The organism is Actibacterium sp. XHP0104, from assembly GCF_025751515.1.
Taxonomy (GTDB): domain Bacteria; phylum Pseudomonadota; class Alphaproteobacteria; order Rhodobacterales; family Rhodobacteraceae; genus Actibacterium_D.
Genome location: NZ_JAOWLE010000004.1, coordinates 225,711 through 280,444 on the forward strand (window position 1 = coordinate 225,711; position 54,734 = coordinate 280,444).

Sequence of the window (54,734 nt, forward strand, 5' to 3'; positions counted from 1 at the left end):
TGGCGCGCAAGCCCCGCGACCTGAATCCAGACGAGCGCAGCCTGTGGAAAAAGGTGTCGGAAACCATCACCCCGATGCACAGCGATCTGCGCAAAAAAGGCTCTGATCCAGCCGAAAACGCCCCTGCACGGCCTCAGCCCCGGCATCCGGTCAAGCAGTTCAAGATCGGCCAGCGCGCGGCGCATGTTTTGCCCGGTCACGACCTGATGCCCGATCCGGGCGACCATATGCGCGCCGCGCCGCTGCGGATGGATCGCAAAACCCATCAGCGCATGACCCGCGGCAAGATGTCACCGCAGGCGCGGATCGACTTGCACGGCATGACCCTGGCCCGCGCCCACCCGGCGCTGATCGGGTTTATCTTGAACGCGCATGACGCCGGGCATCGGCTGGTGCTGGTGATCACCGGCAAGGGCCGCCACGCCCAGGATGACGGCCCGATTCCGATGCGGCCCGGCGTGCTGCGGCATCAGGTGCCCGGCTGGCTGCACGCGCCGCCGCTGGGAACGCTGGTGTTACAGGTCACGCCTGCGCATAAGAAACACGGCGGCGACGGGGCCTATTACGTCTATCTGCGCAGGTCGTGATCAGGGCGCAATCGCGCTGACCGGGGTCAAGACAACCTCGGTTGCCTCGCGCAGGGTTAGAACCGCGCCGCGCACCAGACCCACGCGCCCCGACTGATCGCCCGAGATCAGCGCCGCCACATCCGGCAGATTGGCCAGCATTGCAATCAGGGTCGGGCTGCTGGCGACGGTGAAATGGTTCATCGCATCACCCTTAAAATCGGTCACGTCGAGAACGGTGATATCCAGATCGGCCACCCTCTCGATGCTTTGCACATTGCCCAGACGGTTTCGTTCACCGGTCAGCCGCGCCGAAAGGGCCAGCGCGCGGTCGCGTTTCGACACGAAGATGAAAAACGGGTCAGGCAGCCGCCCGATCCGCGCCGCCTGAGACCGGAACACATCGATATTGATATCGGGTGAGATCAGCACAACCGCATCAACCTGACGCCTCGCCTGCCCGCGCCCGGCGATCTCGATCTGGCGCAGGGTTTCCATCGTAAGATGCGACCCCAGCGAATGCGCGACGATCAGTACATCGCGCGCCCCCGCCGCCCGCACGTCAGCGATCAGCCGTTCCAGCCCGTCGCGGGCAAACAGCGCGCTGTCGCGATCATAGGCATAGCCCATCGGGTTGCCGCGCGACGGCCAGGAATAATGCACCGCAACCGCCTTGAACCCAAAGTCATGGACGATCTGCGCGGTGCGGAACAGGCCTTCCGGGTAGGTGGTATTATACCCGTGAACAAAGATTACGACCTCGCCCTGCGCACTGGATCGCAATGCCTTGCGCAGGCTGTTTCGAAACGCCTGCGGGTCTGAAAACGCCGACTGACCGACAAGCGCAAAGGTCTTTTCGGGGTTCGACTTTGCAGCGACCTCTATCTTGCCGATCTGGTGATCGGGCGGAATAGACACGTCGACCTGGCCGTATTGAACAATCTCGCTGCGTGAAAACCCGAATGGCCCGGTTTCGTCTTCGCTGCGGCTGGCGGCAAAGAATACCGGGTAGATCCGGCCCGCATCGCTGGGCGGAACAATCTGATAGCCGGGACGCGGAGCGCAGGCGCCAAGAAGGAAGATTACCAACAGCAGGCGCATTTGCGGTCCTTTGATGTCAGAGCACGTAGCGGCTCATGTCGGCCGATTTCAGCAGCTCGCCCAGGTTTTCGTCAACAAAGGCGCTGTTCACCGTGACCGTGTCGCCCGAACGGTCGGGGGCGGTAAAGCTCAGCTCTTCGAACACCCGCTCCATCACGGTGTAAAGCCGCCGCGCGCCGATGTTTTCGATCGTGCGGTTCACCTCGGCGGCGATGCGTGCCAGCGCGGCGATGCCGTCCTCGGTGAAGGTGACGGTCACCTCTTCGGTGTTCATCAGCGCGGTATATTGCCGGGTCAGCGCGTTGTCTGTTTCGGTCAGGATGCGCACGAAATCGCCCTCGGTCAGGGCGCGCAGCTCAACCCGGATCGGCAGGCGGCCCTGCAATTCGGGCAGCAGGTCGCTGGGTTTCGCGATATGGAACGCGCCCGAGGCGATGAACAGGATATGATCGGTTTTCACCGCGCCATATTTGGTGCTGACGGTCGTGCCCTCGATCAGCGGCAGCAGGTCGCGCTGCACGCCTTCGCGGCTGACATCGGCGCCGCGCGCATCCGAGCGGGCGCAAACCTTGTCGATCTCATCCAGGAATACGATGCCGTTTTCCTGCACCGCCTCCAGCGCGGCGCGGTTCACGGTTTCATCATCCAACAGCTTGTCGGCCTCTTCGCCGATCAGCACCTCATAGCTTTCGGCGACAGTCAGCTTTTTCTTGACCGTGCGGCCACCAAAGGCCTTTCCGAAAATGTCACCGATATTCATCATACCCATGTTCTGACCGGGCTGGCCGGGGATTTCGAACATCGACATCGGGTTGCTGGTGTCGCTGACCTCCAGCTCGATCACGGTATTGTCCAGCTCGCCGCGCTTCAGCTTGCCGCGGAACATCTCGCGCGTTTGCTCGCGCGCGTCGGTGCCGGCGATCGCCTCGATCACGCGCTCTTCGGCGGCCTTGTGCGCGGCGGCTTTGACATCCTCGCGCATCCAGTTGCGGGTTTCGATAATGGCGTTATCGACCAGATCGCGGATGATCTGTTCGACATCACGGCCCACATAGCCGACCTCGGTGAATTTCGTCGCCTCGACCTTGATAAAGGGCGCGCGGGCCAGTTTTGCCAGGCGGCGTGAGATCTCGGTCTTGCCCACACCGGTGGGGCCGATCATCAGGATGTTTTTCGGATACACCTCGTCGCGCAGATCATCGCCCAGCTGCTTGCGACGCCAGCGGTTGCGCAGCGCCACGGCAACGGCGCGCTTGGCGTCATTCTGGCCGATGATGAAACGGTCAAGCTCGGATACGATTTCGCGGGGGGTCAGATCGGTCATTTGCTGATGGTCTCCACGGTCAGGTTGCCGTTGGTGTAAACGCAGATATCGGCGGCAATCACCATGGCCTTGCGGGCGATCTGTTCGGCATCCAGATCGGTCTCCATCAGCCCGCGCGCGGCGGCCAGTGCGAAATTCCCGCCCGAGCCGATCGCGGCCACGTTATGCTCGGGCTCCAGCACATCGCCCGCGCCGGTGATCACGTAAATCTCGGCCCCATCGCTGACGATTAGCATCGCCTCTAGCTTTTGCAGGTATTTGTCGGTGCGCCAGTCCTTGGCCAGCTCGACCGCGGCGCGCTGTAGCTGGCCGGGGGTTGCCTCTAGCTTGGTTTCCAGCCGCTCCAACAGGGTGAACGCATCGGCGGTCGACCCGGCAAAGCCGCACACAACGTCATGCCCGCCCGGAGACAGGCGGCGCACCTTGCGCGCGGTGCCCTTGATCACGGTTTGGCCAAGGCTGACTTGCCCGTCACCCGCGATCACCACCGTGCCGCCGCGTTTGACGCCGATGATGGTTGTGCCGTGCCAGCCGGGGAATTGATCGTCAGCCATTGGGGTCTCCTCTTCTGTCCGGCCTATATGGGGGTGGACATGCAAGTCGCAAGTCGGTGACATTGAGAGGTAACCTAGAGCAGCCGGATTGAAAATGCGCGATTTCGAACAGGCATTGGCGATGTTTGCCAATCTGGCCCCACGCGCGGGCCTGCCCGCAGAGGGCTGGGTGCCTGCGCTGTTGGCGCGGCGTCACGATGCCCAGGCCCATCGCATCGTTGTCGCCTTGACCCATCCCGACCTGCCCGAGGTGATCCTCAAGGCGCAATTCATGCCCGAAGACGGCATTGATTTCGTGCAATCAGTCTCTGTTCAGGCCGAACTGGCCGATCGCCTGCCCGGTGTCGCCCGAGTTTTGGCGCGCGACGATGCGGCGCAGGTGGTGCTGATGCAGCGTCTGCCGGGCCGCACCCTGTTCGATCTGTGTGCCAATACGCCGGTCGAAACCCATGCCGAACCGCTGCGTGCCGCCGGGCGCTGGCTGGCGCAGCTGCACGGGCTTGATGGCCCCGAAGACCGGGTGTTTCAGCCGAAATTTGCCCTTGCCCAGATCGACCGGCTAGAGGCAGCGGTGTCGCAGGGCCAAAGCAGCGTCGCCCGCCGCCCGCAATTTATGGATTGCTTGGCCGCGATGCGCGACAACCCGCCTGTGGGGGCCGAATGCCTGACCAAGGCCGGGCGCGGCCATGGCGACCTGAACCCGCGCAACCTGATGATTGATGGCGATACGGTCGGCGCGCTTGATTTCCGCCCCACCCGCATTGTGCCCGTCGCCCATGACCTGGCGCGGTTGTTCACCCATTACGGCGCCTTCCTGCCAGAACTGTCCGATTGCGGCGGCCCCCTGCCCGGCGTCGATACTACACCGTTCTTCGAGGGCTATGACCTGATTGGCCCCGATGATCACTCGCTGGCCTATCTGATGCGGATGCGGCTGCTGTTTGACTGGGCCGCCATCCCAAAACACCAAAGCCGTCGCAGCCCGGCGCAGCAGATCCGTTTTCGCGGCATTCGTCGGCTGATCGACCGCGCCTTTCCATGAAAAAGGGGCGCCAAAGCGCCCCTGATCGTTGGTCTTGCCGGTCTGGCCTTAGATCGAATCTTCGATCCAGCCCTTCAGCGCGGCCTTGGGTGCGGCGCCGATCTTGTTCGACACGACCTGGCCGTCCTTGAACAGGAACAGCGCCGGAATGCCGCGCACACCCATCTGCGCGGGCGAATTCGGGTTCTCGTCCACGTTCACTTTGACGATCTTGACCTTGCCGTCCATCTCTTCGGACAGCTCTTCCAGCGCGGGGCCGATCTGTTTGCAGGGGCCGCACCACTCGGCCCAGAAATCCACGACGACGGGAATGTCGGCGGCTATTACTTCTTTGTCGAAAGTGGCGTCGGTGACGGCTACGGTTGCCATGATGGCTCTCCTTGGCAGCGGATAAGTTGCCGAAAACCTATGGAGCGCCCCGCCTAACGTCAAGATGTCGTTGCGTCGCGCAGCGCCACTGCAACGAGTTGTGATGGCAACGTCATCAGCTGGGCGGTCGCCGTCCACAAGATCGCGGTCTCGATCCGGCGGCCCGGATAGATCTGTTCCAGCGCGGCCGCATAGGCCCCCATTTGCCGCAAAATCCCGCCCGGCACATCCTCGGGCCGGCCGGGGACCACGGCGTTTGATTTGTAGTCAATGGCTAGAACATGATCGGGCCCGACGATCAGCCGATCGATCGCGCCCAGGATTGGCGCGTCAAATCCGGGCAGATGCGCGGTGATCTCGACCTCGCACAGCGCATGGGGTGTAAACACATGGGACAAGTGTGGCGCGGTCAAAATAGTCTCTGTTTCAGCGTAAATCGCGTCAAACCAAGGCGGTGCCTCTGCTCCGATCAGGCGGCGGGCCAGCGCGGGGCGCTGCTCGGGCGGGTGATTTGGCAAATGCTCCAACAACAGATGCAAATGAGTGCCGCGCAGCTTGGCCTGATCTTCGGGCAGGCCCTCGCCCTCGCCCGGCAGCGCCTTTGCGCCGCCCAGATCGGACGGCGATACCAGCTGTGGCGGGCGCTCGGGCGTCGGCACCGGTTGCCGCGCCCAGCCGGGCAGTTCGGGCGCGGGCGGCGTGTCGCGCGCGGCCGTTTCGGCGGCCCCCGACCAATCGCCCAATTCCAGCCGCAGCCCCGGCCCGTTGGCAAACTCATGCACCACCGCGCCGCTGCGCTGCATCCCCTCGGCCACGCGTTCATACCAGCTATTGCCCTTGTCCAGCTCGCCGGCGGCGCAGGTGATTAGCCATTGTTCGGCCCGGGTCATGGCGACGTAAAGCAGCCGGTTGCGTTCCTCTTCCTGCTTGTCGCGCAAGGCGCCCATCGCGGCCTCGATTGCTGGCGGCGCGTCCTCGGCGTTGGTTTTCCACAGCACCGCATCGTCATTTGCCAGCAGATGATCCTGAATCTTGATCTCGCGCTTCGCGGTGTCGGGCAAGATCACCACCGGCGCCTCAAGCCCCTTTGACCCATGCACCGTCATCACCCGAATGCGGTCGCCTGCGCTGTCGGGCTGGCGCTTGATCTCGACCTCGCCCGACTGCATCCAGGTTAGGAATCCGGTCAGGCTGGGAACCTCGCTGCGCTCATAGGCCAGCGCCTGAGACAACAGCGCGTCGATGCCATCTTCGGCCTCTTCGCCCAGCCGCGCGATCAGGCGGCGGCGGCCATCATGGCGGGTAAGAACCCGTTCAATCAGGTCATAAGGCCGCAGGAAATCAGCATCGCGCATCAAGGCTGACAGCATCGAAACAGTCTCTGTCCCGGCCCAATCGGCGTCACGCAGCGCCGCCCACAGATAGCTGCGCCCCCGCCCCGCTGCCAGCCGATACAGCATCGCCTCGTCCCAGCCAAAGAGCGGCGACTTCAGCGCGCAGGCCAGCGCATAGTCATCTTCGGGCGTGGCCAGAAAGGCCAAAAGCGCGGTCAGATCCTTGACCGCCAGCTCGCCCCCGATTTTCAACCGATCCGCCCCCGCAACCGGCAGGCCGGCGGATTTGCAGGCACGGATGATTTCGTGAAACAGCTCGCTGCGCCGCTGCACAAGGATCAGCACATCGCCCGCCCGCAGCGGCCGGCGACCGCGATCCTTGTCGGCCAGGCTTTCGTTCTCGATCATATGGGCGATCTGCGCCGCGATCTGATTGGCCAGTCGCACCACGTGATGCTCGGGCGACAGCAGATCGCGCGGATCTTCCCAATCTTCGGGGTCGTCGCTGCCCGATTTGTCGAACGGCGCCCACAGATCGACGCGCCCCGGCAGGTCAGCGTTAAACGCGCGGTGCAGGATGTCATCGCCAATGCCGCGCCGCGCGTTTTCGTGAAACGTGTTGTCGACCACGCCCAAAATAGCGGGCGACGAGCGGAAGGAATATTCCAGCTGAGTCGTGACCAGCGGCGTATCCGCAGGCAAGCGCGCGTGAAAATGGTCGCACATCTGATCAAACCCATCAGGATCGGCGCCCTGAAAGCTGTAGATCGACTGTTTCTTGTCGCCCACCACAAAGATCGTGCGCTGAATGTCGTCGCGCGCCCCCTGCCCGGCGGCGAATTCGCGGCTCAGCAGGTCGATCACCTGCCATTGCAGCGGGCTGGTGTCCTGCGCCTCGTCGACCAGGATGTGATCAATGCCACCGTCCAGTTTGAACAGCACCCATTCGGCGACATCGGGGTCGGTCAGCAGGGCGCGGGTTTTCAGGATCAGGTCGTCGAAATCAAGCCAGCCATGACGCAGCTTGCGATCATCATAACGGCGCAGAAACGGCGCGGCGAACTGATGCAGGGCCAGCGTCTTGCGCGCAGACATCAGCCCCAGCCGCAGCGGCCGCGTATCGGCGACGCGCTGCATCAACTGCTCGATCTGCGGCATCAGACCGGCCAGACCGGCGCGGGTATCCTTTGTTGGAAAAGAGCCTATCTTGGCTCCAAACGGTGTTTTCGCGGATTTACCCGTCAGGAAAGGCCCTTCGAGCGCCTCTAGGTCCGCCAGGCCAAACGGTGCGCGAACACCAGCCAGAGCCGCCCCCGCCCTGACGTCCAGCGACGACCCCGCCAGCAGCGCCGGCACCAGTTGCGACAACAGGCTTTCCTCTGACCCCAAAAACACCCGCGACAACACGCCGGCCTCATCCAGATCGGCGGGCAGCCCATGCGCGGCCCAGATCGCAGCCGCATCGGGTGCGGTCGGAAAATCGGCGCGGCGACTGGCGATCTCGGCGGTCAGGGCGTTGATATCGGCCCCGCCCATATGCCGCGCCAGCGCGATCAGCGCCCCGGCATCGGCGCCTTGGGCCATCTCGTCAACGATCTCGGCCCGCAATTGCTGCGCGGCGCGGTCGTCCATTTCGACGAATTGCGGTGAAACCCCCGCCTCTAGCGGAAAGCGGCGCAGGATCGCGGCGCAAAAGCTGTGGATCGTCTGAATTTTCAGCCCGCCGGGCGTCTCGATCGCGCGGGCGAACAGCTGCCGCGCCCGGCGCAGCGTGGCGTCATCGGGCCGGTGATCAAGGCCCAGATCCGCAAGCCGATTGATCAGATCGCGCTGATCCAGCATCGCCCATTCGCCAAGCCGCTGGAACAGACGGTTCTGCATCTCGCTGGCGGCGGCCTTGGTATAGGTCAGACACAAGATCTGCTGCGGCTCGACCCCGTTCAGCAACAGCCGCGCCACCCGGTTGGTCAGAACCCGAGTCTTGCCCGAGCCCGCATTGGCCGACAGCCAGGTCGAGCACTCCGGCCGCGCGGCCTGAACCTGGCGTTCGCTGGCGGCATCACGTCGCATCGCCCACCTCCTGCGGTTCGGGGTCGTCGGTCTCATCCCATTCGCCATAACGGGCAAGGTGGTCGTAATCATGGGTCTCGGCCCGCGCCATCACCGCCCGGCGCGATACATAGCCCTGCGCGCGTTCGCCATAGCGGTCGATCAGCTGCCCCAGCTTGGCCAGGGTTTCATCCGCCGCGCCCGGTTCCAGCTGGTTCTTGCCCTCGCCGGGCTTTGAACCCAGCCCGATATAGGCGGCATGGCTGACGGGTGACGGCGGCAGATCGCCAAAGCCGGTGCGCTCGGCAATCGCGGCCTCTAGCAGCAGCTGCTTGTCGAACAGCTTGACCTGTTTGGGCGACGGCGGCTGCCCCGATTTGTAGTCGAAGATCGCCAGCGTGCCGTCATCGCGCTGGTCGACCCGGTCGGCCTCGGCGCTAAGAACAAACCCGTTTTGCAGTGTAACAGAGCCTCTTTCTTCCAGCAAAGCGGGCTTACCAATCTCCTGGCGCTGGTATTCTTCGGTCAGGAAATGGTCGATGACCTGCTCCAGCCGCACGCGCCAGATTTGCCGTGTCGCGGGCCAGGGCGCTTGCGCGTCAAACACGCGGTCGGCAATGGCCAACAGGTCGGCGCGGGCGATGTCGCGGTCGGGCGAAACGCCGGCACGCAGGAATTCTTCGAACACCTTGTGCAAGATCGTGCCGCGCACCCGCGGTTCGGGCTGCCGCGCCAGCGGATCAAGCGGCCGCAGCCCCAGCACATATTGCGCGTAAATCGCATAAGGGTCGCGGATCAGCGTCTGAATCCGCGTCACCGACAGGCGTTTGGGCCGCACGCCTGTGGGCGGCTGCGGCGCGGGCCGGCGGGCGGGCGGAATGCGCTGGGCGGGCTCATCCAGTCGCGCGGCCATCGCCATCAAATCAGCTCCGCGCCGGCGCATCTCGGCCAACGCATCCTTGCCGCCCTGGCGTTCCAGCCCGTCCAGCAGGTTGGTCATCCGGTTCAACCAGCGCGACGGCACAGTCTCGGCCTCGGCATCCCGGATCGCGCGGGTCAGGATCACCTGGCGCGACGCCACCGCCTGTTGAAAATCATGCGCCGCAAGGCCGATACGCCGTTCGGGCAGCAACAGGCCCAGCCGCGCGCGCATGTCGCGGTTCAGCCACGGATCGGGCGGAGGCAGTTGCGGCCAGCTGCCCTCGTTCAGCCCGCCAAGGATCACCAGATCGGCGCCCTGAACGCGGGCCTCAAGCGTGCCCCAGATCAGGATGCCGGGGTGCGGGCGCAGCGGGTCGTGCACCTCTTGGCCGGTCAGAATAGAGCGCAGCAGATCGCCGTATTCGCGCGGGGTCATCTCGCCGCCATGCCCGGCCTCGTCGCGCAGCGCGGCAATCGCCGCGCGCGTGGTTTCGCCCGCCGCCTTGTCCCACAGTCCGCCCGCGCCTTGCCCGTCGGGGCCGGCGGCGCAGCATTCGGTCAGTGCGATATGCCGGTCGATCTGGGTCAAAAGCGGCTCTGTTCCGGCAGAAAACAGCCCGTTCAGCAGCTCACCCAACCATGCCGCCCAGGCGGCGACGCCCTCGATTGTCGGGTTCGCCCCGGCCCAGGCCGTCAGTATATCGGCGTCGATAAAGGGCACGGAATTGCGACGCAGTTGCAATTCCAACTCGCGCGTGGCCAACAGATGTGGCCCGCGAGACTGCGGGGTCGAACAGGTCAGCGGATGTTTCAAAACGGCCAGCACCGCATCCGAAGTCGCCACCCGCCCGCGCAGCTCGGCTAGTTGACGCAACAGGCGTCCAGGCGCGGAAAGGTGCAACGGCGTGCCGGCGCTGTCATCGGGCTCAGCCCCCCAGCGATCAAGCGCGGCGGTCACCTGACGTGTCAGCATCCGGTCGGGCGAGATCAGCGCGGCCGTCTGCCCCGCCTCGGCCGCCTGCCGCAAGGCCAACGCGATCGAAAGGGCCTCATCCCGCGGCGACGGCGCCTCGATCAGGGTCAACCCGTCGGTTGCTTCGGCCAAATCGGTCAGATTGCGGCCCTCGTCCAGCCATTGATCGGTGACGGGCGCGGGGCGCAGCGCTAGCGAAATCAGGCGGTTTCGGGCCGGGTTAGGCTCTGTTTTGGCCTCAACCCAGGCCCGCGTGTCGGTCGGATGCAGCTCGACCATGTCGGCCAGCCGTCGAAACCGAAATTGCGGGTGGTCCTCGGCGGTCAGCGCATCGGCCATGCCGTCCCAAACCGGGGCGCCGAGGTTGAAATCGAACCCGGGCAGCACCACCGCCCCCTGCGGGAGCCGCGCGACGGCCGCCATGAACAGCGCGGTCGCGCCCCGCGACCCGGTCGAGCCCGCGACAATCATCGGATGCTGGGGCGGGTTTTGCTTCCAGCGGTCGGCCAGCATTTCGGCCGCCAGGCGATTGCGCGCCTCGCGGTCCGGGGCCATGCGGGCCTCGTCGCCAAAGAACTGTTCGACCAGCGTGATAAAGCTGCGGCTGCGCGCCCAGTGGGCCGACAGGTGCGACAGGTCAAGCTGATGCAGCGCCTCGGGGCCGACGCCCTCGCCCTGCATTTCATCCATCAGGGCGGCCAGGCTGTCGGCCAGATCAAAGGCCGAGGCGCGTGGTGCCAGGTCGGGTTGGGCATCCAGCAGGCGGGCGATTAACTGGGCCAGCTCCAGCCGCCGCCGCAGGGCTGGCACCGCAGCGGGCAGTTCCGCCATGTCGCCAAGCGCGGTGATCAGCCGGATGCGCGGCAGAATCCGCGGCTGGCCATCGGCCAGCAGCTCGATCAACCGCCGCCGCATCCGCTGCGTGTTCACGATGATTTCGACCCGACCCCAATCCTCGGGCGGGGCATTTTTCAGTCTCTGTTCCAGCCCGATCAGCAGGTTTTTGGGGAAGTCCGCGCCGGGCGGCAGGCCAAACAGACGCGGCCCGGGCTCGGTAAACAGCTTAACCATCCGCAAGCATCTTTTCCGCGATCTCGATGCCCTCGGGGTGGCCGACATCGCACCATCCGCCGGGATGAACCACGCCGAACACGCGTTCGTCCAGCAGCATCGAATCCCACAGCAAGTTCAGCGAAAACGCCGGGTCGGGGATGATGGCCAGCCCCTCGGGGCGGATGATCTGGGCGCCGGTATAGACATAGCCGGGGCCGCGCGTCAGGTGGCCCGCGTCATCCATCGAAAAATCGCCCTCGCCCGCATGGGCCAGCGCGCGATCGGCCGAGATCAGCAGCAACAGCGCGTCCATCTTGGCCGGGTTCCAGGCGCGGGCCAGTGTGGTCAGCGGCGACGGGCCGGTCCAGACCGCATCGGAATTCACGGTGAAAACCGGCCCCGCGCCCAACAGCGGCAGTGCCTTGCGCAGCCCGCCGCCGGTTTCCAAAAGGTTATCAGATTCATCCGACAGCGCGATATCGGGCCGGTCGGACAGATGCGCGGCGACCTGATCGCCCAGATGATGCGTGTTCGCCACGATCCGCGCCGGGCCATGCGCGTCGATCTGGGTCAGGGCGTGGTCGATCAGCGTCTTGCCCCCAACCTTGATCAGCGGCTTGGGGCAGGTGGCAGTCAGCGCGCCCATGCGGGTGCCGCGCCCGGCGGCGAACAGCATCACCGCGTCAGGATGGTCTTGCATTTCGACTTTATCCTTTCGCGGATTTCGGGCGTGGGGGCGGGCAGGGTGGCCAGCACGGTTTGTTTCAGCCCGGCCAGCGCGGGGTGGTCGAGGTCTTGCATCAGATAAGACCACACCCGCGGCATCAGGTCGACATAATGCGCCTTACCGTCGCGAATACATAGCCGCGCAAAGACGCCGATGATCCGCAGGTTGCGCTGGGCACCCAGCGCGGCATAGGCGGCGCGGAACCGGTCGTCGGGCTGGCCGGTGGTGGCGATATAGCGGGTCAGCATCGCGCGCTGTAGAGCGAGCGGCACGTCGCGGCGCGCGTCCTCTAGCAGAGACACCAGATCATAGGCCGGGTGGCCAGCCATACCGTCCTGGAAATCCAAGAGGCCGACCCGCGCAACCCCGTCGCGATCGGGCAGCCACAGCAGGTTTTCGGCGTGATAATCACGCTGAATCAGCACGGGCGTTTCGGGGGCAAGATCGGTTAAAACAGTCTCTATCTCGGCCTGAAACGCCTGTTTTTGTTGCGCGCTGGTGGGTTGGTCGGCACCGGGAAGATACCAGTCATGCACCAGCGCCGACAGGCTGGCCATCAGAGGCGGATCATAAGCGGGCAGGTCAGTCGGGGCAGGGTGGTCGTGCAGCTTCGCCAGCAGATCGGTGGCGCAGGCATATATGGGGTCTTCCAGCGCGGGGTCGCGCTTGACCGCGCGGGCAAAAAGATCATCGCCCAGGTCTTCCAGCAGCAGAAAGCCCTGCGCGGTGTCCTCGGCCAGGATGCGCGGGGCCGACAGGCCAAGATCGCACAGATGGCGAGCAATGCGAGTAAAGGGGCGCACGTCTTCGCCCTTGTTGGTGGGGGCATCCATCAGCACGGCCGTGGTGCCATCGGGCCGGGTCAGGCGATCATAGCGCCGGTTCGAGGCATCGCCGGCCAGCGGAGCGACGCTGGCATCGCCCCAACCTGCGCGCGCGATGAAATCCCGCGCTTGCGCGTCACGCTGTGTCATCAAGGCATCCTTTCAGGGTCGCGGCCCAGCGCGGGTCGTCTGACGCGATGGTCAGCGCACGGCTGTCATCGGCATTGGCGGCAAAGCCAAGCACCAGCGCGCCCGGCGGGGTCAGGTCGGCCAGCCGGTCGGGCCATTCCACGAGGCATAGCGCGGATTCGAACGCGTCGATCAGGCCCAGCTCGATCACGTCATCGGGGTGTGACAGGCGGTAAAGATCGGCATGCCAGATTTCCAGATCGCCGGCCTCGTAGGTCTGAACCAGGGTAAAGGTGGGCGAGGGCACGTCTTCGAACGCATCGGCCTGCGCAAGCAGGTGCTGGATCAGCGAGCGGGCGAAATGGGTCTTGCCCGCGCCGATCGGCCCCTGCAGCAACAGCACGTCGCCCGGCCCCAGGCGCGGCGCGATACAGGCGGCCAGCGCGGCGGTGTCCTCGGGCAGGGGCAGGGTCAGCGAATGGGCGAATGCGGCGGTCATGGCCGACAGTTTTAACGCCCCCCCGCGCGCCCGCAAGCGCGATCAGGCAGGGCTGGGTTCAACCGGCGCCATCGCGCGGAATGCGATCAGCGTGCCACCCCCGCCGATGGCTTGAATCCGGCAATTCAGCGCCCGCCCGTCCGACAGGCGCACGGTCTCGGCGCGCGGCGAGCGCGGCCCGATATGGGCGATGAAATCGCGCGCGTCGGCCCACATGTTCGAGGGCACGCATTTGTCCTGCCACAGGCGCGTGGCATCGCGGATATTGACGTCACCCAACGTGGTCGACGGATCGTGCCCCCACAGCCGCACATAGGCCTCGTTCGACATGGCCAGAATGCCGGCGGGTGAAAAGACGGCGATGGCCTCGTCCAGGCTATCAAGCACGGCCTGGCCCATTTCCAGCTCGGCCCGGAACCGGCGGGTCAGCGAGATTTCGGCGCTGATATCCTGAAACAGAAAGGCCACGGCCCCGTCGGGATGCGGGCGCCCGGTGACGCGATAGGTCAGCCCCGAGGGCAGCGTCCAGGTGGCCTGATACTCGCCCGAGGCCGCGCCCTCTTCCAGCTCGGCCATCTCGCGGCGCCAGGTCTTGTAGTCGCGCGGCACCGGGATCATCTGGTTCTCGCGCAGCTTGTCGAGAAATTCGTAAAGCGAGGGCCGCGCGGCCAGGAACTCGGGCCCCAGATGGGTCAGGTCGACCAGCGCCGGGTTGAACATCACCAGATTGCGCGCGCGGTTGAAGATCGCCAGCCCGGTCGGCAGATCGGCAAAGGTTTTGCTGAGGGTCTGAACAAAGTTCCGCAGCGCGGTTTCAGCGCTGACCAGCGCGTCGGCCTGCTGGGCAAAGAACATCGGCGCGTCGGGCTGATCGAGAGCGGTGCAGTCATACCATTGCGTCTGGCCATCGGGGGTGGTCAGCGACAGGCGGCGCGGCGCCGGGGCATCGCCGGGCATCTCGAACAGCCGGGGCAGGGGCCAGACCAGCGCATCATCACCCTCTTGCAGCGCCTCGGCGCGCGACAGGTAGGCGTGGTTGGCCCAGACGACATCGCCCTGCGCATCCTGTTGCCAGGCCAACACCGGCATATGCGCCACGACCCGCCGCAGGGTGTTCAGCTCGGCCGTTTGGGCGGCAAGGCACTGGCTGTCGAGCGCGGCCGACACGTCGCCGCCCGAGGTATCCGACAGGGTAATCCGCGCCAGGCCCCGCGCCCAGGTGGCCAGCAGCCGACCCTCGCCATGCGGAGTGGTCAGCTCGGTGCGGCCGGTTTGTTCCAGCTGTGCGATTTCACGCTGGAAGGCGGGGAAATGCGGGGTCAGCAGCTGCACCAGCCGCGACCAGTCGCTGGGCCCGGCGGGCGCGGCGTTCAGCAATTGCCGCGCGCTGGGCGTGGCATCAACCAGTTTGTGCCGGTCGAACAGGAACACCGCCTCGCTGGCGCGCTGCCCGGTCAGCCCGGCATCCGAGCGCCGAACCGCCCAGCGCGGCAGATAGCTGGCGGCCAGCAGGGCGGTCAGCACGGTCAGCACCGAGGTGGTGGCGATGATCAACGCAAAGGTCCAATCCAGGGTCATGGCAGTCTTCCCAAAAGCAGCTTGTGCGACTTTGCGTGGGAATGGTTAAGCCCCGGTTAACCGTTATGGCGTCATCGGCAGGTTCTCGGCGGTGTCGGGCCCCGAGGCAGCGATATCGGAGCGGGTCCAGATCACCTCGACCACCGCGCCGGTCGGGCCGGGATCGCCGGGCCGGGCATGGGCCGGGTCGCGCCCATTGGCAAAGCTCAGCTCGGCGCCGGTGCGTTCCAGCAGGGTCTTGGCGATGAACAGGCCCAGCCCCATGCCCTCGTATCCGGGGCGGGTGTCGGCGCGCTTGCGCATGAACGGGTCGCCGATGCGTTCCAGCACCTGCGGCGCATAGCCGGGGCCGTCATCCATCACCCGAACCCCGATGTGGTGATCCGACCACTGCATTTCGACCCAGACGGTGCTGGCGGCGAAATCGACGGCATTTTGAACAAGGTTCCGAAGCCCGTGAATGATTTCGGGCCGGCGCGCGATAACGGGTTGGCGGGTGCCGGAATTGGCGGGCGCGTCTTCGATGATAACGGTCTTGCCGCGCGACTGGTGCGGCTCGGCGGCTTCGGTCACCACAGCCGATAGCGGCGCGGAATGCATGTGCAGGTCATCTTTGCCCGCGCGCCCCATCGACCGCAGAATGTCGCGGCAGCGATCGGCCTGTTGCCGGATCAGTTGGGCATCGTCGCGCAGATCGGGGTCGTCCGACAGCTCTTCGGCCAGCTCGCTGCTGACCAGGGTGATCGTGGCAAGTGGGGTGCCCAGCTCATGCGCATAGGCGGCGACGACACCGCCCAGATCGGTCAGCTTTTGCTCGCGCGCAAGGGCCATCTGCGTGGCCAGCAACGCGTCGGCCATCGAGTTGATCTCGGACGTGACGCGGTTGGCATAGACCGACAGAAAGGCGACCCCGATCACGATTGCGGCCCAAAACCCGAACCGGAAAATATCTGGCAGGTTCTGTTCCACCCCGCGCGCGTTTTCCAGTGGCAGAAAGACGAACATCATCACGGTGATCAACACGCCCGCACTGGTCGCCAGGATCAGCGTGCACCGCTGCCCCAACGCCATGGCCGAGATCACCACCGGCGTCAGCACCAGCAGGGCAAAGGGGTTGTTCAGCCCGCCGGTCAGGAACAGGAGCGCCGACAATTGCACCAGATCAAACAACAGCGTCTTTAGCGCGCCGCGCCGGGTTAGGCGGGTGTTGGGCGGATAGACAAAAATCGCCGCCAGGTTCACGATCATCGCGGCGCCGATCACGGCGCAAACCGGCCCCAGCGGCGGCCGCAACCCGAACTGGGCATAGGCCGCACCCAGCGCCACGATCTGACCCGTGATCGCCACCCAGCGCAGCCAGATCAGCGTGCGCAGGCGGATCCACTGGCTGCGTTCACCGGGGGCAAGCAGGCCGATCGCGCTGGATTCCGTCATTTCCGCCCCCATGTGACAAGTCGTAACCTTGTATATCCTCTGACTTCGGTGGATCAATGCGCGCAAATGACGGCAGGAGCTTTGGCATGACACGGACCTATGCAATCTTGGCGGCTATCGTTGCGGTGGCCTTTCTGGTGGGCAGCTATGCCTGGACGGCGCTTAAGGCGCCGGCCGACAAATATGCCGAATGCCGGGGTGGCCAAGTTGCTGGCGGTACCAGCACGATCGGCGGGCCGTTCACGCTGGTCGACGAAAACGGTGTGACCGTCACCGATGCCGATGTCATCACCGGGCCGACGCTTTTGTATTTCGGCTATACCTTCTGCCCCGATGTCTGCCCCGCCGACAACGCCCGCAACGCCGAGGCGGTCGACCTGCTGGATGCGATGGGCAAGACGGTGAACCCGATCTTTATCTCGATCGACCCCGAGCGCGATACGCCCGAGCAGATGAAGGAATTTACCGACTACATGCATCCGCGCATGCTGGGGCTGACCGGCTCTCCCGAACAGGTTAAGGCCGCGTCGCAAGCCTATCGCACCTATTTCAAGAAAGAAGAGGGCGGTGACCCCGAATATTACCTGGTCGACCATTCGACCTTTACCTACTTGGTTTTCCCGCAAGAGGGCTTCGTCGAATTCTTTCGCCGTGACGACTCGCCCCAGCAGATGGCCGACCGGGTGGCCTGTTTCATGGATGCGCAATAACGCGCGGATAAATTGACGCCTCGCACGCAACTAATTAGAACCTTTCCAAATACTGAATGTGTTTGGAGGGTGCGGCATGGCCGACAGTGAGGTGCAGGATATCGGGCCAGACCGGTCTTTGCTGCTGGTCGATGATGACGAGCCGTTCCTGAAACGCCTGGCGCGGGCCATGGAAAAGCGCGGGTTCGAGCCCGAAACCGCCGAAAGCGTCGCGGCCGGCAAGGCCATCGCAACCGCCCGTCCGCCCGCCTATGCGGTGATCGACCTGCGGCTTGAAGATGGCAACGGCCTGGACGTGGTCGAAACCCTGCGCGAGAACCGGCCCGACGCCAAGATCGTGGTGCTGACCGGCTATGGCGCGATCGCCACCGCCGTCGCTGCCGTCAAGATCGGCGCCACCGATTACCTGGCCAAACCCGCCGATGCGAACGAGATCACCGCCGCGCTGCTGGCGAACGGCGAGCTGCTGCCGCCGCCGCCCGAAAACCCGATGTCGGCCGACCGCGTACGCTGGGAACATATCCAGCGCGTCTACGAGCAATGCGACCGCAACGTCTCGGAAACCGCGCGCCGGCTGAACATGCATCGCCGCACGCTGCAACGCATCCTGGCCAAACGCAGCCCGCGCTAGGGTGCGCCCTATTGTGACGTAACAGTGTTTCCGCTCCTGGCCGCAGGATTGGGAAAGAGAGGACCGTATGCTTCGCAAAGCCTGGCAAAGCGGGATGATCGCCATGGCGCGCTCGCCCCGGATCAAGACCTTCATGCAAAACTCGCGCGCGACGTCTTTTCTGTCCGAGAAATATGTCTCGGGCAAATCCGTGCAGGATGGGGTGCGGCGCGCCCAGGCCCTTATGGCCGAACAGGGTGTCCGCAGTTCGCTGTTCTACATGGGCGAATATGTCGACACGCTGGACCGGGTCGAAGAGAACGTCGAGAACAAGCTGAACGTGGCCCGCGCCCTGTCGGAAACGGCGCTTGATATTCACGTGTCTGTCGATCCGACGCAGATCGGTCATCATGTCGACCCCGCGCTGGTCGAAGAGCGCGCCCTCAAGATCGCCGCCGAGATCGGGCGCGGGGCCGAAATCAGCGCCGGCCAGGTTCATTGCCTGATGTTCGACATGGAAGACGCCTCGCTGAATGACCCGACAATCCGCATTCACAACCTGGTTCAGGACCGGGGCTATCCGACGGCCCTGACGCTTCAGGCCTATCTGCGGCGAACCGAGGCCGACCTGCGCGCGCAAATCCTGCGCGGCAGCAAGGTGCGGCTGGTCAAGGGCGCTTTCGCCGCCAACGCCGATATCGCGTTCCAAAGCCGCGCAGAGATCAAGGATAATTCGCGCAAGCTGATCTCGATGATGCTGTCCCCCCAGGCCAAAGAGGCGGGGTTCTATCCGATCATCGCCACCCATGACACCAACCTGCACGAGTTTGCCATCGCGCGCGCCCGCGAAAACGGCTGGCAGCCCGGCGACTACGAATTCGAAATGCTGCTTGGCGTGCGCGAGGACGTCGCCCGCGCGCTGGCAGAGCGGGGCGAGCGTATTCGTCTTTACGTGCCGTTCGGGCATGACTGGTGGCCCCATGCCGTGCGTCGTATCGGGGAAAACCCGGCCAATGCGGTGCTGCTTGCCCGGTCCCTGGTAAGCTAACACGGCTCTGTTCGGCGTCGATATAGACCCAGTTGAGGCGCCGAGGCGACCTTTGGAAGAACGGCTTACATCTGCGCCAGCAGCTCCTCGTGCCGCGCGGTGAAATCGCGGCGCACTTCGACCGGCGGGCGCAGGTGCAGGGTCAGCCCGGCAATCAGGTCGGGGTTTTGCTTGCCAAAGAACTTGTCGCCCTCGGCACGGGTGAACCCGGCGATCTGCGTGGCCTCTAGCCAAGCCGACACCTTGTCGGCGGCCTTGATCTTGCGCTTCACCAGTTTCGGCACCACCGCGGGCAGGCCGAACCGGATGTGAATCGCCGCCGACAGCCGGTCATCCAGCGCGCCATATTCGGGGCCGACCGCCGCCTTGACCGGAGAAATCATGTCGCCGATCACATATTCCGGCGCGTCATGCAGCAGGGCGGCCAGCTTCCATTTCACCGGCGCATCGGGGTTCATCCGGCTGAAAATCTGTTCGACCAGCAGCGAATGCTCGGCCACGGAATAGGGGAAATCGCCAACCGTCTGCCCGTTCCACCGCGCGACAAAGGCCAGCCCGTGGGCGATGTCCTCGATCTCGATATCCACCGGGGTCGGGTCCAGCAGGTCAAGCCTGCGACCGGACAGCATCCGTTGCCATGCGCGCGGTTGTTTCATGGTCTTTCCTCCTGCGGAAATCCCTGCCACGGCCCGCACGCATTGTCGAGCCACCGATCCGGTGCTATGTGGCCCCCAAACGCACATTCCCAAGGAGCAAGCGATATGTCGCAGGACTATGTCGTCAAGGATATCGCGCTGGCCGATTTCGGTCGCAAGGAACTGGATATCGCCGAAACCGAAATGCCCGGCCTGATGGCCCTGCGCGAGGAATATGGCGAGGCCAAGCCGCTGAAAGGCGCGCGGATCGCGGGCAGCTTGCACATGACCGTGCAGACGGCGGTGCTGATCGAAACGCTGGTCGCGCTGGGCGCCGAGGTGCGCTGGGCCTCGTGCAACATCTTTTCCACCCAGGATCACGCGGCGGCGGCAATCGCGGCGGCGGGCATTCCGGTGTTCGCGACCAAGGGCGAAACGCTTGAGGAATATTGGGACTACGCTGACCGGATCTTCATGTTCGATGAGGGCGGCGCGAACATGATCCTGGACGATGGCGGCGACGCGACGCTGTATATCCTGATCGGCGCGCGGGTCGAAGAGGGCGAAACCGACCTGATCGAGACCCCGACCAGCGAAGAAGAGGTCGCCCTTTTCGCGCAGATCAAGAAACGCCTGGCGGAAAGCCCCGGCTGGTTCGTCAAACAGCGCCACATGATTCAGGGCGTGTCCGAGGAAACCACCACCGGCGTGCATCGTCTGTACAAGATGATGGAGAAAGGCCACCTGCCCTTCCCGGCGATCAACGTGAATGACAGCGTGACCAAGTCGAAATTCGACAACAAATACGGCTGCAAGGAATCGCTGGTCGATGGCATCCGCCGCGCCACCGATACGATGATGGCTGGCAAGGTCGCCGTGGTCTGTGGCTATGGCGATGTGGGCAAAGGCAGCGCGGCCTCGCTGCGCGGCGCCGGTGCGCGCGTCAAGGTCACCGAGATCGACCCGATCTGCGCCCTTCAGGCCGCGATGGACGGGTTCGAGGTGATCACGCTGGAGGACGTGGTCGACAGCGCCGACATTTTCATCACCACCACCGGCAACAAGGACATCATCCGCATCGAGCATATGCGCGCGATGAAGGACATGGCCATCGTTGGCAACATCGGCCATTTCGACAATGAAATTCAGGTCGCCGCGCTGAAGAACCACAAATGGACCAACATCAAGGACCAGGTGGATATGATCGAGATGCCCTCGGGCAATCGCATCATCCTGCTGTCCGAGGGCCGTTTGCTGAACCTGGGCAATGCAACCGGGCATCCGTCGTTCGTGATGTCGGCCTCGTTCACCAACCAGGTGCTGGCCCAGATCGAGCTGTTCACCAAGGGCGATCAGTATGACAACCAGGTCTATATCCTGCCCAAGCATCTCGACGAAAAGGTCGCCCGCCTGCACCTGGCCAAGGTCGGCGCCAAGCTGACCGAGCTGAACCCCGATCAGGCCGACTATATCGGCGTGACGGTGGATGGGCCGTACAAGCCGGAACACTATCGGTACTAAGATACCGTCGACACAGAATGAAAAAGGGGGCCGCTTGGCCCCCTTTTGCGTTTGATATCAGCGGTTAGGGATCAGAGATCCTCGCCAAAGCCAAAAGTCTCGGTCACATAGTCGATATCCTTATCGCCCCGGCCCGACAGGTTGATCAGGATCGACTTGCCCGGGTTCTTGGGCGCCTCGCGCATGGCAAAGGCCACGGCATGGGCGCTTTCCAGCGCGGGGATGATGCCTTCGTGGCGCGACAGGGCAAAGAACGCGTTCAGCGCCTCTTTGTCGTCGCAGGCGGTATAGTTGGCCTTGCCCGTGCGATAGAGATAGGCGTGTTCCGGCCCGACGCCGGGGTAATCAAGGCCCGAGGCAACGGTGTGCACCGGCGCGGGTTCGCCGTTTTCGTCCTTTAGCACCATCGTGCGGAAGCCGTGAATATCGCCATCCTCGCCAAAGGTGATGGTGGCGGCGTGATCGCCCAGCTTCGACGAGGTGCCCAGCGGCTCTACCCCGTAAAGGGCCACGTCTTCGTCATCGATGAACCCGGCAAACAGGCCCATCGCGTTCGATCCGCCGCCGACGCAGGCAGCAACCATGTCGGGCAGCTGGCCGGTCATTTCCATGAACTGCTCGCGCGCCTCGATGCCGACGACATGCTGGAAATCGCGGACCATCATCGGGAAGGGATGCGGCCCCACGACAGACCCGATCGCGAACAGCGCCGTATCGGCCTGGCCCAGATAGGATTGGAACGCGCTGTCCACGGCCTCTTTCAGCGACCGCCCGCCAAAGCCCACCGGCACCACGGTCGCGCCCAACAGTTTCATCCGGGTGACGTTCGGCGCCTCTTTGGCGATGTCGATCTCGCCCATGTGAATTTCGCACTCCATGCCGAAATAGGCCGCCGCGGTGGCCAGCGCCACGCCGTGCTGACCGGCGCCGGTTTCGGCCATCAGCTTGGTCTTGCCCATATGCTTGGCCAGCAGCGCCTCGGCCATGCAGTGGTTCAGCTTGTGCGCGCCGGTGTGGTTCAAGTCTTCGCGCTTGGCATAGATCTGCGCACCGCCGGCCATGTTCGACAGGTTCTTCAGATGCGACACCGGGGTCGGGCGGCCCTGGAAATGCTTGCGGATATAGCGCAGGTCGCGGATGAACTCGGACGATTTCGAGATCTTCTCATAGGCCTCACGGATCTCTTTGAAATGCGGCTCCAGCGGCGGGGGCAGCATCGCGCCGCCATATTCACCGAAATAGCCATCCTTGGTGGGGGTCGTCTTGAGATAAGAGGTCATGTGTCACTGTCCCGGGTTTTCGTTTCATTCGATATGACAATTCCCCGATAGGCGCGGCAAGCCCAGTTTTCGCCCGACGCCCGAAAAACAGGCACACAAGGCCCCAACCCGCCCAATGATGACCCTGCGGCACGGGGAATCACGGCCGATATTTTCCCTTTGTGCCCGCCCGCCTAGCCGCTAGTCTTTGGTCCGAGGCTGCAAAAGGCCTAGTAAACCGGCGTCAAGCCAACAGGTAGGAGAGAATTTATGGGTAAGCGCGACGATCTGATCGCAAAGTATGCCGATGACCTGAAAAACAAATGCGGTATCACGCCGGATATGGACCTGCTGACCAAGGTCACCATCGGCTGTGGCCCGGCGATCTATGACGCCGATGCCTCGACCGTTGCCGCCTCGCAGGAAAGCGAGCTGGAAACCGTCAAGAACAATTTCCTCATCAAAAAGCTGGGCCTGGCTGACGGCCCCGAACTGATGGATGCGATCAATTCGGTCGTCGAAACCTATGGCCAGTCCGAGCGCAACAAATACCGCGCCGTGGTCTATTACATGCTGACCAAGCATTTCGGCAAAGAGTCGATCTACGGCTGATCAACCCAAAGCCGACCCAGCGCCCGCCCATTGTGGCGGGCGTTTGCGTTTCTGCTTCGTTAACATACTGATTTAGCTTAAATTCTTGGTATTTCGAATTTGCGCGGCGTGCCCGAATGCCGTATCAATCCTGTGTCAGGCCAGGATGGCCGGACCCTTATACAGAACACGTGTGGTGCAATGGGAGCACGTGGGGTGGATGGAGGGTTCCGGTGGTCCGGGGCCCTCCATTTTATGTCAGATCAGGCACTAATCCCGCCCAATTCGCAGATGATCTGCCATTCGGCGTCGGTCACGGGCTGCACCGACAGGCGCGAGTTGTTGACCAGCACCATATCGGCCAGCCGCGGATCGGCCTTGCACATGTCCAGCGTCACCGGGGTTTCCAGCGCACGCACGGCCTTGATGTCCACGCATTCCCAGCGCGGGTCATCGGTCTTGCTGTCAGGATGGGCCTCGGCGATCACCTCGACCACGCCGACGATGCGCTTTTCATTGACCGAGTGATAAAAGAACCCCAGATCGCCGATCTTCATCGCCCGCATGTTGTTGCGCGCCTGATAGTTGCGCACGCCGTCCCATTCCTCGCCGGCATCGCCCTTGGCAACCTGGTCATCCCAGCCCCAGGTGTTGGGCTCGGATTTGAACAACCAATAGGCCATCAGCCGATCACCCGGTTCCAGTGCTGGATCGTGACGCTGTCGAACAGCCCGGCCTTGGCATAGGGGTCCCCCGCGGCCCAGTCATTGGCGGCGGTCATGTCGGCCAGATCCAGAATCAGCAACGAGCCGCACATCTCGCCCGCGTCGCTGAGGAACGGGCCGGCCTGCTGAACGACGCCAGTTTCCTTGAGATAGGCCAGATGGGCGTCGCGGTTGGCTTTACGGGTCTCCAGGTGGCCGGGTTTGTCACGGCAGATCACGGCAAAAAGCGGCATTCATTCCTCCTTGAGCGGGCGCGACAACAGCGCACCCGTGGCATCCGATATGGTGCAGTTTCCATCCAGAACCGCCGCCACCATCGTGGTCAGCGGCATGTCGATTTCGCGCGCGCGCGCCAGCTTGGCCACCGCGCGCGCGGTCGAGGCGCCCTCGACCGTGACCTTGGCATCAAAGCCTTGACCCCGCCCCAGCGCCAGCCCGAACCGAAAGTTGCGCGACTGTTCCGAGGTGCAGGTCAGCACCAGGTCGCCCAGGCCCGACAGGCCGGAAAGCGTCTCTGTTTCAGCCCCAAGCGCCTTTGCAAGGCGCTGCATCTCGGCAAATCCACGGGTCATCGTGGCGGCGCGGGCGCTGTCGCCCAGCCCGGCGCCGATGACAATGCCGCTGGCAATCGCGATCACGTTTTTCAGCGCGCCGCCCAGCTCGGCCCCGGTGGTGTCGGGGCTGCGATAAAGCCGCAGCACAGGCGTAGACAGCAGGGCCTGCATCCGCGCGCCGGCGGCCCTGTCGGCGCAGGCCAGCGTCAGCGCCGTCGGCAACCCGCGCGCGATATCGGCGGCAAAGCTGGGCCCGGTCAGGATCGCGGCGGCTGAGGCGGGGCAGACCTGCGCGATGATCGCGGTCGGCCCAGTGCCAGTTTGCAGGGAAATCCCCTTGCAACAGGCAATCAGCGGCAGCCCGTCGAACACCGCGCGGTTGTCGGCCAGAAAGCCCGCCAGGGCCTGCATCGGCACGGCCAAAAGGATAGCATCCAGACCGCCCAGATCTGCGATTTCAGCCGTAACAGTGACGCTTTCGGGCAGATCGACACCGGGCAAACGCGCGGCGTTGCGCCGGGTTTGTTGCATGCGGGCAGCGTGATCGGCGTCGCGAGCCCACAGGGTGACGGGCGTGCCCGCGCGGCCCAGCGCAATGGCCAGAGCCGTGCCGAATGCGCCTGCGCCTGCGATGCCGATGCCCTGTGTCATGCCTTGGCCCCCTTCTTGCCCGATCCAAGCATTGCGGGGCTGGTCTTGTCCAGTGGCCAGCGCGGGCGGGCGGCCAGATCCATGCCGCTGGTCTGGCCAGCGCGATACAGCTCAACCCCCGCCCAGGCGATCATCGCGGCATTATCGGTGCACAGGCTTAGCGGCGGGGCGACGAAACGGGTGCCTGTCTCGGCGCAAATCGTCTCTAACTTGGCCCGAATGGCACTATTCGCGGCGACGCCACCAGCAACGGCCAACACCGGATCGGCGGGCGAAAGCGTCAGGTATTCCTCAATCGCCCGGCGCGATTTTTCGGCCAGAACATCGCGCACGGCGGCCTGGAACCCCGCACACAGATCGGTGCGGTCTTGCACGGTAATCCCGCCTTTTTCGTCAACGATCTGGTCGCGGGCGCGCAGCAGGGCGGTTTTCAGCCCGGAAAATGACATGTCACAACCGGGCCGGTTCAGCAGCGGGCGCGGAAATTTGAAACGGCTCTCGTCCCCGCGCGCGGCCTCGGCCTCGACCGAGGGGCCGCCGGGTTGGGGCAGGCCCAGCAGGCGTGCGGTTTTGTCAAAAGCCTCGCCGGGGGCGTCGTCTATCGTGCCGCCAAGACGGGTGAAATCTTGCGCGCCGCGCACCAAAAGAAACTGACAATGCCCGCCCGACACCAAGAGCATCAGGTAAGGAAAGCGCAAATCGTCGGTCAGCCGAGGCGTAAGCGCGTGGCCTGCCAGGTGGTTCACCCCGATCAGCGGCTTGCCCGCGCCGGCAGCCAGCCCCTTGGCGCACATCACCCCCGACAGCACGCCGCCGATCAGCCCCGGCCCGGCAGTCACGGCGATGGCATCGATCTGCGCTAGGGTCAGATTGGCCTGAATCAGAGCCTGTTCCACGCAAATATCCAGTTTTTCGGCATGGGCACGGGCGGCGATTTCGGGCACGACGCCGCCATAGGCTGCGTGCAGTTCGGTCTGCCCGGCCACGACCGACGACAGGATCTCGGCCGGCTCACCCTCGATATGGCGCAGCACGGCCGCCGCGGTATCGTCGCAGCTGCTTTCCAACCCCAGTATTGTCAGTGGCTTGTTCATGGCCCGACCGTTGCACGCTTTCCCTTGGGCAGGTAACACCGAGGAAGGTTTCACACAATCCCGGCAGGCAATTCGTGACCCAAGGCCCGACCCCGATCATCCTGACGCGCCCCTGGGAGCAGGGCCAGGAATTTGCCGCGCGCCTGGCTGACGTGTTGCCTGGCACCCCGGTCATCCTGTCGCCCGTGATGCGGATCGAGCCGCTGCCCGCAGACAATCTGCCCGAGGCAGAGGCGGTGATTCTCAGTTCGACCAACGCGGTGCCTGCGGTCGCGGGGCAGCGGATTGTGGCCTATTGCGTCGGGCCGCGCACCGCCCGCGCCGCGCAAGAGGCAGGGCTGCAGGCGGTTGACTGCGGCGGCGATGCCGAGGCGCTGGTGGCCACGCTGACCCATATCGCGCCAAAGGGCCGCTTGCTGCATCTGCGGGGCGAGCACGCGCGGGGCGAGATCTGCGCCCGCCTGAATGCAGCGGGGCTGCGGTGCGACGAACAGGTGGTTTACAGGCAAGTTCCGCAGGAATTGAGCCGAAATGCGCGTGATGCGCTGGCTGGTGCCGGGCCGGTTGTGCTGCCACTCTTTTCGCCCCGTTCGGCGCGATTGCTGAGCGCGCGATGCGCGGATGCGCGGGCAGGGCTGGTGTTGGTGGCGATCAGCGAAGCCGCGTTGCAGGCCTGGGAGAGCCCCGCGCCCCGGCATGCGGTGGTCGCGCAAAAGCCCAATGCCGAGGCGATGTTGCAGGCGATCACGGCGCTATTTGCCGCGCCGGGCCGCCTTGAGGGTTGAAAGGCACAAGGCTAGGCTTGTGTTACGGGGCCTGTGCCGCGACAGTAGGAACAAAGAATTTCAGGGGGTGGCTTGGTGACTGATTCCGACAAGAAAACTCAGCCCGAGGATGCAGATGCTGTCGCGGAAGGCAAAGATGCCGTGACCGAACAGACGGCAGAGCCCGATCCGGCACCCGAGGCCATGTCCGAGGTCGAAGAGGCCGAGATCGTCGAGGATGCCGATCATGAGCCCTCCGAGGACACTGATACCGAGGAAACGGCCGAGGCCGAAGACTCCGCGCCCGACGAGCCGCCTGCACCCATCGTGACGCCCCAGCCGCAAGCCGAAAGCTCGGGGTCTGGCGGCGGGTTCCTGGCCACCGCACTTGGCGGCGTCGTTGCGGCGGCGATCGGGTTTGGTGTGGCGCAATTCCTGGGCCCCGATCTGATGGGGTCTGGTTCCGATGAGGCCGTCAAGGCCCAGGCGGCCGAGATTGCCGCGCTTGAAAAGCGTCTGAACGGGCTAGAGGCCGCCCCGGCCCCCGCCCCGCAATCGGATGAGGCTATGGCCGCGATCGCCCAGCTGCAAACCGCCATTTCAGCCGAAATAGAGACTGTTTCGACCCGGATCTCCGATATAGATGCCCAGGTTTCGGCCTTGTCCGACCGCCTGACCGAGGTCGAGGCCCGCCCCGCTGTCATCGGTGGTGGCGATGGCGTGGCTGCCGCAGCCTATGATCAGGAACTGGCCGCGATGCGCACCGCGCTGGACGAACAGCGCGCCCGGAACGAGGCCCTTGCCGCCGAGGTTGAACAGGCCGCCAGCGCCGCTTCGGCCGAGCTGAACGCCGCCACTGAAAATGCCCGCGCGCTGGAACAAAGCGCCGCGATGATGCGCATCCACGCCTCGCTGGAAACCGGCGGCGGGTTTGCCGGGGCGTTGTCGGCCTTTGACGGCGCCGCGATTAGCCCCGCCCTGGCGCAGGCCGCGCAGGATGGCGTGCCGACCGTGGCCCAGTTGCAGGCCAGCTATGTGCCGTCTGCGCGCGAAGCCCTGGCCGCGTCGCGCAAGGCGCAGATGGGCGATAGCGCGACAGACAGGCTTGGCTCGTTCCTGCGGTCGCAGGTGGGCGCCCGGTCGCTGACCCCGCGCGAAGGGGCTGACCCCGACGCGGTGCTGTCACGTGCCGAGGCCGCAGTTTCGACCGGGGATCTGGCCACCGCCTTGGCCGAGATCGCCACCCTGCCCGAGGCCGGGCAGGCCGCCATGGCCGATTGGGTCGCGCAGGCGCAGCTGCGGCTGGATGCCCTGACCGGCGCCCAGGCCCTTGCGGCCAGCCTGAACTAAGGGAGAACCGGAATGCTGTGGTCCTTGTTCAAGATCCTGCTGTTTGTCGTGCTGGTGGCCGTTCTGACCATCGGTGCCGGCCTGTTGATGGAAAGCCAGGAAGGCATCCGCATCGCGCTGGCCGGGTGGGAATTCACCCTTGGGCCGCTTCAGGCGGTGATCGTGGCGGGCGGGCTGCTGGTTGTGGTCTGGCTGGTGCTGAAACTGCTGGGCCTGCTGCTGGCGGTGCTGAAATTCATCAGTGGTGACGAAACCGCCATCACCCGCTATTTCAGCCGTTCGCGTGAACGGCGCGGGTTCCAGGCGCTGGCCGACGGTATGATGGCGCTGGCCTCGGGCGATGGGCGCGAGGCGATCTCCAAAGCGGGCAAGGCCGAGCGGCTGTTGAACCGCCCCGAGCTGACCAACCTGTTGACCGCGCAGGCGGCAGAGCTGGCGGGCGACCGCAAAAAGGCGGAACAGACCTACAAGCTGTTGCTGCAAGATGACCGCACCCGCTTTGTCGGCGTGCGCGGGATCATGAAGCAAAAGCTGGAAGACGGCGACAAGGATGTGGCTCTGAAACTGGCCGAAAAGGCCTTTTCGATGAAGCCCGCCCATACTGAAACCCAGGATATCCTGCTGCGCCTTCAGGCCGAGAACGCCGATTGGACCGGCGCCCGGCGCACCCTGAACGCCAAGCTGAAATATGGCGCCCTGCCGCGCGATGTGCACAAACGCCGCGATGCGGTGCTGGCCCTGTCCGAGGCCAAGACCGTGCTGGACGAAGACAGCAGCATCGAGACCCGCGAGGCCGCGATCGAGGCCAACCGCCTGTCGCCCGACCTGATTCCGGCGGCGGTGATGGCGGCGCGCAGCTATATCGAGAAGGGCAAGAACCGCTATGCGACGCGGGTGCTGAAAAAGGCCTGGGATGCCCAGCCGCACCCCGACCTGGCCACCGCTTTTGCCGAGATCGAGCCGGGCGAAACCCCCGCGCAGCGCATCAAACGGTTCCGCACCCTCAGCGTGATCCGCCCGCAGCACCCCGAGACCCGGATGCTGATGGCAGAGCTGCATATCGCCGCCGAGGATTTCCCCGCCGCCCGCGAGGCGCTGGGCGATCTGATCGAAACCGATCCGACCGCACGGTCGCTGACGCTGATGGCCGCAATCGAACGCGGTAAGGGTGCCGATGACAGCGTGGTGCGCGGCTGGCTGGCGCGGGCGCTGACCGCATCGCGCGGCCCGCAGTGGATCTGCGACAATTGCGGCACTGTTCATGCCGGATGGGCGCCCGTCTGCAATGAATGCAAGGGCTTTGACACGCTCAGCTGGAAGACCGCGCCCGCCGCCTCGCAGGCTCTACCGCATTCGCTGGAGATGCTGCCGCTGATCATCGGGCCGACCGAGATGCCCAAGCCCGCCCCGACCAAGGTGGTCGAGGCCGTCGAGGCAGAGCCGGTCAATGAGGCGCCCGAAGACCACGCGCCGTCGCCCGATGCCGAGCCGGAAGATACCGCGCCCGCAAGCGACGATAGCGATGATATTTTCGGTGAGGTCGTGCAGGTGCCGCCGCGGGCCAAGGCCCAGGACTAGGCGATCTGATCGCGGCGGGCAGACACGCCAGCCGCGATCGCATTACGACAGAAAGGTGCTGACCAGCGCGCCGACCTGTTTCCGCTGCGTATACATCAGCAGATGCCCGGCATGGTACACATGCAGCTGCGCATTCGGGATCTTATGCGCCAGCAGCAGCTGATTGGTAATCGGAATCAGCCCGTCATACTGCCCGGCAATCACCAGGGTCTGTTGCTTGAGCCGGCGTAGCCAGGGCAGGCTGGTCCAGCTGCACATCGCGTTGACCTGCGAGAAATAGCCCTCTGCCGAAGGCGCGATGGCGTGTTTGGAATATTCGCGGAAAATGCCCGGTTTCAGGATCGCCTCGCCGCCATACATCCACGGGCCGATGAAATTGCCATAGGCCTTGTTCATATAGCGCATCGGGAACAGGATTTCCGACAGCGCAATGGGCGTGCCCCACCAGCTGCCGATACCGCCGGCCGAGGTGATCGCCAGCACCAGTTTGCGCACGCGATCCGGTTCGTCATGGGCCAGCTGTTGCGACACCGAGCCGCCCCAGGAAATGCCCAGCACGTCGAACTGGCCGATGCCGATATGCGCCAGCAACTGGCGGATAAAGGCGGCATATTGCTGGATGCTGCGCACATGCGGCAGCATCTCGGACCGGCCGACGCCCGGAATGTCGAAGGCGATGATCGTGCGGCCGGGCAGCTCGCGGATCAGCGGAGCCAGGATCTCGATCGACTGGCCCAGCCCGTTGCACAGCAACAGCGGCGGCTGGTCGGCATCGCCGGGCCGCACGAAATAGCGGATGCTGGCACCGTCAATTTCGGTCGTGTGCAGCATCGACCGATCAAGCGTGTCGTCGGGGCCGGTGCCGTCGGAAAGGGTGGTCTGTGCGGTATTCAGCATGCGCTAGACCTTTTCCAGCACATAGGTGCCAGGCGCCGGATCGGTCGGTTTGTAGGTCCGGTTGCCCAGCGAGCGCGGCTTGGCCTTTTCGGTGCCCGGATTGACCTTTTCCAGCCAGCCCAGCCAATGCGGCCACCAGCTGCCTTCGGAGACAGTGGCGGTTTCCAGCCAGGTGTCGGCGTTATCGGCGGTTTTGCCCTCGGTCCAGAATTGCTTGCGGTTGCGCACCGGGTGGTTGATCACCGTGCCCGAGACATGGCCGCCGGTGGTCAGAACGAACTCGCACGGGCCGCCGACCAGCGAGGTGGCGGTCAGCGACGACTGCCACGGCACGATATGATCGCCGTCAGCCGCCAGGAAATAGCAGGGCAGGTTGATATTGCGCGTATCAACCGGCTTGCCCGCGAAGGTCAGCGCGCCGGGCTGTTTCAGCTTGTCGGCCATGTACATGTCTTCGACAAAGGTCTTGTACCACTTGGCCGGCAGGTTCGAGGTGTCCGAGTTCCAGTACAGCACGTCGAACGGCGGCGGAGCCTTGCCCAGCAGATAGTTCGACACGACAAAGTTCCAGATCGATTCATTGACGTGCAGCATCGCCATGGCATTGGCGATGTCGCGGCCCGGGGCCACGTTTTCCGATTTCAGACGCAGGCGATAGGCGTTGTTCTGGCTTTCGTCCATGAACACGCCCAGCTGGCCGGGGTTGGAAAAGTCGATCATCGACGACAGGAAGGTCGCGCTGCCCAGCTTGGCCCGCAGCTCGTCGGTCAGCACGGCCAGCGCGGCGACCAGCATCGAGCCGCCGTTGCACCAGCCCAGAATGTCGACACTATCCGATTTCGACACGTCCGAGGTGACCTTGATCGCCTCGAAGATGCCCTTTTCGATATATTCGTCCCAGCCATATTCGCCCAGCTCGCGGTCGGGGTTGCGCCAGGCGATGGTATAGACGCTGTGACCCTGCTCCAGCATGTAGCGGATCATGGATTTCTTTTCGTTCAGGTCGAAAATGTAGAACTTGTTCACGCAGGGCGGCACGATCAGGATCGGATTGCTGCGCACCTTGGCGGTCATCGGTTCGTATTGAATGACTTCGATCAGCTCGTTGCGATAGATCACCGCGCCGGGGCTGGTGGCCAGGTTCTTGCCCACCTCGAACGCATTCTCGTCGGTGGTGGTGATATAGCCCTTTTCCAGGTCGGCAAGCAGGTTCTTGAACCCGTCGATCAGGCTTTGACCCTTGGTTTCGCGCGCCAGCTTGAGAACCTCGGGGTTGGTCAGCGCATAGTTCGATGGCGCCAGGCCATCGGCCGCGACACGGGCGTAAAAGCTGAGCTGATCCTGCTGATGAGCGGGCAGGCCGGCGGAATCTGCGATATCGACCATCGCCTTGGTGGTCAGCTCATACGACTGGCGCAGCAGCGGGAAAATACCCTCATTCCATTCATCGGCCTTGAAGCGATGATCGCGCGACGGCTCGGATGCGGCATTCAGCCACACGCGGGCCAGGTCTTTCTGGTATTCCAGCCAGGTCTGGGTCCAGGCGGCAAACGGGTTCTTGTCGTTGCCATAAAGGGTTTCGAAAGATTTCAGGAAATCCTTCGACAGATCCTTCATCTTGCCCTGCTCCATATTCGCAAAGACCGGGTGGTTTTCCATGGATTGCTTGAAGAGCTTTTCGATCTGTTCACTCAGTTCATTCTTCATTTTCCTGCCCTTCTTGCGCGGCGAAATCATCTATCAAGGCGCGAACTGGCGCGCACGCCTGTTTTACAGGCACAATGCTGTCAGCATACGCACCCGGTAGCTATATCACATATAAATGTTACACCAATTTTTCTTTGGCCTGCCTGCGGATGCAGGCCCTGCACAGCCTTGCGGCGTCGATCGGGCCCAGGCTTTGCGCCACGAGGAAAGAAGCGCCCATGTGTTCAACCCGCCGGCCACGGGCACCAAGGTGCGCTAGGCCGACGGGTCATATGCGATAGCCGAACAGGCCTGATCAGTCGGTGACGGTGATCCGGGCCCTCATGTTCGGGTGATAGGCGCAGACATAGTCAAAGCTGCCCGCCTGATCGAAGGTGATCGCCGCCTCGTCGTCCCGGCGCAGCTCTCCGGTATCCCATGTGCCGCCGCTGTCGGTGGCCGTGTGCGGCGCGGCATCGCGGTTGATCCAGGTAATGGTCGTTCCCTTCGGCACAGTCATTTCGGGCGGGTCGAACTTGAACCGCCTGATCTCGATCTGAACGCTATTCCCGCCAAGCGCCGGCCCGGCCAGGATGGCACCCAGAAGGGCGCCAAACCGGCGGCGGGTCAGGTGGGTCAGTTGCCGCATTGCAGCCCGGCCAGCATCATCTCGGCATGGCCCTCGTGCTGTTGAAAGGTCACCAGCGCCTCTTCCAGCAGGCCCTTCAGCGGCGCCACGGTGACGGCGGGAATAAAGCTGTCCTTGACCGTGGAGTTGACGATCTGGTGATAGCCCAGCTCGTTCGCGGCATAGGCACAGTCGAACGCCTTGCCCGACAGCGCCGACAGCTCGGCCCGTTTCTGCGCGGCGCCGCTCAGCAGGGCCTGCGACAGGTCGTTATCCTGCGGCGTGACGTTCAGCTCGGTGATCAGCGCGCCGGCGGCGTCGTTCACGGCCATATGGTCGCGCAGCATCAGGGCGGCAAACTCGCGCACGGCGGGGGTGTCGGACATGGCCAGCGCAAGATGCGCATAGCGAATGTCGATCTGGCCAGCGGTATAGGCGGTATGCGCGATCTCAAGGTCGTTCATGCCGTCCTGGGCCTGGACGGCGGTCACGCTAAGCCCAAGGGCGATGGCCGAAAGAAGATACTTCATCAAAGTGATCCTTACATTGGTTGATACCCTGACAGATGGCCAAAATGCCGGCCGGTTTTGAATGACCGGACGTTCGCAAAACATGTCAGATCGTCCGCAACACTGGACGCAAGGACAGGATACGGGCAGAATACCCCTATGCTTGACCTGCTTAGCGATATCCTTACACGCCTGTCCGTTCGCGGAACGCTGTACTTTCGGACCTCGCTGTCCGAGCCCTGGGGGATCAAGGTTCCGCACTATGAAAACGTGGCGCGTTTCCATTACGCCCATCGCGGCGACTGTCAGGTGCGCGTGCATCCGGGGATGGAGACGATCAGCCTGGAACAGGGTGATCTGATCCTGATCCCGCATGGGGCGATGCATGACCTCTACTGCAAGGCGACCCCGCCCGATCAGGTTTTTCCGCTGGAAAAGGTGCTGGAAAAATCGGGCTATGACGGGCGTGGCGTTCTGGTTTACGGCGGCGATGCCAATGACCGCGAGGTGCAACTGATCTGCGGGCATTTCTCTTTCGCGCCGTTCTCGCGCCATGTGCTGCTGGACCGACTGCCGCCGCTGATTCATATCCGGAACTATGGCGAAAACGCCGGGCCCTGGCTTGAGACCAGCCTGCGGATGATCGGGTCAGAGGCCGGCGGCGCGCGCCTTGGCGGCGACCTTATCGCGCTCAAGCTGTCCGAGGCGATCTTTGCCCAGGCCATCCGCACCTATCTCGAACGCCAGGTCGATGCCCATCACCCGCTGGCCGCCTTTGCCGATCCGCATATCAGCCGCGCCCTGACCGCCTTTCACCAGGCGCCGGCGCAACCCTGGAGCATTCAGGATCTCGCCCGCGAGGCCGCCCTGTCGCGCACGGTGTTCGCGCAGCTGTTCAGCGAAAAGATGGGCATGACGCCGATGCAATACATCACCTCGTGGCGCATGCAGATCGCCCGCGAAGGCCTGGCTGGGCACAAGCTCAGCGTCGCCGATGTGGCCGAAAAGACGGGCTATTCCTCTGAATCGTCGTTCTCGCGCGTGTTTCAGAAAGAGGTCGGGATGCGCCCGGCCGCGTTCCGCAAGGCGGCCCGCGCCTAGCCCCGGCGGGCGGCGGCACGCCCTGCACATTTCCTGCACATCTTGACGGGCCGATCTGCACAACTGCCTGCGTAAAACCGCGGCATGGAACAAAAACGCGACATCTTGCTGTGGATTGGCCTTTCGACTGCATCGGCCCTGTTGGCCATCGAACCCGTGCGGTGGCTGATCACCAGCTGGCGCGACCCCTCATACCAATCCGATGGAGGCTGGTATGGGGCGGTGATCGCCGGGCTGGCAATCGCGTCGGTTTGCAGCTCATCCCCCAGGGGCCCCGACACGCGAGGGCGCGTTTTTGTTCTATTCCTGTTTGCGGCGATGACCCGGCTGGCGGGGCAGATGCTGGCGATCAACATCCTCAGCGCGCTTGCCCTGGCGATCGACGTCTTTGCGCTGGCCACGCTCTTGCGGCTTGATCAGCGTCGGCTGGTGCTGTCGCCGTTCTGGTTGTCGGTGTTCTTTCTGTTCTGCCTGCCGCTGGCGCCGATCCTCGAGCGCGTCGCGGGGTTTCCGCTTCAGATGATGTCGGCCGAGGTGGCCTGCGCGATGCTGTCGCCGGTCTTTTCCGATCTGGTCTGCGAAGGGGTGCGGCTGCGGCTTGGCGGCGTTGACGTTCTGGTCGATCTGCCCTGTTCGGGCGCGTCGGGCCTGTTGCTGATGGTCAGCCTCTGGGCCTTTCTCAACGTGCTGTTCCGCCCGGGCCTGGTCTATGCGACGCTGGCCGGCCTTGTGGTCGGGCTGGCCACGGTGATCGGCAACGGCGTGCGGATCACCCTGCTGGCCGCCGGGTTGGGGCATGGCATCGACACGATGCAGCCCACCCTGCATTCGGCGATCGGGCTGGTATCGCTGGCGCTGGTCGCGCTGCCGGTGGTGCTGTTCTATCGCCCTCAACCCGCCACGCCGCGCCGCGGTCTGTTACCGGCGGTCACGTTGCCCCGCGTGCTGCATCTGCCGGTGACATTGCTGGCGGTGGCGATGGCGGTTGCTGTGATCAACGCCCCGCGCACGCCGCTGGATCTGTCTGATCCCATGACCGAGATCCGCCTGCCCGGCCAACTGCTTGGCAACCCGGCGCAAGAGGTGCCGCTTAGCCCGACCGAGCAGCTGTATTTCGCCAGCTACGGCGGCACCGCGCAAAAGGCTCAGTTCGGCCCGATGGGTTTGAACATCGTTCGCACAACCTCGCCCCTGCGCCATCTGCATTCGCCCGCGACCTGCCTGCTGGGCATGGGATATCGCGTCCAGTTCCTTGGCACGCGGTTCGATCCGCTGCCCACTTCGGTTTACGAGGCCACCTCGCCCGACGGCCAGGTCTGGACCGTCGCGGTCAGCTTTGTCTCGCAGGACGGGGCGCAAACCGCCGGTGTCGGCGAGGCCGTCTGGAGCTGGCTGAACGGATCGTCGCGCGTGTGGCAATCGGTGCAGCGCATCACCCCCAAAACCATGCCCGAGGCCGAACGTCGCGCCTTTGAAAACGCGGCCCTTGCCGCCCTCGATCTTTGAGTACCGACCGTCAGAAGGAGTTTACTATGTCCATTCCCGCCAAACGTCGCGCGCCGCACCTGACGGGTCGCCGCTTTCCGCGCCTCAACCGCGCGGCGGTGACCCTTCTGGCCTTTGCCATGGTTCTGGCCATTCCCTTTGCCGCCCTGGCCCAGCCCGGCCGCGACGATGTCGCGGGGCGGGTCGTGGCGCGGGTGGGGGGCGCCGCGGTCGAGCTGCCGCTGCTGGACAGCGCCTACCGGGTCAACATCCAGGGCGACATGGCCACGGTCGAGCTGCGCCAGATATTTTCAAACCCGTCGCATATGCCGCTTGAGGCCGAATACCTGTTTCCGCTGAACCAGAACGCGGCGGTGTTCGGCATGACCATGCGGGTCGGGGATGAAATCGTGCAGGCGGTGATCCGCGAAAAGGAAACCGCCCAGGCCGAATTCAAACAGGCCGCCGCCGAGGGCAAGGCCGCCGCCCTGCTGACCCAGCACCGCCCGAACATGTTCACCCAGAAGATCGCGAACCTGATGCCCGGTCTGCCGGTTGAGGTGACGCTGAAATACGTGCAGATGGTGCCCAAGATCGATGGGCAATACGAACTGGTCGTGCCGCTGATCGTTGGGCCGCGCTATGAAAGCCCGCAGTCGCCCGCGCTGGCCGAGGCGCCCGAAACCCTGCCGCCCGCACCTGAGGGAACCTGGTCGATCAGCCCGCTGCCGGCCTATCCGGTCGTGGCCGGGCTGGACCTGCCCGAAACCATCCTGTCGGATCGGGTGTCGCTGGATCTGAACATGGTTTCCGGGGTCCAGCTGTCGCAGTTCGCCAGCCCGACCCACCCGCTTGACGTGACCCATGGCGACACCGGCCTGACCGCGCGTTTCGCGGAGGGCAAGGTGATGGACAACAAGGATCTGGTCTTGCGCTACATGCTGGGCGGCGACACCTTGCAGGCCGCGACCCTGACCCATCACGATGACCGCGGCGGTTTCCTGTCGCTGATGATCGAGCCGCCCGCCATGCCCGACGAAACCACCGTCACCCCGCGCGAGCTGATCTTTGTGCTGGATACTTCGGGCTCGATGTCGGGCGAACCCATGGCGGCCAGCAAGCGGTTCATGGATGCCGCGCTGGGCGGGCTGCGCGAAGGCGATTATTTCCGCATCATCCCGTTTTCGAACACCGCCCGGCATTTCGCCGAGGGGCCCAGCCAGGCGACGCCCGCGAATATCCGGGCCGGGCGCAGGTTCGTCGCGCGCCTGTCGACCGGTGGCGGCACCGAGATCGACAACGCCATGCGCACCGCCTTTGCCACGCACAGCCCCGAGGGCACGATGCGCATCGTCGTCTTTCTGTCTGACGGCTATATCGGCGCCGAAGACCAGGTGCTGCGCACCATTCGCGAACAGAGCGGCCAGGCGCGCATCTATGCCTTTGGCATCGGCAGTTCGGTCAACCGGTATCTGCTGGATGCCATGGCCGAAGAGGGCCGCGGCTATGCCCGCTATGTCGGGCTGGACGAAGACGCGATGGAGGTGGCCGAGACCATGGCCGCGAATCTGAAAACCCCTCTGCTGACCGATATCGAAATCGACTGGGGCGGGCTGAAGGTCTCGGATGTGACGCCCGCGCGCCTGCCTGACCTCTTTGCCGGCAACAGCCTGCGGGTGCATGCGCGCTATGCCGGTGTGGCCGATGGGCAGGTGGTGCTGAAAGGGCTGGTTCAGGGTCGGCTGGCCGAAATGCCGGTCAGGCTGGTTCTGTCCGATCAGCCGGGCGAGGCGGCGCTGCCGCTGATCTGGGCGCGCAACAAGATCGCGATGCTGGAACGCCGCATCGCCGTTCGCGACCGGCCCGATGCTGCCGATGCCGAGATCACCCGGCTGGGGCTCGAATTCTCGCTGCAAACACGCAACACGTCATTCGTGGCGGTATCGCAAAAGGTGGTGAACACCACCGGGCAGGCGGCCATGCCGGCATCGGTGCCTCTGCCCATGGTGTCGGGTGTGACTGCCAAGGCCTATCCGCAGGGTTTCGCGGGGTCGTCCTCGCCCGAGCCCGAGGCCATTCTGGGCATGATCATGATCGCGGCGATGACGGTGCTGGGGCTGCGTCGCCGCCGCGCGGGGGCGGGGTGATCCGATGCCCGACCCGCATGTCAGGCTGGACATGGGCGCCGACCCTTGCAAGACATCTCCCATGGCTACGCATGTTCTGATCGTCGATGACGACCCAAAGATTCGAGACATCATCCGCATCGCGCTGGACGCGGCCGGGATGCGCACAACCGAGGCGTCGAACGGCGAGATCGCCCTGACCCATATCGCCCGCGAAAAGATCGACCTGGTGGTGCTGGATATCGGGATGCCCAGGATGGACGGGTTCGATTGCTGCAAGGCGATCCGGTCGAAATCGGATGTGCCGGTGCTGTTCCTGACCGCCCGCGATGACGAGATCGACAGGGTGCTGGGCTTTCAGCTGGGGGCGGATGACTTTGTGCCCAAACCCTTTAGCCCGCGCGAGCTGGTGCTGCGGATCAAGGCCATCCTGTCGCGCAGCCGCGCGACCGGCCGGCATCAGCACCACGGTCGCCTGACGCTGGATGCGGCCGGGCATCTGTGCCGCATCTCCGACCAGACGCTTGATCTGACCGCGACCGAGTTTCAGCTGCTGGCCTGCCTGCTGGCCCGGCCCGATCACGTGCACGACCGCAATCAGCTGATACAGGCCATTTACGGCGCCAACTCGACCATGTCGGGCCGCACGATCGACAGCCATGTGCGCAACATCCGTGCCAAGGCGGGGCAGGTGGGCTGTGACGACATCATCGTCACCGTTCATGGCGTCGGCATAAAGCTTGGCCCATGCAGCCTGTAAGCCGCATCACCCGGAAATGGCGCCCGCCGATGGCGCTGGTGGTGGCGCTGGTCTGCGTGGCGCTTGTGTCGATTCCGCTGGCGGCGATGCTGACCGTTCAGCTGACCTCGAACCAGTTCGTCCGTGAAACCGAACAGGCGCTGATGAAACAGGGCGCCATCTATGCCGAGATCTATCGCACCCGGTTCGAGGCCTTGGGCGGCCCCGCGATCGGCCCGGTGCCCGACCAGAAGCTGCTGGAATTCTGGAACGCGCCGCTGCACCCGATGTCGACAAAGATCGATGTTCGTCATCACCCGGTGCTGCCCCCTCTGCCCAATGGCGACCCGGTCGAGGCCCGTGCCGATGCTCGGCATGACCAGGTGGTGCCCGGACTGGGAGACCTGTCCAAGGCCGCCGGGCGCGCGACGCTGGCCGGTGTCATCTTTCTGGATCATCAGGGCGTCGGGGCCGCAGATGGCGGATTGCGTTATTTCACGCCAGCGACGGAGGTGCAGACCGCGCTTGCGGGCGATGTGGGCGTGTCGCTGCGCACGCGTGACACCGACTATGACCGCCACCCGCTGGCCTCGATCAGCCGCGACACCGGTTATCGCGTCTTTGTGGCCTATCCGGTCTTGTCACAGGATCGGGTGATCGGCGTCGTTCTGCTGTCGCGCACGCCGCTGAACCTGCCCAAATTCATCTTTCGCGAACGCGACGCCTTGCTGATCATGGGGGTGTTTACCCTGTCGGGGGCGCTGCTGCTGGGCTATCTGCTGCTGCGCCTGATGTCGCGCCCCATACACGGCTTGCGCAACGAGGCCCGCGCGATTGCCGCGGGCGACAAGCCCCGATCCGAGCCCCTGCGCCATTACGGCGTGCGCGAGCTGGCCGACCTAGGCGAAAGCATGTTGTCGATGGCCGACACGCTGGACCAGCGATCGCAGGAAATCGCCACCTATACCGATCATGTCACCCACGAGCTGAAATCGCCGGTCACGTCGATTTCGGGCGCCGCCGAGCTGCTGCAAAGCGATCAGATCAGCCCCGAGAACCGCGCCATGCTGCTGGACAATATCCGCAGCGAAAGCGGGCGGATGAACACGCTGCTGACCCGGCTGCGCGAGATGACGCAGCTGCGCCAGCAGCCCCAGACCGGGCCGGGCGACCTAGCGATGATGCTGCCCGACATCGACGGCCTTGGCATTCACATCGCCCAGCCTGGCGACACCCGCGTGCCGCTGTCGAATGCGCATGGCGAGATCATCCTGCTGCATATGGCCCAGAACGCGCTTGCCCATGGCGCGCAAAATCTGCACCTGCGCTACCAGAACCGCGTGCTGCGGATCTGGGATGACGGCGACGGCATATCAGAGCAAGACGCGGCCAGGCTGACCGACCCGTTCTTTACCACTCGCCGCGCGCAAGGCGGCACCGGGATGGGGCTGGCAATCGTCGCGGCCCTGCTGGAAATCTACGGCGCACGGCTGCACGTCATCCCCAATGCGGGCGGCGCGGTGTTCGAGATCCGCTTTTGAAACGCCCAATCTTCGAACAAACCGAGTGCGGCAGGTGGTTTTCCGGCGTCGATCTCGGCCTGTCCTTGTAGGATCTGCTTGAAAAATGGCCGGGCTGATGGTTGGTTGCAGCCCCAATAGAACAATCCGGGTGTTCATGGCCAAGTCTGGCGCTAAGATAAGACATGGAAACGCAATTGACGAAGAATGGCCCGAAGACCAGTGTGCTTTTTGGGGGTGAACCGGACCCGCAAGCCGGGACTGCAAGCTGCACGACCGAGCCGCGTTGTGTCGAGAAGGTCACGGTATCGGGCGGCTGGTGTCGTCTCCTTGATAGTGGGGCGCTCGTGCAAAGGCCCTTCGCACTGAATAATTAGGAACGGGCCGTGTCACTATTTCTCGTCGTCGCTCTCCCTTTCTTTGGCGCATTGCTGCCGGGCATGATGAATTCGGCCGGTCGCTCTGCCTGTGCGGGCGTGACCTTCACGGTGTCGCTGATGGCCTTTGTCGGGCTTTTGACAAACCTGCCCGCCGTCATGGCTGGCGAGGTGGTCACCGCACGCGTCGACTGGATGCCGCTGCTTGGCCTGAATTTCACCCTGATGCTGGACGGGCTGGGGTTCTTTTTCGCCCTTCTGATCCTGGGGATCGGGCTTTTGATCATCACCTACGGCCGACACTATCTTAGCCGTAATGACAATATGGGCGAGTTCTTTACCTATCTGCTGCTGTTCCAGGGGGCGATGGTCGGGATCGTGCTTAGCGACAACGTGTTGTTGCTGCTGGTCTTTTGGGAGCTGACCTCGCTGTCGTCCTTCCTGCTGATCGGATACTGGAAGCACCTGCCCGAGGGCCGGCAGGGCGCGCGCATGGCACTGGCCGTGACCGGCATGGGCGGGCTTGCGATGGTCGGTGGCATGCTGATCCTGGGCCAGATCGTCGGCAGTTACGACCTTAGCGTGATCTTGCAGAACCGCGAGGCCATCCAGGCCGATCCGCTTTATGTTCCGGCGCTGGTTCTCATCCTGCTGGGCTGTTTCACCAAATCGGCGCAGTTTCCGTTCCACTTCTGGCTGCCCCACGCCATGGCGGCGCCAACACCCGTTTCGGCCTATCTGCATTCCGCGACCATGGTAAAGGCGGGCATCTTCCTGATGGCGCGGATGTGGCCGGTTTTGTCGGGCACGCCGGAATGGTTTGTGATCGTCACCTCTGCGGGTCTGGTCACGATGGTGCTGGGCGCGGTGATCGCGCTGTTCAAGCATGACCTCAAGGCGCTGTTGGCGTTTTCGACCGTCAGCCACCTGGGCCTGATCACCATGCTATTGGGAACGGGCACCGCGTTTGGCGCGCTGGCTGCGGTGTTTCACATCCTCAATCATGCGACATTCAAGGCGGCGCTGTTCATGTCCGCCGGCATCGTCGATCACGAGGCGCATACCCGCGATATCCGCCGCCTTGGCGGGTTGCGCAGGTTGATGCCGATCACCTTTGCGATTGCCTCTCTGGCCGCGCTGTCCATGGCGGGCATTCCGTTGCTGAACGGGTTCCTGTCCAAGGAAATGATGCTGGAAGAGGCCCACCACACGGTGCTGTTCGGCAGCCACTGGCTGGTGCCGGTGATGGCGACCCTGGGGTCGCTTTTCTCGGCGGCCTATTGCTTTCGCTTTATCGGGCACACCTTCCTTGGCCCCGTGCGGGATGACTATCCTCACAAACCCCATGATCCGGGCGCAGGCATGTGGATGCCGCCCGCGATTTTGGTGGTGCTGGTGGTGGTGATCGGGGTTGCCCCGTTCCTGGTGCAGGATTTCGTCTTCATGGTTGCCAAGTCCGTCATCGGCGATGCGGCAGAGCTAAAGACCAAATACATCAAGATCTGGCACGGGCTGGTGCCGGCCCTTTACATGTCGATCATCGCGGTCGTTGGCGGCCTTGTGCTGGTGCGGACCCATGCGCCGCTGCAAAAGCTGTGGGAGACCACGCCCCGGCCCGAGGCCAAAGTGATCTTCGAGGCTATCGTCGAGGGCGCGGCACGGATGGCGCAGGCGCTGATCCATCCGCTGCACAACGGATCGTTCACCCGCTACGCGATGATTGGCGTGATTGCGATGATTGCCGCCGGGTATCATGCCTGGGCAACCGGAACCGTCGCCGCGCCGGTGCGCGAGCTGCAGGTGGCCGGGCCTGTGCCGATTGCCGGCTGGGCCATGCTGGTCGCGGCCACTGTCGGCCTTGTCGCGATGCACCGGCACCGCCTTCTGTCGCTGATCCTGATCGGCATTGTCGGGCTGATGGTGTCGATCGGGTTTGTCTATCTCAGCGCGCCCGACCTTGCGATGACGCAGTTCACGGTCGAGGTGGTGACGATCATCCTGTTGCTGCTGGCCCTGAATTTCCTACCCAACCGCACGCCGGTCGAAAGCACCGTTCCGCGCCGGATCCGTGACGGGGTGGTCGCGGTTGCCGGTGGCCTGGCGACCTTTGGGCTGGCCTATCACTACATGCTGCGCGAGGCGGTCACGACGCCGATCTCCGAGTTCCACCTTGCGAACTCTTACAAGGGCGGCGGCGGCACCAATGTCGTCAACGTCATCCTGGTGGATTTCCGGGGTTTCGACACTTATGGCGAGATCATCGTGCTGGGTATTGCCGCGCTGCTGATCTTTGCGCTGACCGAGACATTGCTGAACGGGCCGGTGCGCCGGCGCCTGTTAAATCGCGTTCCCGATCAGCCGCGTTCCGGTGACATGCACCCGATGATGATGGTGGTTCTGACCCGCGTCATCATGCCGGTGGTTCTGCTGGTCGGGTTTTACATCTTCATGCGCGGCCATAACGAACCCGGCGGCGGCTTTATCGCAGGCCTGATCGTGTCGATCGCGGTCGTGATGCAATATATGGCCAGCGGTTTCACCTGGACTTCTGCGCGCCTGAGATACCCCTATCACGGTGTCATCGGCGCGGGCGTTCTGGTGGCGGGCTTTACCGGGATCGGATCCTGGTTCGTCGCCAAGCCGTTCCTGACCTCGGATTTCACCTATGTGCGCATACCGCCCTTCCACAAGTTCGAGCTGGCCACGGCCGCGCTGTTCGATCTTGGGGTCTTCCTGGCCGTTGTCGGGGCCGTGATGCTGTCGCTGGAAAGCTTCTCGCGGCTTGCGCGGCGCGCCGACACACCAGAAAGCGAATACCCGATGGATATCGACCCGTCGCGCGATGATCCCGATACGGCCAAGATGAAAGAGGGCGTCTGACATGGAACTGCTCGTCGCCTCTGCCATCGGCGTATTGACCACCGCGGGGATCTATCTCGTTCTGCGGCTGCGGACATTCCCCGTTATCCTCGGCATGTCGCTGTTGACCTATGCCGTGAACATCTTCCTCTTTGCATCGGGGCGGCTGACCATCGGGGCCCCGCCCATCCTGCAAGACGGCGTGACGACCTATACCGACCCGGTGCCCCAGGCGCTGGTGCTGACCGCCATCGTGATTTCGTTCGGCATGACCGCGGTGGTCGTGATGATCAGCCTCGGCGCCTATCTTGGGTCAGACGACGATCATGTGGATGACCAGCCCGAAGCCACCGGATCGGAGGAGCGGTCATGACCCATTGGATCATCCTGCCCATCGTTCTGCCCGCCTTTCTTGCACCCTTTATCGTGCTTGCGGCGCGCCACCATATCGGAATCCAGCGCGTGTTCTCGGTGGCCGGTGTCGTGGCGCTGATTGCCCTGGCGCTGGGCCTTGTCTGGGCGGTGTCAGACGGGTCCGTGCTGTATTACCGGCTTAGCAACTGGGCCGCGCCCTTTGGCATCGTGCTGGTCGCCGACCGGCTGTCCACGCTGATGGTGTTGCTGACCTCGGTTCTGGCGCTGTTCGTGCTGCTCTACGCAATCGGGTCGGGATGGGACAGCCGCGGACGGCATTTCCACGCGCTGTTCCAGTTTCAGCTCATGGGCATCCTCGGCGCGTTCCTCACCGGCGACCTCTTCAACCTCTTCGTGTTCTTCGAGGTCCTGCTCATCGCCTCATACGGCTTGATGATCCATGCCGGCGGCAACGCGCGCCTGAAGGCCGGCGTGCAATACGTGCTGTTCAATCTGATCGGCTCGACCCTGTTCCTGTTCGCGCTGGGCTCGATCTATGCCGAGACGGGGACGCTGAACATGGCGGACCTGGCGCAGCGCGTGGCCCTTATTGGTGCCGAGGAAACGGTCGGCATCCGTATTGCCGCGGTTCTGCTGCTGCTGGTCTTTGCGATCAAGGCCGCGATTGTGCCGCTGCATTTCTGGCTGCCCTCCAGCTATGCCGAGGCGCCCGCGCCGGTCGCGGCCCTGTTCGCGATCATGACAAAGGTCGGCGCCTACGCGATCATCCGGGTCTACACGATGATCTTCCCGCCCAATCTCGAGGCGACGATGGGTCTGCACGATCTGTGGCTCTTGCCGGCGGCGCTGGTGTCTCTGGCCATCGGGATGATCGGCGTGCTTGCCGCCCGCAAGCTGGACCGCCTGATCGCCTTTTCGATCATCGGCTCGATGGGCATGGTCATGGTGGCCATTTCGCTGTTCAGCCCGGTCGGCATCGCGGCGGCGCTGTACTATATTATCCACTCGACATTGGCGGGGGCGATCCTGTTCCTGATTTCCGACCTTGTTCGCACCGGCCGCGGAAACCTTGACCTGACCGCACAGCCCCCGATGAGAGGAACCCATATGACAGCGGGTATGTTCTTTGTCGGCGCGATTGCCATGGCGGGCCTGCCGCCCCTGTCGGGGTTCCTGGGCAAGCTGCTGGTTCTGGATGCCTCCTATGGTGCCGATCTGGTCGTCTGGGTCTGGGCGATCGTGCTGTCATCCAGCCTGATCAGCGTTATCGGCTTTGCCCGTGCGGGCAGCGTCGTATTCTGGAAGGCGCATGGCCTGGGGCCGATGGAACCGGACGCCGAGACCGCGCGCCCGGCGACGCTGGCATATGTTGCCATCGGCGGGCTGTTCGCGATGCTGATCGCGCATACGGTCTTTGCGGAAAAGGTGCACGCCTATACCACCACCGTCGCTACCGAGCTTTTCGCCCACGACACCTATATGTCGCTGGTGCTGGAAACGCCGGGCAAGCTGAGTGATCCCAAGGAGGCACACTGACATGATGCGTGCTTACCACTGGCTTCTTCCGCACCCGTTCCTGACGCTGATCCTCACCGTTGTCTGGGTCATGCTGCAAAATCAGGTCAGTGCGGGAATGGTCGTTTTCGGCCTTATCCTGGGCATCATCATCCCGCGAATGACCGCGATCTGGTGGCCAGACAGGCCCAAGGGATTTCGGTTGGGCAAGATGAGCGTCTACAGCCTGATCGTGCTGTGGGACATCCTGGTGGCCAACGTGCAGGTCGCCTGGGTCGTGCTGACCGTGCCCAACGCCCGGCTCAAGCCCGCCTGGATCGTCGTGCCGCTTGAGCTGAAACAGCCCGAGGCCATCACGGTTCTGGCCGGCACCATCACGCTGACACCCGGCACGGTCTCCGCCGATCTCTCGGACGAAGGCCACAGCCTGTTGGTTCATGTCCTGCATACCGACGATCCAGATGCTATTCGCGATGACATCAAGACACGCTACGAGCGCCGGCTACTGGAGATTTTCTCATGACCACGGCCGCAGAACTTTTCGATATCGCCCTGATCGTCGCCCTGATCGCACCAGCCGTTGGCCAGGTTCTGTGCATGATTCGGCTGGTCATCGGCCCAACGACGGGCGACCGCATCCTTGCGCTTGATACCATGGTGATCAACGCCCTGAGCCTTGTCGTGGTTCTGGGCATTCACCAAGGTGTCACCGTCTATTTCGAGGTCGCCCTTCTGGTCGCAATGCTGGGCTTTGTGTCGACCGTTGCACTGGCCCGGTTTATTCTGAGGGGAGACATCATCGAATGACGCTTACATCTGTTGCAACCGTCGCGGCGGCGTTGTCTCTCCTGATCGGCTCGATCTTCATCGTGATCGGCTCTGTCGGTCTTTTGAAGTTCAATGACCCGATGACCCGCCTGCATGCGCCGACCAAGGTCGGAACGCTGGGCATCGGCATGCTGCTTCTTGCCTCGATCCTGGCCTCCATTGCCAAAGGCGACCCATCCATGCACGAGCTGCTGATCATGGCGTTCCTGTTCGTGACGGCCCCGGTTTCCGCGAATTTCATCGCCAAGGTCTGCATCCACAGCCGTGCGTGCAAAACACCCCCGTCACCGCCACGAGATGGCACCTGGTCAACGCTCGATACACCCGACGGAGACGGAACGCCTGCACCGCAGGGGCGGTGATCCGGATATACCTCGCGATGAGCTGTCTGGCACAGCTGCCAAAGCGCCACGCGTCGTGCTCAGGCCCGCAATCCGACCGGATGCGGGGCGTCTCGCCCTGTCCTGCACGTAAGGAATCTGGAGTTAAGTGAAATGGTCGGGAGCGAAGCTTTCACTTGCGAGCGAAACACAATCCATGGAATAGTTCCCGGCATGCGAAGTTTGCTTAAGTTGAGTTTTCTGAACGTGTTGAGAGTTTTGGTACGTGCACTTGGGGCGAGTATATTCCTTTTTTCGCCCATGGCGGCACTTGGGAACAGCCTGCCATCTTTTTGCACCAGCGGCTCGCTGGAGGATACTGCGGCTTCATTCTGGTATGCTCTAAGCCAGACTCGCGAAAACTGTGCTCTTGAAAACAGTTATACAACGTGCCCATTAGCACCTCCGATTTGGAGGGCGGATGCGCCGCCGATTATTGACTTTGCAAATATTGATTATCTTCCTGATATCGCCCCCCTACTAAAGGATGAGGTGCGAGAGTTGGTCGATAGGCTTCAGTTTGATAATGAACTCTCACCATCAATCCTTGAGACGCGAGAGCACGACTCCGAGATTGGAAATGTCATTATATATGTCCTGAATGAGCAAGTCATTTCTATGATGGAACGGGGAAATTGGAAGGAACTGGACCGCGCCGACTTCCAAGAGTTCAGGCAAGGATTGGCCTCACTTACGTATCGGTGGAGTGCCTTTGATCAAAAATCTCAGTACGCAGCATTCATATATATCCTGCCGGATAGCACTTTGCCTGACTTATCTCTAGAGCTTGGTTGGCAAATCGTCGGAACCTTTGGCCTGAACTACGCACCGGCCATGCCCAGCGGATTGACGCCATCGGCGTTAGACGAGCTCGTTAATCAGACCACTATACTATACTCGTTACCAGAGAATGAGATCGCAAATATCCGAGGCCTTGAAGACGCTGTGAGTGCGCTCGAAAGGTATTGTACACATCCTTCTGACTAATTGGCGTGGAATACGGAAGGTTCTGAGCCGATGCCTAGCCCCCTGTTTCTGGGCCACAGATTTGGGCTTTCTCTAGTATGGCTTCTGGAACGGGCGCACGCATGTTGAGTGCTTGATGCGGCCGGGTGTGGTTGCACAATAAAGTTTGCTGCATTTTATCTGAGAAAATTTGCTGCGTAGCTCAGCTGGTAGAGAACGTCCTCGCGCTTGCGCGAGAGCTGAGTGAAACGAAGCCATTCGAATTGATGGGAATCATTCACAGTTGCTGTGAACGTTCACACTATTTGAGAGGGTTCAGTACTTGTGGCAAGATCATCCTGACAAAGGAAACCAGCCTCTAAGATATTGATTTGTTTGCTTGAGAAGTGGTGCCGCTGAAGGGACTCGAACCCCCGACCCCATCATTACGAATTTTGCCGTCCATGAGTTGGATCTGACCGGATGTAGTCAGCCAATGCCATCTAACCCATTATGATTATTTCACTATTCGTGAGGTTGGCCTTTGATGGTGTTGGATAGCCTTGGCGAACTTTTGACGAACATTCCCTACTAATCCCCTACTAGGTATCACACCGAAGTTGAATGATACCGTCATCCTCACCAGCCCAATGAACATATTGAACCTCTTGGCTGGATGCTCGCATCTCGCATATTGGCGCTGGAGGCTTGTATTAACTTTATCTCTGGTCCGTGACCCGGGGTAATCGACATGAAGCTTATGGGTGGCTAAGATTCTCGGACAACAATCGAAGGCACTGGAAAGCCATCGAAATCTCGATAGGTTTAGGTTGAGGCAGAAGAACAGGATTCGTGCATGGTGAAGAACTACATCGGTGTCCCGGATGGCACCACGGAAGACCTCTCCAACTATGTAGAGATAAAGAAGGTAATCCAGTTCGACTTTGACTCCTTGGAACCAAGGGTACTCGTTGGGCGCAAGGGGTCCGGTAAATCCTTCACCCAGCGAAAATATGTGGATGCCTCCTACGGTGAGGCAGATAGGTTCGTCCTGCCCTACGACAACGACCCACCAGATCTGGATGGGATCCTAAAGTTTTCAGCACAGATGCCTGTTAGTTCGAGAACAAACATTTGGCAGAAAATTTGGGAATACGCGATATACACGTCCATCGCGACACATTTGCTCTATTATGAACAGTTCAAAATGCGTTTCTCTGGAGACCGCCTTGCCGAGGCTATCAGATACATTGAGCAAGACAGGCGCCCGTTGTTAGGTTTCACCACGCCAACCAATGTCTACACCGTGGTACAAGCCATAATCTCCGATTTTGAGGAATACACGGAATTCCTCGATTTCTACAGGTCACCAGATCGCAGTAACTTTACTAATACAGTGGATCGAGCTCTACGAGACTCGCCAATTGTTTGTGTCTACCTTGACGCCCTGGATGAGGAGCTGCGTAGAGCACCTTCACTTATTGTCGATATCACTAAGGCTCTCTTTTATGTTTGTTTTAAGTTTGCCCGGGCATCTGGAAACAAGAAAAAGATCCATGTAATGACGACTATCCGTGATATCGTATATAGCACAATAATCTACGCGAGCGAACACGGCGATCGGTACAAGGACAACCCACAGGTTGTTGAACTTCCATGGACACCTGTGGCTACAGAAAAGTTCACTCAAAAAAAGGCCGAAGCTGGCCTGCGTGAGTATCCAAGTTGTAGGTTGGCTCCCCAATCTAAAACACCCCTTGGGCAACTCCTAGGATTTGAGAAAATTGAAAACATAGAAAAAGACTTTGTAGAAGACATTGACCGTTACATGGTTCGGCATACGAACTGTTCACCGCGCACAATTGTTGCAATGGGAAATAAAATCTTCGAGAGCATCGATGCAGAGCAAACAATGGATGCTGATTTGTTTAGAGATATTGTAAACCAATATTCCAAAGAATTGGCAAATCGCGTCATTAAAATAGCTTCTGCCTATCTTGTATCCTGCATTTATGATGATGAAATAGCGCTTCTTGTGGAAAATGAGGCAAACTTTCGTGAGTACGTTAGGTCGAAGAATATTCTGTCTCCCGAGGCGTTTGAGCAATTTTCTGGTGCGCCTATGCAATCCTTAACCGATGGGTTTGTCAGGCCGATTGTTGGCTTTATTCAAGGCATTGGTACAGACGAATTCTCTGCCGCAGAACTGAGCGCCGCCATAGATAAATTCGAAGGCCAAAACAATGACTATCGAGAGATGAACCCACAGCACGTGTTGGGAAAGATCGAGAATGTTTTGTGGGCGCAAGGTCTTCTGGGTGCTCGATATGAAAGGAGGGGAGAGGTTCGCGATGAGTTCTTCTTCTTTGGTCGACTCAATCGAGAGGCTGTTCTCCCACGCGATCCCGAGATGTATGTTTTCTGTCCTGGTCTGGTTGACGCCTGCGGGCTAACCCCATCCAAGGGTGTGCCTGTCGGTTATCGTTTTCATGGTGAGAGCTGATGATTACTGAAACGAACATGAACACTTGGAACGGCTTCTACAAGAAAATCTGCGATACATGCGGAACAGGCAGTTTTGGTAAGCATTTCCTCTTCCGAGGCCAAAGAGATGCTGGATGGAAGCTTGAAACCTCCTTTGATCGCTCACAGGTAGGAACACTCGTTGAAAGAGAAAGAGCATTCGACAAAGCGTTAGAAGCCTTGCGCAACCGGCTAGAGTTTGGTGGTATTCAGCCCCCAAACGGCGATGAGCTCGCTGGCTTAGCACAACACTATGGAATGCCTACGCGAATTCTTGATTGGAGTTACAGTCCCTATGTGTCCATGTTTTTCGCATGCGCTGGAGCGCTTGAAGCGGGAAGCCGACCGGCTCTGTATATCCTTGATGTGGAGGCAATGCGAAAGAATGTATCGTCTAAATCAGAGCTTTCTATAGTTGATTATCAACCTGCAAAGAATGAGCGACTCAGAAGCCAACGAGGTTGCTTTACATTTCTCAAAGGTGATTTTTCATCAATAGATGACTTTTTAGTTTCAAAGAACCTAGGAGTGCCGATTATTACAAAGGTGAAGGTTGGCCGAGCTGTAATCAAACCGGCACTGGAGCAACTGTTTAGTATGGATATTACTTATGAGCGGCTATTCCCAGGGCTTGAGGGAAGCGCAAAGCAGGCGTGGTTAGAACATATTCTCGAAAATAGCTAACTGCCGTCTGCGGATAAGGTCCACTATGTTAAACGATTGCACGTCACCGGCATCATGCCGTTTTTGAGTTTATGTAAACACTTTGAGCTCTCTCTGGCGATGCTGATGGATTTGAGCAGAAGCTTGACGCAGTTTTCAGTTTCGCGTTTATCTTTTTCGCCTCTTGGACTTCCTCACCCAGTATGGGTTCTCTCGGTCTTGAAAGTTCATATTGATACTCGTTGCTTCAAAAAGCTGACACGATATCAACTCTGCTGCATCCAAATCAAATAGCGCAACATTCGTCGACCTTTCGCCAAAAGCACTTTGATACGAAATTCCATCGAAGCCCTCGTCTCGGAAGAGCTCTACTAGTATTTGAGTTGCAACATACTCGCCCGTGTCGTCGCTTCGCGTCACCGGTTTCGTGAAGGCACGATCAATATCCGACCAAACAAGTTCCGGCCACTTGTCGATCGAGGGTTTTTCAAACAGAACATCGGCACGCACAGCAGAAAAGCGGCTGCAATCGACTAGCCTCAATTCCCTAGTTGTGACGAAGCGACCGAGCGATATCATCGAACCAATCCAAGGTCGAACTTCGCTCATTGCCGCGTTCTTATTGCTGCATAGATACAGCATTGGAACTCCCTTTGGGTTAGCTCGCCCCTCCATTGCTCTATCTTGAAGTGGTTTCATCCTTTTGAGGTGGGAAAGCCGAGGGAATTTCAGCGTCTACCTCCTCGACATATCGCCAATCGTGCCCAACTTGAGCACGCCAGAAGCCGCGATCTTTCGAAATGCGGGAAAGCCTTGATCCAATGCTTTCACGAACCGCTTCTAAAAATTGGTTGGCTTGAGCAGTTCGAACAAACCTTCGGTTTCGACATACTTCGCGTTCAAACTCCGCATATGCTTTCCATGATGTGAAATTGGCCAAGTATTAATTCCTCCATTTGGGCCGCTCAGATTTCAAAAACAGGAAAAACGAATCGAAGCCAGCACACCCCTGAAAATATTATAATGCGGGCAGCACGACCGGGTTCGCTATTGGTCCGACGTTCTGGAATCCGCCTTGGAACGCGACTTCAACGCCCCCTCCTGACTGCCCATATAAGGGGACACTTGCTCCACAGCGGGTTGGAGTGTTTGGCGGCGGCTTCAACTCCCATCGGAAGCAAGCAGGGAGGAGCCCAGGAAGCGCCAATCTTGCAACGGCAGAGAACCCCGTGGGCATGAAGGGAATTTCCGACAACGGAGCCGTGAAGGTTCCAGGCGCGACCATTCCGGTAGCCTGGTTGATCCGTTTGCTCGCTGGCCACGGCTCCCAGCGGTAGTAGACCTCGTTGGTCCCGGTCAAGCCGATGAATGGGAGATGCCCATATGTCCATTGGCCCGGCTGGGGCGGATTTGGAAAAGGACCAATTGGGAACAGTTTGAATTCAATCGAAGGCACAATTCGATCGTTCTGTAACGACCGTTCGAGTATTCCAAGGGTCCCAAACCACTCTTCGAACAACTCCTGTCGGTCTGTTTCAAGACCGCGCGCGTCTTGGCGAAACCAAGGTTCCTCAAGGTAGTGGATTGGCTCGTGCTCACCGTCGTGTGGCAACAACTCCCGAGCGAAAATTGCGACTTGGCCTCCAATGATGATAACCCAATCGTCATAGGTATCGTGCTCGGCAGCCAAGACATGTAAGCCCATTGCAGTCTCAGGACGGTAGGCGAGCCAGGCTTGGTCTTCCTCGGGTACCCGATATAGTTGCATGGTTCGAACCTCCTAAGCGAACATGAACGTCATACTGCGTTGGCACAATAACGACGGACTCGCGAAAGTGCCCTTATGTTAAATGCTGGTTGCACGTTGTGGGCGGCCCAACCAAACCCTGCAAACAAGGCAAACCCGGTGCGCTTCGTGCTCTTTAGCCAACAAGACCCTCGACCCACGTTGAAACCGCCGCGCCCATAGTCGTGATGTGATCCGCATGCGTATGGCCTGAGACGCGCTTGCGCGGCTTTAGATCGTGATCGCCGTCTTCAAACCAACGCAACTGGATCGCCGATGACAGCTCATACTCGCTGACTTCATTCTCCGAGCCAAACTGGTCGCGTGTTCCCTGACAAATCAGTGTTGGGGTCCGTAGGTGGTGCAGGTGGTCAGTGCGAAGTATCTCAGGCTTCCCAATCGGGTGAAATGGGTAGCCCACGCAGAGTAACCCGGCGATACTATCCGCCTTAAACAGCTCATCCGCAACCATACTGGCAACGCGCCCACCCATAGACTTCCCACCTATGATCAGCGGGCCATCGACATCGAGCGCCTCGATTGTGTCTTGGTACTCCGAGATCAGTTTTTCAGCGCGTGGTGGGGGTTTCCGGCTGCCTTCAGTTCGGCGAGCAGCCATGTAGGAAAACTCAAACCGGACAACTCTGAGACCCTGTTCAGCCAATGCACCCGCGATTGCTGTCATGGCAGGAGAGTCCATCGGCGCACCGGCGCCGTGGGCAAACAGGATGGTTGCTCTTGCTGTCTGCGGGCCGAGGTTTAAGAACTCGTTTTGCATAATCGCTTCTACTCCAAACGCTCCAAGGCGCGTCTGCTCCTTACATTTGGCCCGCTGCGCCCAACCCATTGACCAATACAAGTCCCAGGGTGACCCCACCCCATCGACGGGTCTCAGTCAAAGCCGACCTCTGGGCGATCCCGTTCAGATAGAGTTGGAGGCCAGTCTTTGAAATATGGAAGTAGTGCCATTCCTTCACAACAGTTGGTTGAACAATTCGGCGCCCTCTGCAAGCGTGAACACATGGCACTTTCAGATGTAACCAAAGCCTCCGTGCTCAAGGCGGTCGAAGAATACCGCGCCATTTGGCAGACTGCGTTTCTTGAGAAGTACGGGTTCGGGAAATCTACTCGCGACCTACTTCGGATTGATGGCGAGGACTTAGACTCCAAGGCGATTGTGGGTGCGGCCCACGGCTACGCGTTGCCGGAAATAGGGCCGCTAGCGAACTCGGCATTTTCAGGTGGCAAGGATGCGGCGGCTGGGGTCTTGAAAAGATTGGGATTTCAGATCTTCGAAAGGGAAGCTTCTACCAAGCGTGTTTGGGCCGTTGACGAACTGAGCCTGGTTCAGCGAGAGCACTATGACGTGTCGCGGTCATTTGAAGGTCATTTCACACGGGCACCGTTCGATGAGCGCTATCGAAAAATGTTCCCGGAACGAAACCCGAATTCCATTCTTCCAAGTGACTTCAGCCACAACAACACACAGAGAGCCAAAGATCTCTATCCGTCTTTCTTGGAAACGGTCGGAGATTCCGTCTACCGCTTTATTGGACTTGAGGCCGGTCACGAAGGGAAGAATAGAAATCCACTGTGGACGCGAGATGAACTGATCCTCGCGACAGAGTTCTACAAGAAATTTTCTCCTCAAATTCCAGGAAAAACGGATGGAAGACTTATCGACTTAGCGGACGAGATCAGATCTCTCGCCTCAAGCCTCGGACTGCGTGGCGACGAGACCTTTCGCAATCCAAACGGTGTCTACATGAAGCTTATGGATCTGAAAAAGTACGACCCGGAGTATGTTGGCAAGGGTCTAGGCCGTAAGCCACGCGCCGTCGAACAAGAAGTTTGGGACCTTTCCTCTGAAGAACTGGCCGACGCCGCGCGGTCCATCCGTGAAGTTTTGAAGTCATTGAAATTTGGTAACACACCTTGGGCAGGTACAGCAGACGCTGGGGAACCAGAGGTGGCTGAGGCGGCTGAAGGGGCGTTGGTTACCAGGTTTCACCGTTACCGTGAGCGCGATACAAAGATTGCCAAGAGTAAGAAGAAGCAGTTCTTAAAGAAGCACGGGCGCCTCTACTGCGAAGCGTGCTGAGCAGCCTCATCTGACTGGTCCAGTTTGATTGTTAGTGCATGATCGTCCTGTGTTCCATCGGGATGATGGATTCCGGGGCCGGTGGGCGATAACCCAATGCACTGTGGGGCCTCTTTGTGTTGTA

General features: G+C 62.0%; 48 protein-coding genes (1 of these 48 only partly in view). 25 read left to right on the top strand and 23 right to left on the bottom strand.

Annotated features, from left to right (window positions below; all coding sequences use genetic code 11):
- Positions 1-587 carry the 3' portion of a Smr/MutS family protein gene (locus tag OE856_RS08760; protein ID WP_263715698.1) on the top strand. Its footprint begins 1 nt before the window's first position, so only the last 587 of its 588 coding nucleotides appear in the window; only part of the start codon is in view: it crosses the left edge, with 2 bases visible at positions 1-2; the stop codon is at positions 585-587.
- On the opposite strand, the gene OE856_RS08765 is transcribed toward OE856_RS08760, so the two are convergent.
- Genes OE856_RS08765 through hslV form a run of 3 tightly spaced genes read right to left on the bottom strand, consistent with a single transcriptional unit; the run spans position 588 to position 3,545 of the window.
- Positions 588-1,667 carry an alpha/beta hydrolase gene (locus OE856_RS08765; protein ID WP_263715699.1) on the bottom strand — a complete coding sequence of 360 codons (1,080 nt, stop codon included), beginning with the start codon at positions 1,665-1,667 and terminating at the stop codon, positions 588-590. It lies immediately after the preceding gene.
- Between the two features lie 16 nt (positions 1,668-1,683).
- Positions 1,684-2,991, bottom strand: coding sequence for an ATP-dependent protease ATPase subunit HslU (hslU, locus tag OE856_RS08770; RefSeq protein ID WP_263715700.1), 1,308 nt, complete (start codon positions 2,989-2,991; stop codon positions 1,684-1,686).
- Positions 2,988-3,545, bottom strand: a complete 558-nt coding sequence (hslV, locus tag OE856_RS08775; protein WP_263715701.1) for an ATP-dependent protease subunit HslV — start codon at positions 3,543-3,545, stop codon at positions 2,988-2,990. The genes hslU and hslV overlap by 4 nt, the downstream gene beginning before the upstream one ends.
- 94 nt (positions 3,546-3,639) lie before the next feature.
- Here hslV and OE856_RS08780 point away from each other — a divergent pair, with 94 nt between their 5' ends.
- Positions 3,640-4,587, top strand: a complete 948-nt coding sequence (locus OE856_RS08780) for an aminoglycoside phosphotransferase family protein (protein ID WP_263715702.1) — start codon at positions 3,640-3,642, stop codon at positions 4,585-4,587.
- Between the two features lie 48 nt (positions 4,588-4,635).
- Here OE856_RS08780 and trxA read toward each other — a convergent pair whose 3' ends face one another.
- The 8 genes from trxA to regB all read right to left on the bottom strand — a co-directional run bounded on the left by trxA (position 4,636) and on the right by regB (position 16,477).
- The gene (gene trxA, locus OE856_RS08785) at positions 4,636-4,956 is read right to left on the bottom strand and encodes a thioredoxin (protein ID WP_263715703.1); all 321 of its coding nucleotides are present in this window, start codon (positions 4,954-4,956) and stop codon (positions 4,636-4,638) included.
- 59 nt (positions 4,957-5,015) lie between these two features.
- On the bottom strand, positions 5,016-8,360 hold the full coding sequence (gene addA, locus OE856_RS08790) for a double-strand break repair helicase AddA (protein WP_263715704.1): 3,345 nt from the start codon (positions 8,358-8,360) through the stop codon (positions 5,016-5,018).
- Positions 8,350-11,304, bottom strand: a complete 2,955-nt coding sequence (addB, locus tag OE856_RS08795) for a double-strand break repair protein AddB (RefSeq protein ID WP_263715705.1) — start codon at positions 11,302-11,304, stop codon at positions 8,350-8,352. Before addB ends, addA begins: the two co-directional genes overlap by 11 nt.
- Positions 11,297-11,986: a nucleotidyltransferase family protein gene (locus OE856_RS08800; protein WP_263715706.1), complete on the bottom strand. Its 690-nt coding sequence runs from the start codon at positions 11,984-11,986 to the stop codon at positions 11,297-11,299. Before OE856_RS08800 ends, addB begins: the two co-directional genes overlap by 8 nt.
- Entirely contained in the window at positions 11,962-12,987 is a 1,026-nt protein-coding gene (locus tag OE856_RS08805) for an aminoglycoside phosphotransferase family protein (protein ID WP_263715707.1), read from the bottom strand. The genes OE856_RS08800 and OE856_RS08805 overlap by 25 nt, the downstream gene beginning before the upstream one ends.
- Entirely contained in the window at positions 12,974-13,465 is a 492-nt protein-coding gene (tsaE, locus tag OE856_RS08810; protein ID WP_263715708.1) for a tRNA (adenosine(37)-N6)-threonylcarbamoyltransferase complex ATPase subunit type 1 TsaE, read from the bottom strand. The genes OE856_RS08805 and tsaE overlap by 14 nt, the downstream gene beginning before the upstream one ends.
- Positions 13,466-13,507: 42 nt before the next feature.
- Positions 13,508-15,043: a PAS-domain containing protein gene (locus OE856_RS08815; RefSeq protein ID WP_263715709.1), complete on the bottom strand. Its 1,536-nt coding sequence runs from the start codon at positions 15,041-15,043 to the stop codon at positions 13,508-13,510.
- A gap of 63 nt (positions 15,044-15,106) precedes the next feature.
- Positions 15,107-16,477, bottom strand: coding sequence for a sensor histidine kinase RegB (gene regB / locus OE856_RS08820; protein WP_263715710.1), 1,371 nt, complete (start codon positions 16,475-16,477; stop codon positions 15,107-15,109).
- A gap of 86 nt (positions 16,478-16,563) precedes the next feature.
- Here regB and OE856_RS08825 point away from each other — a divergent pair, with 86 nt between their 5' ends.
- The 3 genes from OE856_RS08825 to OE856_RS08835 all read left to right on the top strand — a co-directional run bounded on the left by OE856_RS08825 (position 16,564) and on the right by OE856_RS08835 (position 18,845).
- Complete coding sequence (locus tag OE856_RS08825; RefSeq protein WP_263715711.1) at positions 16,564-17,187, top strand: SCO family protein; 624 nt, start codon at positions 16,564-16,566, stop codon at positions 17,185-17,187.
- Positions 17,188-17,263: 76 nt separating this feature from the next.
- Positions 17,264-17,818, top strand: coding sequence for an ActR/PrrA/RegA family redox response regulator transcription factor (locus tag OE856_RS08830; protein WP_263715712.1), 555 nt, complete (start codon positions 17,264-17,266; stop codon positions 17,816-17,818).
- A gap of 67 nt (positions 17,819-17,885) precedes the next feature.
- Positions 17,886-18,845 carry a proline dehydrogenase family protein gene (locus OE856_RS08835; protein WP_263715713.1) on the top strand — a complete coding sequence of 320 codons (960 nt, stop codon included), beginning with the start codon at positions 17,886-17,888 and terminating at the stop codon, positions 18,843-18,845.
- Between the two features lie 65 nt (positions 18,846-18,910).
- On the opposite strand, the gene OE856_RS08840 is transcribed toward OE856_RS08835, so the two are convergent.
- The gene (locus OE856_RS08840; protein ID WP_263715714.1) at positions 18,911-19,501 is read right to left on the bottom strand and encodes an HD family hydrolase; all 591 of its coding nucleotides are present in this window, start codon (positions 19,499-19,501) and stop codon (positions 18,911-18,913) included.
- A gap of 105 nt (positions 19,502-19,606) precedes the next feature.
- Here OE856_RS08840 and ahcY point away from each other — a divergent pair, with 105 nt between their 5' ends.
- Complete coding sequence (ahcY, locus tag OE856_RS08845) at positions 19,607-21,001, top strand: adenosylhomocysteinase (protein ID WP_263715715.1); 1,395 nt, start codon at positions 19,607-19,609, stop codon at positions 20,999-21,001.
- A gap of 71 nt (positions 21,002-21,072) precedes the next feature.
- Here ahcY and trpB read toward each other — a convergent pair whose 3' ends face one another.
- Positions 21,073-22,281 (bottom strand): tryptophan synthase subunit beta, encoded by a 1,209-nt coding sequence (trpB, locus tag OE856_RS08850; RefSeq protein WP_263715716.1) that lies wholly within the window; start codon positions 22,279-22,281, stop codon positions 21,073-21,075.
- Between the two features lie 249 nt (positions 22,282-22,530).
- Between trpB and OE856_RS08855 the strand changes: the two genes are divergently transcribed.
- Positions 22,531-22,872, top strand: a complete 342-nt coding sequence (locus OE856_RS08855) for a DUF2853 family protein (RefSeq protein WP_263715717.1) — start codon at positions 22,531-22,533, stop codon at positions 22,870-22,872.
- Between the two features lie 242 nt (positions 22,873-23,114).
- On the opposite strand, the gene OE856_RS08860 is transcribed toward OE856_RS08855, so the two are convergent.
- The 4 genes from OE856_RS08860 to tsaD are packed head-to-tail and all read right to left on the bottom strand — an operon-like array spanning position 23,115 to position 25,875.
- Positions 23,115-23,534: an EVE domain-containing protein gene (locus OE856_RS08860; RefSeq protein WP_263715718.1), complete on the bottom strand. Its 420-nt coding sequence runs from the start codon at positions 23,532-23,534 to the stop codon at positions 23,115-23,117.
- On the bottom strand, positions 23,534-23,809 hold the full coding sequence (locus OE856_RS08865) for a YciI family protein (RefSeq protein ID WP_263715719.1): 276 nt from the start codon (positions 23,807-23,809) through the stop codon (positions 23,534-23,536). The genes OE856_RS08860 and OE856_RS08865 overlap by 1 nt, the downstream gene beginning before the upstream one ends.
- A complete protein-coding gene (locus OE856_RS08870) occupies positions 23,810-24,781 on the bottom strand; it encodes an NAD(P)H-dependent glycerol-3-phosphate dehydrogenase (RefSeq protein WP_263715720.1) in 972 nt (323 codons plus the stop codon).
- Positions 24,778-25,875, bottom strand: coding sequence for a tRNA (adenosine(37)-N6)-threonylcarbamoyltransferase complex transferase subunit TsaD (tsaD, locus tag OE856_RS08875; protein WP_263715721.1), 1,098 nt, complete (start codon positions 25,873-25,875; stop codon positions 24,778-24,780). The genes OE856_RS08870 and tsaD overlap by 4 nt, the downstream gene beginning before the upstream one ends.
- A 74-nt stretch (positions 25,876-25,949) precedes the next feature.
- Here tsaD and OE856_RS08880 point away from each other — a divergent pair, with 74 nt between their 5' ends.
- The 3 genes from OE856_RS08880 (at position 25,950) to OE856_RS08890 (ending at position 29,567) form a co-directional block, all read left to right on the top strand.
- The gene (locus OE856_RS08880) at positions 25,950-26,660 is read left to right on the top strand and encodes a uroporphyrinogen-III synthase (protein ID WP_263715722.1); all 711 of its coding nucleotides are present in this window, start codon (positions 25,950-25,952) and stop codon (positions 26,658-26,660) included.
- 75 nt (positions 26,661-26,735) lie between these two features.
- Positions 26,736-27,989, top strand: coding sequence for a hypothetical protein (locus tag OE856_RS08885; protein WP_263715723.1), 1,254 nt, complete (start codon positions 26,736-26,738; stop codon positions 27,987-27,989).
- Positions 27,990-28,001: 12 nt separating this feature from the next.
- Positions 28,002-29,567 (top strand): heme biosynthesis protein HemY, encoded by a 1,566-nt coding sequence (locus OE856_RS08890; RefSeq protein ID WP_263715724.1) that lies wholly within the window; start codon positions 28,002-28,004, stop codon positions 29,565-29,567.
- A gap of 42 nt (positions 29,568-29,609) precedes the next feature.
- Here the strand turns inward: OE856_RS08890 and OE856_RS08895 are convergent, their stop codons facing one another.
- The 4 genes from OE856_RS08895 to OE856_RS08910 form a co-directional block, all read right to left on the bottom strand.
- Positions 29,610-30,464 (bottom strand): alpha/beta hydrolase, encoded by an 855-nt coding sequence (locus OE856_RS08895; RefSeq protein WP_263715725.1) that lies wholly within the window; start codon positions 30,462-30,464, stop codon positions 29,610-29,612.
- Between the two features lie 3 nt (positions 30,465-30,467).
- On the bottom strand, positions 30,468-32,171 hold the full coding sequence (locus OE856_RS08900) for a PHA/PHB synthase family protein (protein ID WP_263715726.1): 1,704 nt from the start codon (positions 32,169-32,171) through the stop codon (positions 30,468-30,470).
- A 295-nt stretch (positions 32,172-32,466) separates the two neighbouring features.
- Positions 32,467-32,799 (bottom strand): cupredoxin family copper-binding protein, encoded by a 333-nt coding sequence (locus OE856_RS08905; protein WP_263715727.1) that lies wholly within the window; start codon positions 32,797-32,799, stop codon positions 32,467-32,469.
- Positions 32,787-33,308 carry a DUF4142 domain-containing protein gene (locus OE856_RS08910; protein ID WP_263715728.1) on the bottom strand — a complete coding sequence of 174 codons (522 nt, stop codon included), beginning with the start codon at positions 33,306-33,308 and terminating at the stop codon, positions 32,787-32,789. The genes OE856_RS08905 and OE856_RS08910 overlap by 13 nt, the downstream gene beginning before the upstream one ends.
- Positions 33,309-33,446: 138 nt before the next feature.
- Here OE856_RS08910 and OE856_RS08915 point away from each other — a divergent pair, with 138 nt between their 5' ends.
- From OE856_RS08915 to OE856_RS08980, 14 genes are all read left to right on the top strand, one after another.
- Entirely contained in the window at positions 33,447-34,388 is a 942-nt protein-coding gene (locus OE856_RS08915) for an AraC family transcriptional regulator (RefSeq protein WP_263715729.1), read from the top strand.
- Between the two features lie 84 nt (positions 34,389-34,472).
- Complete coding sequence (gene xrtT, locus OE856_RS08920; RefSeq protein WP_263715730.1) at positions 34,473-35,894, top strand: exosortase T; 1,422 nt, start codon at positions 34,473-34,475, stop codon at positions 35,892-35,894.
- Positions 35,895-35,920: 26 nt separating this feature from the next.
- Entirely contained in the window at positions 35,921-38,020 is a 2,100-nt protein-coding gene (locus OE856_RS08925; RefSeq protein ID WP_263715731.1) for a VIT and vWA domain-containing protein, read from the top strand.
- Positions 38,021-38,081: 61 nt separating this feature from the next.
- Positions 38,082-38,759 carry a response regulator transcription factor gene (locus tag OE856_RS08930; protein ID WP_263715732.1) on the top strand — a complete coding sequence of 226 codons (678 nt, stop codon included), beginning with the start codon at positions 38,082-38,084 and terminating at the stop codon, positions 38,757-38,759.
- Positions 38,747-40,279 (top strand): ATP-binding protein, encoded by a 1,533-nt coding sequence (locus OE856_RS08935; protein WP_263715733.1) that lies wholly within the window; start codon positions 38,747-38,749, stop codon positions 40,277-40,279. The genes OE856_RS08930 and OE856_RS08935 overlap by 13 nt, the downstream gene beginning before the upstream one ends.
- A 365-nt stretch (positions 40,280-40,644) precedes the next feature.
- Entirely contained in the window at positions 40,645-43,515 is a 2,871-nt protein-coding gene (locus OE856_RS08940) for a monovalent cation/H+ antiporter subunit A (RefSeq protein WP_263715734.1), read from the top strand.
- 1 nt (position 43,516) lies between these two features.
- Positions 43,517-43,867, top strand: coding sequence for a Na+/H+ antiporter subunit C (locus OE856_RS08945; protein ID WP_263715735.1), 351 nt, complete (start codon positions 43,517-43,519; stop codon positions 43,865-43,867).
- Positions 43,864-45,405 (top strand): monovalent cation/H+ antiporter subunit D, encoded by a 1,542-nt coding sequence (locus OE856_RS08950; protein ID WP_263715736.1) that lies wholly within the window; start codon positions 43,864-43,866, stop codon positions 45,403-45,405. Before OE856_RS08945 ends, OE856_RS08950 begins: the two co-directional genes overlap by 4 nt.
- Position 45,406: 1 nt before the next feature.
- Complete coding sequence (locus OE856_RS08955; RefSeq protein WP_263715737.1) at positions 45,407-45,907, top strand: Na+/H+ antiporter subunit E; 501 nt, start codon at positions 45,407-45,409, stop codon at positions 45,905-45,907.
- Positions 45,904-46,191: a K+/H+ antiporter subunit F gene (locus OE856_RS08960; RefSeq protein WP_263715738.1), complete on the top strand. Its 288-nt coding sequence runs from the start codon at positions 45,904-45,906 to the stop codon at positions 46,189-46,191. The genes OE856_RS08955 and OE856_RS08960 overlap by 4 nt, the downstream gene beginning before the upstream one ends.
- Positions 46,188-46,574, top strand: coding sequence for a monovalent cation/H(+) antiporter subunit G (mnhG, locus tag OE856_RS08965; protein WP_263715739.1), 387 nt, complete (start codon positions 46,188-46,190; stop codon positions 46,572-46,574). The genes OE856_RS08960 and mnhG overlap by 4 nt, the downstream gene beginning before the upstream one ends.
- Positions 46,575-46,766: 192 nt before the next feature.
- Positions 46,767-47,579 (top strand): hypothetical protein, encoded by an 813-nt coding sequence (locus OE856_RS08970; protein WP_263715740.1) that lies wholly within the window; start codon positions 46,767-46,769, stop codon positions 47,577-47,579.
- Positions 47,580-48,393: 814 nt separating this feature from the next.
- Positions 48,394-50,040 (top strand): P-loop ATPase, Sll1717 family, encoded by a 1,647-nt coding sequence (locus OE856_RS08975; RefSeq protein WP_263715741.1) that lies wholly within the window; start codon positions 48,394-48,396, stop codon positions 50,038-50,040.
- The gene (locus tag OE856_RS08980) at positions 50,040-50,744 is read left to right on the top strand and encodes an FRG domain-containing protein (protein WP_263715743.1); all 705 of its coding nucleotides are present in this window, start codon (positions 50,040-50,042) and stop codon (positions 50,742-50,744) included. Before OE856_RS08975 ends, OE856_RS08980 begins: the two co-directional genes overlap by 1 nt.
- A gap of 147 nt (positions 50,745-50,891) precedes the next feature.
- Here the strand turns inward: OE856_RS08980 and OE856_RS08985 are convergent, their stop codons facing one another.
- Entirely contained in the window at positions 50,892-51,422 is a 531-nt protein-coding gene (locus tag OE856_RS08985) for an RES family NAD+ phosphorylase (protein ID WP_263715744.1), read from the bottom strand.
- Between the two features lie 1,223 nt (positions 51,423-52,645).
- On the bottom strand, positions 52,646-53,287 hold the full coding sequence (locus OE856_RS08990) for an alpha/beta fold hydrolase (protein ID WP_263715745.1): 642 nt from the start codon (positions 53,285-53,287) through the stop codon (positions 52,646-52,648).
- A 168-nt stretch (positions 53,288-53,455) separates the two neighbouring features.
- Here OE856_RS08990 and OE856_RS08995 point away from each other — a divergent pair, with 168 nt between their 5' ends.
- Positions 53,456-54,610 (top strand): hypothetical protein, encoded by a 1,155-nt coding sequence (locus OE856_RS08995; protein WP_263715746.1) that lies wholly within the window; start codon positions 53,456-53,458, stop codon positions 54,608-54,610.
- Positions 54,611-54,734 lie beyond the last annotated feature (124 nt).

What these genes read in the sequence shown, in the direction of transcription:
- OE856_RS08765 (WP_263715699.1), bottom strand. Translation starts at nt 1,667, where the DNA reads ATGCGCCTGCTGTTGGTAATCTTCCTTCTTGGCGCCTGCGCTCCGCGT.
- hslU (WP_263715700.1), bottom strand. Translation starts at nt 2,991, where the DNA reads ATGACCGATCTGACCCCCCGCGAAATCGTATCCGAGCTTGACCGTTTC.
- hslV (WP_263715701.1), bottom strand. Translation starts at nt 3,545, where the DNA reads ATGGCTGACGATCAATTCCCCGGCTGGCACGGCACAACCATCATCGGC.
- OE856_RS08780 (WP_263715702.1), top strand. Translation starts at nt 3,640, where the DNA reads ATGCGCGATTTCGAACAGGCATTGGCGATGTTTGCCAATCTGGCCCCA.
- trxA (WP_263715703.1), bottom strand. Translation starts at nt 4,956, where the DNA reads ATGGCAACCGTAGCCGTCACCGACGCCACTTTCGACAAAGAAGTAATA.
- addA (WP_263715704.1), bottom strand. Translation starts at nt 8,360, where the DNA reads ATGCGACGTGATGCCGCCAGCGAACGCCAGGTTCAGGCCGCGCGGCCG.
- addB (WP_263715705.1), bottom strand. Translation starts at nt 11,304, where the DNA reads ATGGTTAAGCTGTTTACCGAGCCCGGGCCGCGTCTGTTTGGCCTGCCG.
- OE856_RS08800 (WP_263715706.1), bottom strand. Translation starts at nt 11,986, where the DNA reads ATGCAAGACCATCCTGACGCGGTGATGCTGTTCGCCGCCGGGCGCGGC.
- OE856_RS08805 (WP_263715707.1), bottom strand. Translation starts at nt 12,987, where the DNA reads ATGACACAGCGTGACGCGCAAGCGCGGGATTTCATCGCGCGCGCAGGT.
- tsaE (WP_263715708.1), bottom strand. Translation starts at nt 13,465, where the DNA reads ATGACCGCCGCATTCGCCCATTCGCTGACCCTGCCCCTGCCCGAGGAC.
- OE856_RS08815 (WP_263715709.1), bottom strand. Translation starts at nt 15,043, where the DNA reads ATGACCCTGGATTGGACCTTTGCGTTGATCATCGCCACCACCTCGGTG.
- regB (WP_263715710.1), bottom strand. Translation starts at nt 16,477, where the DNA reads ATGACGGAATCCAGCGCGATCGGCCTGCTTGCCCCCGGTGAACGCAGC.
- OE856_RS08825 (WP_263715711.1), top strand. Translation starts at nt 16,564, where the DNA reads ATGACACGGACCTATGCAATCTTGGCGGCTATCGTTGCGGTGGCCTTT.
- OE856_RS08830 (WP_263715712.1), top strand. Translation starts at nt 17,264, where the DNA reads ATGGCCGACAGTGAGGTGCAGGATATCGGGCCAGACCGGTCTTTGCTG.
- OE856_RS08835 (WP_263715713.1), top strand. Translation starts at nt 17,886, where the DNA reads ATGCTTCGCAAAGCCTGGCAAAGCGGGATGATCGCCATGGCGCGCTCG.
- OE856_RS08840 (WP_263715714.1), bottom strand. Translation starts at nt 19,501, where the DNA reads ATGAAACAACCGCGCGCATGGCAACGGATGCTGTCCGGTCGCAGGCTT.
- ahcY (WP_263715715.1), top strand. Translation starts at nt 19,607, where the DNA reads ATGTCGCAGGACTATGTCGTCAAGGATATCGCGCTGGCCGATTTCGGT.
- trpB (WP_263715716.1), bottom strand. Translation starts at nt 22,281, where the DNA reads ATGACCTCTTATCTCAAGACGACCCCCACCAAGGATGGCTATTTCGGT.
- OE856_RS08855 (WP_263715717.1), top strand. Translation starts at nt 22,531, where the DNA reads ATGGGTAAGCGCGACGATCTGATCGCAAAGTATGCCGATGACCTGAAA.
- OE856_RS08860 (WP_263715718.1), bottom strand. Translation starts at nt 23,534, where the DNA reads ATGGCCTATTGGTTGTTCAAATCCGAGCCCAACACCTGGGGCTGGGAT.
- OE856_RS08865 (WP_263715719.1), bottom strand. Translation starts at nt 23,809, where the DNA reads ATGCCGCTTTTTGCCGTGATCTGCCGTGACAAACCCGGCCACCTGGAG.
- OE856_RS08870 (WP_263715720.1), bottom strand. Translation starts at nt 24,781, where the DNA reads ATGACACAGGGCATCGGCATCGCAGGCGCAGGCGCATTCGGCACGGCT.
- tsaD (WP_263715721.1), bottom strand. Translation starts at nt 25,875, where the DNA reads ATGAACAAGCCACTGACAATACTGGGGTTGGAAAGCAGCTGCGACGAT.
- OE856_RS08890 (WP_263715724.1), top strand. Translation starts at nt 28,002, where the DNA reads ATGCTGTGGTCCTTGTTCAAGATCCTGCTGTTTGTCGTGCTGGTGGCC.
- OE856_RS08895 (WP_263715725.1), bottom strand. Translation starts at nt 30,464, where the DNA reads ATGCTGAATACCGCACAGACCACCCTTTCCGACGGCACCGGCCCCGAC.
- OE856_RS08900 (WP_263715726.1), bottom strand. Translation starts at nt 32,171, where the DNA reads ATGAAGAATGAACTGAGTGAACAGATCGAAAAGCTCTTCAAGCAATCC.
- OE856_RS08905 (WP_263715727.1), bottom strand. Translation starts at nt 32,799, where the DNA reads ATGCGGCAACTGACCCACCTGACCCGCCGCCGGTTTGGCGCCCTTCTG.
- OE856_RS08910 (WP_263715728.1), bottom strand. Translation starts at nt 33,308, where the DNA reads ATGAAGTATCTTCTTTCGGCCATCGCCCTTGGGCTTAGCGTGACCGCC.
- OE856_RS08915 (WP_263715729.1), top strand. Translation starts at nt 33,447, where the DNA reads ATGCTTGACCTGCTTAGCGATATCCTTACACGCCTGTCCGTTCGCGGA.
- xrtT (WP_263715730.1), top strand. Translation starts at nt 34,473, where the DNA reads ATGGAACAAAAACGCGACATCTTGCTGTGGATTGGCCTTTCGACTGCA.
- OE856_RS08925 (WP_263715731.1), top strand. Translation starts at nt 35,921, where the DNA reads ATGTCCATTCCCGCCAAACGTCGCGCGCCGCACCTGACGGGTCGCCGC.
- OE856_RS08930 (WP_263715732.1), top strand. Translation starts at nt 38,082, where the DNA reads ATGGCTACGCATGTTCTGATCGTCGATGACGACCCAAAGATTCGAGAC.
- OE856_RS08935 (WP_263715733.1), top strand. Translation starts at nt 38,747, where the DNA reads ATGCAGCCTGTAAGCCGCATCACCCGGAAATGGCGCCCGCCGATGGCG.
- OE856_RS08945 (WP_263715735.1), top strand. Translation starts at nt 43,517, where the DNA reads ATGGAACTGCTCGTCGCCTCTGCCATCGGCGTATTGACCACCGCGGGG.
- OE856_RS08950 (WP_263715736.1), top strand. Translation starts at nt 43,864, where the DNA reads ATGACCCATTGGATCATCCTGCCCATCGTTCTGCCCGCCTTTCTTGCA.
- OE856_RS08955 (WP_263715737.1), top strand. Translation starts at nt 45,407, where the DNA reads ATGATGCGTGCTTACCACTGGCTTCTTCCGCACCCGTTCCTGACGCTG.
- OE856_RS08960 (WP_263715738.1), top strand. Translation starts at nt 45,904, where the DNA reads ATGACCACGGCCGCAGAACTTTTCGATATCGCCCTGATCGTCGCCCTG.
- mnhG (WP_263715739.1), top strand. Translation starts at nt 46,188, where the DNA reads ATGACGCTTACATCTGTTGCAACCGTCGCGGCGGCGTTGTCTCTCCTG.
- OE856_RS08970 (WP_263715740.1), top strand. Translation starts at nt 46,767, where the DNA reads ATGCGAAGTTTGCTTAAGTTGAGTTTTCTGAACGTGTTGAGAGTTTTG.
- OE856_RS08975 (WP_263715741.1), top strand. Translation starts at nt 48,394, where the DNA reads ATGGTGAAGAACTACATCGGTGTCCCGGATGGCACCACGGAAGACCTC.
- OE856_RS08980 (WP_263715743.1), top strand. Translation starts at nt 50,040, where the DNA reads ATGATTACTGAAACGAACATGAACACTTGGAACGGCTTCTACAAGAAA.
- OE856_RS08985 (WP_263715744.1), bottom strand. Translation starts at nt 51,422, where the DNA reads ATGAAACCACTTCAAGATAGAGCAATGGAGGGGCGAGCTAACCCAAAG.
- OE856_RS08990 (WP_263715745.1), bottom strand. Translation starts at nt 53,287, where the DNA reads ATGCAAAACGAGTTCTTAAACCTCGGCCCGCAGACAGCAAGAGCAACC.